Source organism: Lederbergia citrisecunda, assembly GCF_018343695.1.
GTDB classification, from domain to species: Bacteria; Bacillota; Bacilli; order Bacillales; family Bacillaceae_C; genus Lederbergia; species Lederbergia citrisecunda.
On sequence record NZ_JAGYPJ010000001.1, the window covers coordinates 3,568,539 to 3,610,010 of the forward strand.

The window sequence follows — 41,472 nt, forward strand, 5'->3', positions numbered from 1 at the left end:
AGAGGAAAATTTATAACCTGAAAAAAAAACCACAAAATTTTTAGCGAAATTCCATTATTATTTTAAAGTAACTGTTCCATGAAGTTCTGTCATTATGTAATAAAACCAATTTACTTTAGTGTGTATAAAATAAAATAAGACACCAAATAGGTGTCTTATACATTGAAGCGAAAATGGATTACGTCTCCATCTTTTACAATATACTCTTTTCCTTCCAGTCTTACTTTACCGGCTTCACGAGCAGCTGTCATAGAACCACCAGCTAACAAGTCGTCATATGAAACCGTTTCTGCGCGAATAAATCCTTTTTCAAAATCAGTATGGATGATTCCAGCACATTGTGGTGCTTTCATGCCTTTTTTAAATGTCCATGCACGAACCTCTTGAACCCCAGCTGTAAAATAAGTAGCTAACCCTAAAAGGTCATAAGTGGCACGAATTAACTGATCTAGTCCGGATTCTTCAATTCCTAGTTCTTCCAAAAACATTGCTTTTTCTTCATCATCTAATTCCGCAATTTCTTCTTCAATTTTCGCGCAAACGACGATTACTTGGGAATTTTCTTTTTCTGCATATTCGCGAACTTTTTTGACATAATCATTTTCGGATGGATCGGCTACGTCCTCGTCTCCAACATTTGCTGCATACAAAACCGGCTTACTTGTTAACAAATGAAGACCTTTTACGATTTTCATTTGTTCATCTGCAAATTCAATAGAGCGTGCAGGTTTATCCGCTTCAAACGTTTCTTTCAATTTTGCTAAAATTTCATATTCGAACATCGCATCTTTATCTTTTTGTTTTGCCATTTTTTCTACACGGCCTATGCGTTTATCAACCGATTCTAAGTCAGCAAGAATTAGTTCCAGATTAATTGTTTCAATATCATCGATTGGATCTACTTTTCCTGAAACGTGTGTAATATCATCACTTGCAAAACAGCGAACAACGTGACAAATAGCGTCTACCTGACGAATATGGGAGAGGAATTTATTTCCTAGTCCTTCTCCTTTACTTGCCCCTTTAACAATCCCTGCGATATCTGTAAATTCAAATGCAGTAGGAACAGTCTTTTTAGGTTGTACAAGTTCTGTTAATTTTTGAAGTCTATAATCAGGTACTTCTACAATTCCAACATTTGGATCTATTGTACAAAACGGATAATTGGCAGCTTCTGCCCCTGCTTTTGTAATTGCATTAAATAAAGTTGATTTTCCTACATTTGGTAGGCCTACGATTCCTGCTGTAAGAGCCATTTTGGTCACTCCTCTTCCGGGTTTATCCTATATTAACGCATATTTTCCCCAGTAATCCTTTCACAATTATAGTGATTATACTAAGAAAAAACAATATACCTTTATCTTCTATGAATAAGTATATTTCACAACCTAAAATTTTCTGACAATGGTATATTTAGTGAAATGTAAAAGCATGAGGATTATTCTTCCTCATGCCTCTCCAAAATTTTCTTTATTTTTCTTGCGAAATCCCTACGTGGCAGCATAACACTGTGGCCACAGCCTTCACATTTAATCCGAATATCCATACCCATGCGAATAATTTTCCAACGATTTGTCCCACATGGATGCTGCTTTTTCATTTCTACTATGTCATAAAGATTAAACTCTTTTTTTTCCAACATTCATTCCTCCTGAAGATTCCATCATATTCTCCACGATTCACTTTTTCTGAATATATTTTACCAATAAAATGTTGTTTTTCATAGTTGGTTATTAGATTTTACAATTTCTTATGTATAGAAATGAAAAATCCTCCGTATAATGGGTAAAGAATAGCAAATCGGAAGGTGCTGGAACTGGCCGCAAAAGAGTTATTTCAGACATATAGACGTATTTTCTTTTCTAGGGAAAGGGACGATATAGATGAGATCACAACCGCTATTTAATCCACTTGATGTGTTTGAAGTAAATATTAAATATGATGATCCAACATCTAGTCATAAAATTTCTAGTGGTATCAACGATTTACTCCCCTTCGGATATAAGAGGCCTATCGTTATCGTTTGTATCGGAACTGATCGATCCACTGGAGACTCTTTAGGACCACTAGTTGGGACTTTTCTAGAAGAAGCCGGCTTGGTAAATTTCCATATATATGGAACGTTAGAAGATCCTGTTCATGCGGTAAATTTAAATGAAAAGATGGAAATGATTCATCAAAAATATTTCCGACCATATATAATTGGGGTCGATGCCTGTCTTGGAAGACTGAAAAACATAGGCATGATTAAGGTTGGGTCTGGCCCTGTTAAACCCGGAGCTGGAGTAAAAAAGGAGCTTCCAGCTGTTGGAGACATGCATATCACGGGAATTGTAAACGTAAGTGGTCATATGGAGTTTTTTGTTTTGCAAAACACTCGTCTTAATCTTGTAATGAAAATGGCTAAACAGATCGTTACAGGTATTGTGGAAGCTGATATGATTTATTCGAATAAAGAAACCAATCTTCAACTTGAGTGGGATATAAGTACAGAAACGATATAGAAAGAGGCAAGTAATCGTCTAACAGATTCAGTTTTAGAGTCTAAGAATGGTAAATGACTAAATGATTCGTCCAATTCCCTTGCGAATTGGACTTTTCTATTTGTTGGATTATGGAAATTATTAACAACTGTTTTACATAAAGACAGAACTTATTACCACTTGCTTAAAATTAGCTAAGGTGACACCATGTGGCACGATCTTGATTACAATGGGAAAATCATTACTAGAGACAATTTCGGTAAAGAAAACGTTAGTACTGCAACGTGCAAATCAATTGCTATTAAAGAAACTAACATAAGAACAGACTACACTTGCGACAAAACTAATAGAGATAGCAGCATTTTAGTAATTGGGAAATAAAACCATATCAAAAAAAGGCATTGTTAATGTTAACAGTGCCTTTTTGCTAATGTTTAAGCGTATTCCTTAACGAATTTGTTTATTTACATATATTGATGATAGAAATAAAGCCCAGTTACGATCAAAGCACATACTAAAATGCCTGGTAACAAATTAGCCACTCTTATCTTAATCATCCCAGATAAATTTAACCCAATGGCAAAAATCATGATTCCCCCTGTTGCGGTTATTTCATTAATAAACATATCCATCAACTCATTTGGGACAATCCGATCAATTTGTGTTGCAAATATAGCGATTAAACCTTGGTAGAGTACAACTGGAACGAATGAAAGCAAAACGCCGATTCCAAGTGTTGTAGTTAAAATCAATGCGGTAAAACCGTCGATTACGGCTTTGGTAAAAAGAACTTGGTGGTCTCCCCTAATCCCGCTATCCAACGCTCCAATAATGGCCATAGCGCCAATGACAAAAATTAATGTCGCTGTGACAAACCCTTGTGAAATGTTTCCTTTATGTGACGCGCCCATCTTACTTTCTACCCATAAACCTAATGAATTTAGCTTTCCATCAAGCTCCCACCATTCGCCAAGTACAGCTCCAATAACAATACTTAATATAACTATTAAGAAGTTTCCACTTTTAAAACCCATTTGTAGCCCTAACACCATGACAACTAAGCTTATCCCTTGCATGACCGTTGATTTCATTTTATCAGGGATCCTACTTAAAAACCTTCCAATTAACGACCCTACAATAATACAAAGTCCATTGACTAGCGTACCTAATAGCACCATAATTTCACCTATTTTAAAGAAGTTCTATGTCGATATAGTATCTTTATTATTTGCTTCAAAAAAAATAAGTGCCCTTTAAAGTAGATAAAGGGCACTACTTTTACTCATTTTGATCAAGTATATCAAGAATTCTTTCCAAATCTTCATTTGATAAAAATTCTATTTCAATTTTACCTTTTTTCTTTGACTGTTTAATTGTTACAGTTGTTCCAAATTTTTCTCTCAAAGAATTTTCTCTATCTACAATAAAAATATCTTTTTTAAGTTTTGACTTTTTTGTTTCACGTGGAACATTTTCATTTATTTGTTGAACTAGATTTTCTAGTTGTCTAACATTTAAGCCTTCCTTAACCGTACGTTCAGCAACGGCTTCTATTTTTTCTTTGCTCTTAAGCCCTAAGAGTGTCCGTCCATGACCCATAGATAATTTTCCATCTGTTATTAGCTGCTGAATGTTTTTTGGCAGTGTAAGCAATCTAACATGATTGGCGATATGCGGTCTGCTTTTTCCGAGCCTTTTTGACAGTTCTTCTTGTGTAATATGAAGTTTTTCCATCAAAGTATGATAAGCAGTCGCTTCTTCTATAGGGGTCAAATCTTCACGTTGTAAGTTTTCCAATACGGCTAATTCCATCATTTGTTGGTCGGTTAATTCACGAATTACGGCTGGAATTTTACCTAGCTTAGCCGCTTTTGATGCACGGTATCGGCGCTCCCCTACAACGATTTCATAGCCTTTAATGTTTTTTCGGACGATTATTGGTTGTAAGACTCCATGTTGAAGTATAGATTCTTTTAATTCCTGAATAGCATCTTCAGAAAATACTCGTCGAGGTTGGTACGGATTTGGTTTTATTTCTTTTAAATCAATTTCACGTACAGCTTCGTCATTACTAATATCCATATTTGCAAATAAAGCATTAATCCCTTTACCGAGACCTTTAGCCATTTTCAGCCACTTCCTTTGCAAGATCTAAATATACTTCAGCCCCACGAGATTTTGAATCATATACAATGATGGGTTGCCCATGGCTCGGAGCCTCACTAAGTCGAATATTTCTAGGAATAATCGTTTGATACACTTTGTTTTGGAAGTATTTTTTAACTTCCTGAATGACCTGTATGCCCAGATTTGTTCTGGCATCCAACATCGTTAACAAGACACCTTCAATCATTAATTCATGATTTAAATGTTTTTGAACTAATCGAACCGTATTTAATAATTGGCTTAAACCTTCTAGTGCATAATATTCGCATTGGACAGGTATTAATACTGAATCTGAAGCAGTCAATGCGTTAATCGTAAGTAAGCCAAGTGACGGTGGACAGTCAATTAATATATAATCAAAATCATCCTTTACTTGATCCAAGGCTCTTTTTAAACGTACTTCTCTTGAAATAGTTGGAACTAGTTCTATTTCCGCCCCTGCCAATTGTATCGTAGCAGGAACTGCAAACATATTATCTACACCTGTTTGCTTAATTACGTCCTTTATATCCACATCATCTACGAGCATATCGTAAATACATTGGTGGACATCTCCTTTATCAATCCCAGCCCCACTTGTAGCGTTTCCTTGGGGATCAATATCGATTAACAATACTTTTTTCCCTATATATGCTAAACAAGCCCCTAGATTGACAGAGGTGGTCGTTTTCCCGACGCCCCCTTTTTGGTTGGCTATGGAAATAATCTTTCCCAACGATGTCACCTACCCTAATATTTCTAAATTAGCAATCATGTATTCTATTTTATCAAATATTCTCTACGAATTACTCTTTAGAAGAAAAAAAGTTTGTTAAAATATAAAAATAGTTGCTCATATCCTTATTGTTGCTGTTTTGAGTGGAAATATCAAGATAAACAAGATGGAAGTAGATTGATGACATCAGAAAAAACAAAGGAAATTCATACCTACTTAAAGAAGTTTATAAATAAATAAGTAGGAGGAAGTAGAATAATGGAAAGGCTAAAAAAGAACCCCATGGCAAGATATATTCCTAGCCAATTTGAAGTTGAACAACTATGTAAGCAGTATCGAGTCGGAGATTTAGTTAGCATTGATAAAGAATTAGGTGGCATGTTCAATGTAAATCTAAAAATATCTACTACATCTGGACAATATGTAATCCGTGTGCATTCAGGACTAAGTCGCGAAGATCACCTTAACGCTGAAAATGCTATATTAGAGAAATTACGGAGCCATGGAATTCCTGTACTATTCCCTTTACATACTATTGAGGGCTTTTATTTTTTAAATTTGCACCATCGATTTGTTCAACTAACCCCTTTTGTTCAGGGAACCCCATTCAAATTTACAAGGGAACAAGTATATAACTGTGGTAAATTACTAAAAAGATTTCATCATACATTAAAGAGTGAATGCGAGATTCCTGCCCCTTTTTGGTCCAATTATCCTTCACAAAATATATTAAAAGAAGGATTGGAGCTATTAAAGAATGATCAAAAAGAATTACACGAAGAAACTCAAATAAAAGATGTTGAACACCTCTACAATGAAGTTATGGAACAGTGGTTACCAAATGAAAAGTTTCTATCAAAATCGATTATTCATGGGGATTGGCATCCCTGGAACGTATTATTTAATGATGATAACGAAATAGAATATATATTGGATTTTGATTTTATTCAAAAAGGTGAATGCATTCACGATATAGCTTATTTTCTCTGGACTATAAAAAATGAAGCAAATAAGGAAGAACTAGGGAGACATTTTATTAAAGGGTATGGACCATTATCAAGGATTGAAGTTGAACTTTTACCCATTGCAATAGCTCGTGCAAGTTTATTCTTTTTATGCACCGCTTCTTTTGTAGCAGATCCTAGTTCGGAGCTCCAAGAACAAATAAAAGTGCAAAAACCTTATATTGAATGGTTATTATCTTCCGATGGAAAATCAAGTATAAAAAAATTAACGATGACCAAAACAAAAAAATAGCTCAGTTATTGGACTGAGCTATTTTTCTAAACAGAAAGAACAGTGGTTTCTGGTCCACTGTTTTTTGACAGCATAGGCATCATATCATAGTCAAAACTCTTTATTTCGACAAATATCTATCATTTTTTCTTAGGAATTTTTATTGTAAATTGATAGTATTCTTCAAATTCTTCTTCTTCAGAATCTAATTTTATACCACTATCCGTCACCATGGACAGTGATTGACGGATTGTATTGACGGCAATTCTCATGTCTTTGCTAATGGCACGACGTTTGCTTTTCGGCTTTTCGACAACTGTAAGAAGTTTTACGACTTGTTCCTCTGCCTGTTTGACATTCAAGCCCTTCTCAATAATAAGATTCATCACCTGAACTTGTTTTTCAGGGTCTTTTAAAGGAATCAAAGCTCTCGCATGCCGCTCTGTAATCTTCTTTTGCAATAACGCCTCTTGGACTTCTTCTGGCAATTTTAATAATCTGATTTTATTGGCAACTGTAGATTGCCCTTTTCCTAATCGCTGCGCCAATGCTTCCTGTGTTAAATTATGCAATTCCAAAAGTTTACCGTATGCCATTGCTTCTTCAATAGGCGTTAGTTCTTCTCGTTGAAGATTTTCTATTAAAGCAATGGAAGCCGTTTCCGTATCGCTTAAATTTTTTATTATGGCTGGAACCTCATCCCATCCGAGAAGCTGGATTGCTCTAAAGCGGCGTTCACCCGCAATAATCTCATATTGGTTAATCCCCAATTCTCTTACAACAATTGGTTGGATAATTCCATGGGTATGAATAGTTCTCGCCAATTCTTCAATTTTCGTTTCATCAAATATCGTTCTTGGTTGGAATCGATTTGGAATAATATGAGAAACAGGAATTTTTTTTATTTCATCCCTCTCATCTACCATCTCTTTTTCTATCGGTAATTCCTTCTCACCCAAACCAAATAATCGAGAGAAAGGATGTTTCATCCTTCGACACCACCTTAATAGTGAGTGTTCAAAAAGGAATAAAAAGGACAAGAAGTTCGAGGCGGTGCCGTTTCGAGCAGCGGAGAAACAAGCCAACTAGAAACATCGAAATGTCATTTTTACCGGACTTTTTGAACATCCTCTAATAGAAACTCCCTTTAGCGAAACATAACATTATCTATATTATATATGACTTACTATCATCATTCTATTTTATTTTGCAAATTCCTGCCAAACACATGTCCTATTCTAGTGGAAGTTTATTAGGAGTTCCCGGTTTTCTAGGATATTTTTTTGGCGTTTTATTGATTTTAGAAATAACAATAATATTGCGGTTGCTTTCCTCTATTGGCAATGTAAAAGAATGAACAGTGGAAAGCTCTCCCCCTAATTGCTTAATAGCCCGATTTGCCGCTTTTAATTCTTCCTCGGCATTAGCCGCTTTCATCGCGACAAATTGTCCTCCTTCTTTCACAAGTGGAAGGCATAGTTCGCTTAGTACAGACATCCTAGCTACTGCCCTTGCGGTAACAATATCGTATTGCTCACGAAACTTAGGATTTTGTGCAAATGTTTCAGCACGATCATGGTGAAAATGTGTATTCTCTAAGCCTAATTCACTTGATAAATGTTCAAGAAACGTAATTCGTTTATTTAAAGAATCTACGATGGAAAGGTTGATTTCCGGAAAACAAATTTTAATTGGAATACTTGGAAAACCTGCACCTGCCCCTACGTCACATACTTTTACAGGCTTTGTAAAATCGATAAAAAAAGCCGCACTTACTGAATCAAAGAAATGCTTTAAATACACTTCCTGTTTATCCGTAATGGCTGTCAGATTCATTTTTTCATTCCATTCAACAAGTAGCTCATAATAACGCTCAAACATACTAAGCTGATGGGAGTCCAAATGAATCCCCTTTTCCCCAAGCTTATTTGTAAATTGTTCAATGTTCATTGTAGTTTCATTCCTATTCTTGTTGGTACGCCTTCCAATTACAAGCGCTATATGTAAAATAACCCCAACCTGGAAGTTAAAAAACGGTCTTCCTAGGTTGGAGATTTATTGTGCATCCTGATCAAAACTTATGTCTAGTGACAGTACATTCACGATACGAGCTTTTTACTTCAGAACATTTACTTATTCAGGCTAATAAGAACCTTTCTTCTATTCACCTGAAACTTTAGCGATTTTTCCATGTTCGATATACACGAGTAAAATGGAAATGTCTGCTGGGTTAACTCCTGAAATTCTAGAAGCTTGAGCGATGGATAATGGGCGCACTTTGTTAAGTTTTTGACGCGCTTCTGTTGCAATTCCATTGATCGCATCATAATCGATGTTTTCAGGGATCTTTTTGTCTTCCAGCTTTTTAAGTTTTTCCACTTGTTGAAGAGATTTTTCAATATACCCTTCATATTTGATTTGGATTTCTACTTGCTCAATAACGTCTTTTTGCAACTCTTGTTCAGCAGGTGCCAATTCTGCTATTTGTGCATATGACATTTCAGGACGTTTCAATAAGTCAGATGCCCTGATTCCATCTTTCAATGGACTTCCGCCCGCTTGAATGATCATTTCTTGCGTTTTTTCATTCGGTTTTAAAATAATTGAGCGAAGTCTATTCATTTCTGCCTCTATAGCAGCTTTTTTGCTTACATATTTTTCATATCTTTCATCTGAAATCAGCCCGATATCATGCCCAATCTCAGTTAAACGCAAGTCCGCATTATCGTGTCGTAATAGAAGGCGATATTCTGCACGTGATGTAAGCAGACGATAAGGTTCATTCGTTCCTTTCGTCACGAGATCATCAATGAGAACGCCGATATAGCCGTCAGAGCGACTTAAAATGACTTCATCTTTTCCAAGTATTTTTCTAGCTGCATTGATACCTGCCATGATTCCTTGGGCAGATGCCTCTTCATAACCAGATGTACCGTTAATTTGTCCAGCTGTATACAAGTTTTTAATTTTTTTCGTTTCAAGTGTAGGCCATAGCTGAGTCGGAACGATGGCATCATATTCAATGGCATATCCAGGACGCATCATTTTTGCATTTTCCAAACCAGGAACTGTTGCGATGATTTGATGCTGAATTTCTTCAGGCAAGCTCGTTGAAAGTCCTTGAACATATACTTCATTCGTATTTCGTCCTTCTGGTTCAAGGAAGATTTGATGTCTTGGCTTATCATTAAAGCGGACAACTTTATCTTCAATCGAAGGGCAATAGCGTGCTCCTGTACCTTTTACCATTCCTGAGAACATTGGAGCACGATGCAAGTTTTCATCAATGAGTTGATGAGTACGCAAGTTTGTATACGTGAGCCAGCATGGTAGCTGATCAGTAATGAATTTCGTTGTTTCATAACTGAAAGCACGTGGTTCTTCGTCACCAGGTTGAATTTCCGTTTTACTGTAATCGATTGTATTGCTGTTAATACGTGGAGGAGTACCTGTTTTAAACCGCTCCATCTCAAATCCTAAGCTTTCAAGGTGTTCCGAAAGCTTAATAGATGGTTTTTGGTTATTAGGTCCACTTGAATATTTCAATTCTCCTAAAATAATTTCTCCTCTAAGGAACGTTCCAGTCGTAATAATGACTGCTTTTCCACGGAAGATGGCACCTGTATTCGTAATAACACCTTTACATTCACCATCTTCTACAACTAATTCATCAACCATACCTTGTTGAAGAGTTAAGTTTGGTTCATTTTCCAGCGTATTTTTCATTTCATGTTGATATTGGAATTTGTCAGCTTGAGCTCGCAAAGCTTGAACAGCAGGACCTTTTCCAGTATTCAACATTCTCATTTGAATATAAGTTTTATCGATATTCTTAGCCATCTCACCGCCAAGAGCGTCAATTTCTCTTACAACGACCCCTTTAGCAGGTCCACCAATAGAAGGGTTACATGGCATGAATGCGACCATATCAAGATTTAGCGTTAACATCAATGTTTTGGCACCCATTCTTGCCGCTGCCAATCCCGCTTCACAGCCTGCATGACCTGCACCAATGACGATAACATCGTATAGACCAGCTTCATATGTTGTTTGCATAATGTTTCACCTTCCCTTTTATAGGATGTTCAAAAAGTCCGTTAAAAAGACACTTTTGTGTTTCTAGTTGGCTTGTTGTCCGCTGGTGGAAACTGCACCGACTTGGACCTTTTTGAACACTCCATTTTAAATATATTTTATTTTCCAAGACAAAACTGTGAAAATAGTTGATTAATTAAACTTTCCTGTACTGTATCTCCAATGATTTCCCCTAATAGTTCCCATGTACGGGTTAAATCAATTTGAATAATATCGATTGGCGTTCCAAAATCAATTCCGTTCAGTACTTCTTCGATTGCTTGATGTGCTTGATTTAAAAGAGCGATATGACGGCTATTTGATACATACGTCATGTCACCTGCTTCAATCTGGCCTTTAAAAAACATATCTGAAATTGCCCGCTCTAAATCATCTATTCCTTGCTCCTCAAGGAGAGAAGTCGTAACAATTTGATGATTTTTCGCTATTAGACGTACTTCATCCATATCAATTTTTCTTGGTAAATCTGTTTTATTCACGATGACGATAACGTCCATTCCTTCTGTCGCTATAAATAGTTGTTTATCCTCTTCCGTGAAATCATCTGCAGAGTTTAAGACAAGTAAAATTAAATCTGCTTTTTTCAGAACTTCTCGGGATCGTTCTACCCCGATTCTTTCTACAATATCCTCTGTTTCCCTAATTCCAGCTGTATCAACCAAACGCAGTGGAACTCCGCGGACATTGACGTATTCTTCAATAACATCTCTTGTTGTACCTGGAATATCAGTAACGATCGCTTTATTTTCTTGTACAAGACTATTTAATAAGGACGATTTCCCAACGTTAGGTCGGCCAATGATAACCGTTGATAATCCTTCACGTAAAATTTTCCCTTGCCCGGCGGTTTGAAGCAGCTTTTCAAGCTCACCTTTTATATAAGTAGCTTTTTCAACGAGAATTCGATGTGTCATTTCTTCCACATCATCATATTCTGGATAATCGATATTTACTTCTACATGGGCAACGACTTCAAGGATTTCCTGACGAAGAGTGCCAATTAATTTGGATAGCCGCCCTTCCATCTGTCCGAGTGCAACATTCATCGCGCGATCAGTTTTAGCCCGGATTAAGTCCATAACTGCTTCCGCCTGTGATAAATCGATGCGCCCGTTTAAAAACGCACGTTTCGTGAACTCTCCTGGCTCCGCTAGTCTAGCCCCTGCATTCAAAGCAAGTTGCAGTACTCGATTTACTGAAACGATTCCTCCGTGGCAATTGATTTCCACGACATCCTCTCTTGTAAATGTCCTAGGCGCTCTCATCAAACTGACCATTACTTCCTCAGCAATTTCCTCTGATTTCGGATCGACAATCCTTCCATAATGGATCGTGTGCGTTTCTACCTCTTTTAATTTCTTCCCGCTCGGACTTCGAAATAGTTGGTCAGCGATTGCGACCGCTTCTTCCCCACTTAAGCGTACAATAGCAATCGCTCCCTCACCCATCGGAGTCGATATTGCCGCTATCGTATCAAATTCCATCATGATCACCTCTTTCCATTTTTGACTTTATATATATTGATCGCATTTTTGCGAAAAAGTGTTTATCCCCAAAATAATAGAATACCAAAATTTTTGATTGTGGAAAAGTTATTTTACACTGTGAATTTTATCCACAGCCTAATTTTCGTACTCTTTATTTTAACTTATCCACATGTGAATAACAATAATTCATGATTTTCTCATTTGAATATCTTTTCCTTGCTAACATTATTGTTTATTTCCGCTGCAGGCGCTCCAATCAACATAGTTATAAAACAGTAGTGTGATTAAAATTAATTATTTTCATTTTCCATAAAAAAATCCGAATCATTCCTTCGATTCGGATTTCGCTTATTATACTTTTTTTGTTTCAAATATTTCTTTTAAAAATTCTCTCGATCGTACTAACTCTTTATGCAAATCATTCCATTGGCATTCTATAGAAATACGTTGATTGTAATTAGCTCGTTGTAAACAGTCAACAAAACGATCGTACGGATAATGACCTGTTCCTGGAGAAAAACGTCCGGTATCAGCTATATGAATATGCTTTATAAACTCTTTTGCTATCACAATGTTTTCTAGGGGTTCATTTTCTTCATCCATATGGTAGAAGTCTGCTAAAATTTGGATGCTCTCGCGATTTATCTTTTTAGCCAATTCTTCCGCCTCAATAACACTGTTAATCATATTGCTTTCTTTTTTATTCAGTGGCTCAATGACAATGGTAATCCCTAGAGGTTCGGCATTGTCTGCGACTAAGCTTAAGAATTGAAGGATTTGCTCCTCTGCCCGTTCGCACGAAAAACCATCCGGAAATGAGCGTGCTCCACCACTACCAAATACAATAGTATCGGCTCCTATTTGATGCACTCTTTGCAACGCTATTTCGACATAATGTTTGATACGATCATGGTCAACCGTATCCCCTACAATTTTCATATCCCCCGGGAGAAAGACATTACAAGCTTCAACAGCAAGAGGACTGTCTTGAAACTTTTTTAAGACCTCTGCAAATTCACGGTCACTTTTTTCAGGCATGAGTGATACAACTGTACATTCAATAAAATCAAACCGAGCGTCATGAACTATTTTTGCTTGATCAATTCCTAAACAGCAACCAAATTTCATAAATTTAGCTCCCCTTTTTATTGATAAACTTGTATATTGATTACCACTCCAGTCTCTCGCTTTACTAGCATGTGGGGGCTTCCTGCTGGAGTTTCATACCTTCCTATCAAAATACCATTACATCATTTTCAATTATGAGCGTTATCAAATCCTACTTTTTAAAAAACCGAAATAAATCTCCATATATAATTTTGTCAGAATAATTTAGTTCCTTTTGAACTTGTGTAAAGTAAGAGGAACATTTATTTCGTTTTACTTTTTTACTTGTTTCTTTACTGTAACAAGTTCCCTCTGAATAAATATAATGATCCGTCGTAAAAGTGCCATCCCTAAATACAACTAGACGGTTATCTTCGTTAGATAACAAACTCGTTCCGAAAGAATAAGTCTGATCGTTATTCTCTACTCCCAATAAATCAAAAATGGTTGCTCGTAAATCGATTTGTCCCCCAACTGTATTGATCACTTCACCTTTCATTCCAGGAACATGGATGAAGAAAGGTACTTTTTGCAATTCTACTTGGTCTTTAACTGTAATTTCATGTCCTAACACTTCGCTTAATGCGTCATTATAGCTCTTAGAAATGCCATAATGATCGCCGAATAAAACGAAAATGGAATTTTTATATAGATCCGTATCTTTTATTTGATCAAAGAAAGATTTAATTGCCTCATCTTCATATCGAACTGTCGTAAAATATCTGTTCACGACCCCTTGTTCCGTTTCAAGTTCAGGAATGAATTGGTCTTCAGGCTCCAATAGAAATGGAAAATGATTCGTTAACGTTAAAAATTTCGCATAAAAAGGCTGCGGCAATGATAATAAATAGGGCATCGACTGTTCAAAAAATGGAATGTCCTTTAAGCCATAATTGATCGAGTTTTCGTCATTTACATCGTAATCTTCCTTTGAGAAAAAGCGGTCGTAGCCCAATGCATTATACATCGTCAAGCGATTCCAAAACTGAGAGTCATTACCGTGAAAAGATGCAGAGTAATAATTGTATTTCTTTAATATTTCGGGAGTCGCCAAATATTCATTTTTTGGTTTTCTGACAAAAACAGAGCCACCTGATAGTGGATATAAACTATTATCAACAATAAACTCAGCATCGGAGGTTTTTCCTTGTGCTGTTTGATGATAAAAATTGGGAAAGTAAAAGCTTTCATCTTTCAATTTATTTAAAAACGGCGTTACTTCCTGATCATTTATTTTTTTATCAATGACAAAGGCTTGTGTTGATTCGAGAAATATGACGATTACGTTTTTACCTTTTGCGATCCCATGATAATTGGATGGAGTTACTCTATTATGCTTATCCTCTAGGTAATGCGTGATTTCTGCAACATCGCTTTCATCCGCTAAAACACTGTTAACAGACGTTTTCGAGTATTGTAAAATATCGAATATGTGATAGTAATATAGACCGAGAGATTTAACAATCAGTTCTTTATCATATGATTTATTCCAGAAATCTGAGTTTAGCATCATACTAAAAAGTAAAGGAACAGTCGTCATTATTAGGAAATGACGTTTCTTTACATTCTTCTTTAGTGGAATATTGATCGTTACCGAATACCTTTTTCTCATTAAAAAAATGAGCAACACTAAATCTAAGAACATCCAAATATCATAGTATTTTATAAGCTCTACCGTACTTTGACTTAATCCACCTACGTTTTGAAATTGAAGTAATACGGGTACAGTAATGAAATCAATATAAAATCGATAATAGAGGACGTTACCAAACAGGATGCCGGTTAGTAACAAATCAATCACAAAAAAGGCCTTATTTCTAGCCGATTTTCGAAAAAGAAAACCGATGCCAAGAAAAAAAGCAGCAGATGCAAGCGAAGTTGTCGCTAACACAATTCCTTCCCCAATGGATTGAATATTAATATGAAATACCCATATGTATAATGCACACATTTTTATCCATAGTAAAAAAACGGCTGCACTATAAATAAACAGGGCATTGCTTTCTTTCGATTTATGTATCTTAATCATACTGCTTTTCATTTTTTTGCCACTTCCGATTATTTTATTTATTATATTTTACCACTATAACATTACTAAAAAACACTTAATTAAGTCGTCATTATTTGCGACGTATGAGACCGAAGAAAAGTTTCAAATTAGGGCAAAAATAAAAAGCCAACATTCTCCAATGAAGAATAATCGGCTTTTATCTCGTTAATGTAACTTGTTTGTTTTTGTGAATAATAAAATGACCCGGTTATATAATGGTTCTAGTAATCTCCTTTGAGAATAAACGATGGCTGTTACGATAAATGCTATAATGGCTCCAGCTATTACATCAAGTGGGTAGTGAACACCAATAAATACTCTTGAAAGTGCCATAAAAATAGCAAATATGATTAAGAAACTACCAATCTTCCTCTTTCTCCAAAAAACGGAAAAGGCGATCGCAAAAGCCCCTGCTGAGTGATTGCTTGGAAACGAGGGATCCAAATCTGATTTAGTTGATAGAAGATTCACAGCATGGTCCACAAATGGGCGTGGACGAAAATACATCATCTCTATGATTTTATCTACACCTAATACAAAAATAGTGATCGTTACGGCAAACAATACAATTTTTCGATTTTCAAATTTATCCCCTGATTTAGAAAACCATAACCAAACTAATACTAAGCCTAAAAGAATCGGACCAAATTTAGAAAACGAACTGACCATCTGGTCGAATATATCATTATTTCCTGCAAATTGATTAATTAGTTCAAACAAGCGATAATCAAAATTCATTTTTTTCTCCCATGTTTTTAAAATTTTGTTACAAGATGGTTTTTATCATAACAATGATGTTGTCGAACAGTAAATAACGATTGGAAATCTAGTTATTGTTCTTTAAGGAATTATACAGTCGTAAAATTTCAAGCAAAATAATATTAAGACCTAGCCATACTCCCCCGAACACGTATCCCGCCGCCACGTCACTCGGCCATTTATTATCAATATAAATTTGTGCAATACCAGAAAATAATAAGATCATTACTATTACAACTATTGCTCCAATACGAAACCAATAATTGCGTGAATGAAGAACGAACAAGTACAAAGAAAAACCGTAGATGACAGTAGCTAGTAATGTCTGTTCTCCTGGAAATGCAGATGACATTTTTGGAGCGATTTGATGAAAAATACCCCTTATTCCCTCTTGGTATAATTCTCCGCCAACTCCTATTATAAATAAAAAGAAAATCTCATATATTCTTTCCTTGCCCCTCCATATAATCCAAAGAAGCGTTAGAAAAGCAATGCAAATGAGAGCAGGATTTGAAATTGCTGATACAAAGGCCGTCATCTCTTTGATCCACTTTCCTTCAAAAACGGACGTGATAAGGAGGATGGTGATTTCATTAAAGTCAGCAAATTCATTTTCAAGAAAATCTTGTACCAATCCGATCATCAAACTCATCAAAGCAAGTGTTGCCAGCATAGAAAAGACAATAAACAGTTTCGCTTTTCTCTTTCTTTTTTCCATCATGTTCCTAATAAAGGATACGAGCCAATGATTAAGCTTTTGCTTATTTTTTCGATATACATAAATCACAATGAAGATAACTGCTGCGATTAATACGCCTATTAACAAGTACTTTTTAATTGAAGTGTGAAACTGATCCCATTTCGGACCAAGTAATTTTCCAATCGTAATAAAAAGGGACGTCCAAAGAAAAGCACCGATATAAGCAAACATCATATATATCTTGAATGGGATCCTCGTAACACCTGAAAAATATCCGGTAATATGCCTTACTCCAGGGATAAAATACCCAAAAATCAGCATCTTGTTCCCATGTCTGCCAAACCAATTTGAGAGGCGAGTTAATCGATCTGGGCCCATATGAAATCGATGTCCATGTTTTTCGATAAAAGGGTACCCTAATTTGTATCCAATTCCATAAGCGGCGGTCATACCAACAGAGCTGCCGAGCCCCGCTGCCAAAATACAAAGAGCCCAATGAAAATGACCTTGAAAGACAAGATAACCTGCGTAACTCATCAATATTTCACCTGGAATGGGCAGGGCAATGAGTTCAAGCATTAGGGCGATAAAAAGTACGATATATCCATATTGATCAACATATGCTAGTGCTGTTCCCATTTTTTCACCGCCCTCTAGCTGAGCACTTAAGTTAGGCTTTTCTTGTTTTAATCGGTAGTTGAATGGTAAAATTAGTCCATTTTGCTTCAGAACTTGTCAAAATAATCTTTCCGCCGTAATTTTCCACTAAGCGTTTTGCAATGGAAAGTCCTAATCCACTTCCACCGCTCTTACGGCTGCGTGCTTTATCTACCCGATAAAAACGATTCAAGACAAACGGCAAATCTTGCTTTGGAATTCCAATTCCATAATCTTTTATTTCAATTGAGAAAAAGGTATCTTCAGTAACCGTGTTTACTTCAATTATTTTTTCCTTATTTGAATATTTCACAGCATTATCCAATGCAATGAGAAGGATTTGTTCCAAATAACGGCTCGGCATTTCAATGAATACTTGTTCAACTCCATGATATTGTGTCCTTATTTCAAAATCACGATGAATTAATTTAAAATTTTCTAATACCCGATCTATGACTTCATTCGGATTGACTGATTCACGTATAACTTCTTGATTTTCTTCAGCCCTTGAAAGTTCAAGGAGTTCCGCTACAAGGTTAATGAGTCTATCAACTTCTTTTAAACTTAATCCAATTGACCTTTCCAATACTTTAGGATCTTCTTTTCCCCAGCGTTTTATCAGCGACAGATGACCATGAATAATCGTAAGAGGAGTTTTTAACTCATGTGATGCATCCTCTACAAATTGTTTTTGCTGTTTGAAAGACCGCTCTACATTGTCCATTAAATCATTGAACATCAATCCTAAGTCTGTTATTTCATCGTGATGGACGCCAATAGGAACCCTTTCTTGCAAACCGTTCCGTTTAATTTTCTTCATGGTTTCTACCATATTGTTAACTGGTTTAAGCAATTGATGGCTAATCAACCTTCCGCCAAATAAACTTAATGCTATGGCTCCAATTCCTCCTGTAATCATGACGATTAAGAAGTATTTCATCAATTCATCCGATTTTTCAATACTTCGACCGATTTCAATGCTTCCTGAAAAATCGCCATTTGTAAAAGGAGTCCTTAGTAGAAGTAATCGTTCATCTTCATGTTTTAAGTCTACTAATTCAGTATGCCTCACTGTTTTTGGAATAATCTCATCTTCTGGGAAATCTTCAGATGTAGTGAATAATGCCTGTCCCTCTTGATTTACAATCCGAATCATTTGTGATTCTTGATTGATCCTATCTAAGAAATCATTTGCACCTTGAATGTCTATGTTTTGTTGATCATGATTGGCAGCTTTTAAATAGGCCACTACTTCATCCATTTTTGTATGGATTGCTTGTTTTTCCTGACTTATGAGCCAATGTTGAATAAAAAAGTACTGAATAAGATTAAAAGAAAAAAATAACAAGATCATTAAACAAGAAGACCATAGAGTGAGTTTCCATTTTATACTTATTTCGGTTATTTTTCGTTTAGATAGAAAAGTCATTCACGCATCACATATCCTGTACCACGTAAAGTTTGTATATAGCTTTCCTTTTCGTGTTTATCGATTTTATTACGAAGATGCCTAACGTACACATCCACTACATTCGTTTCAACAATTGAGTCATAGCCCCAAATTTCGTCCAATAACAACTCTCTTGTTAATACACGATTGATGTTTTTCATGAACATTAAAAGGAGCTCGTATTCTTTTTTTGTCAATTCGATGTTATTTCCATCTTTTGTTAACGTTCTTGAATAGAGATCTAATTCCAAGTCTTTAAAGGTCAGGTTCATAGAAGGATCCATTGATTTTTTCTCTTCACGTCGTAAAACAACTCTTATTCGGGCAAGTAATTCCTCAATGGCAAATGGTTTAGGTAAATAATCATCAGCTCCACTATCCAAACCCATTACTCGGTCCATCACACTATCCCTTGCCGTAAGCATAATAATAGGCGTCTCTTTATTACTTTTTAATCTCCTACATACTTCTAAACCATTGAGACCTGGCAACATTAAATCAAGCAATATTACATCGATATCTTTTTCTAATGCTATTTCAAGCCCTGTTCGCCCATCATAAGCAGTCAGGACTTCGTAACCCTCATGCTCCAATTCCAATTCAATAAATTCAGCCAAACTTTCTTCATCTTCGACGATTAATATTTTTTTCAAACCATATGGCACCCACTTTTAGAGGATTTCAAAAATAGTATAACCCATTTTATATTGCAAAAAGAAAATCCCATCTTTAAACTCCAGATGGGACTCTCACTCCTGCTTGAAAATCATTTTTTAGTCGTCGTTCTGTTCCCCGTCATGATCATCGTCACTTGTTTCTTGATCACCTTTTTCAACTTTCAATACTTTTCCTGTCTTAGCATCAATTTTCACATCATGTTTTTCGCCTTGTGAATCGGTAATTTCAATTCCATATACTACAACTCCGTCTTCATCTTCAAGCTGAGCTTCAGTTACTGTACCGTTCACAGCAGTTTGTGCAATTGATGTACTTTCTTCTTTTGTTATTTTAGCTTCTTTTTCCAATTGAGCTTGTTCAACTTCATCGCTCACTTCACCATCATGACCGTCTTTTTCGTTATCTGTTTCGGTTTTAATGACTTTACCTGAGTTGGCATCAATGACAACATCATGCTTTACCCCATTAGCATCTTTCACTTCAATATCATATGTTAATGTACCATGTTCCTTTTCGAGTTCGACGTCTGTTACTGTACCATTTATTTCTTTAAGGGCTATTTCTTTACTTTGTTCCTCTGTGATTTTAGCTGTATTTGCTGAATTAGCCGCAAAAGCAGGTTTAATAAGTGTCGCTCCTACCACCCCGCTACCAATAATCGTTAAGGCTAAAGCTGGTACCAATATCTTCTTTTTCATATTCCTCACTCCTAAAAGTTTTATTATTTCGTACAATATCCATCATAGAGGACGAATATGAAATCCCTCTGAATCAAAAATGAAAATTTTTTCATAAACAAAAGCGCAAGCGCCGGGCATCGAAGATCTCCACAATATTTCCATTCTAAATTCCTATTAAACATAAAAAAAGGCATCCTGAACGAATGATTCAGAATACCTTTTAAACGGGTAATTTATTCATTTCCTCTCGGCCGTAACACGACGTAGCGATTCGGTTCTTCACCTTCGGAAACAGTTTGTACATTTTTATTTTCAGATAATGCGGTATGAATGATTTTTCTTTCGTAATTTGGCATTGGTTCAAGAGAAAATGGCTTTTTTAAATATTGCACTTTTGACGCAAGTCGTTCCGCTAATTGGATTAATGTTTCCTTACGGCGTTCACGATAATTTTCAGGATTCAATATAACCGTAATATAATGCTTGGAATTACGATTTGCAGCAAGCTGTGTTAAATACTGCAACGAATTGATCGTTTGTCCCCTTTTTCCGATCAGAAGCCCCATCTTTTCTCCAGTAATATTGAAAATGATGTTTCTTTCATCTTCTTTTACTACTTCAATTTCCGATACGATATCCATATTGGACAATACTGACTGCAAAAATTCCTTTGCAATTTCAATGGCATCAGGCTTTACCGTCACCTTCACGACAGCTGGCCTAGCCCCAAACAGTCCAAGCAGCCCTTTTTTCCCCTCATCCACTATATTGATGTCCGCGCGTTCTCTTGTTGTTTTTAATTGAGCAAGTGCTGATTCTACTGCTTCTTCGACAGTTTGTCCTGTAGCAGTGATTTCTCTCACTTTTTAGCTCCCCCCGCTCCTTCATTTGCTTTCACATTTTGCATGACTGGTGGTTTGATAAAATATGTTTGTACAATCATAAAAATATTACCAACTACCCAATAAAGTGCTAATGCTGCCGGAAAATTAATAGCAAAAATTAAAATCATTGCCGGCATGATATAAAGCATCATTTGCATTTGCGGATTTGGTGGAGTGCCCGCCATCATGATTTTTTGCTGTAGGAAGGTTGTGAGACCCGCTACGATAGGCAAAATATAAAATGGATCCGGCGCACCTAGATCAAACCAGAGGAACTCTCCCGCTTTTGAAATCCCTTCTGTTCTAATAATCGCTTGATAAAAACCAATCAAAATTGGCATTTGGATTAAAAGTGGAAAACACCCTGCCAATGGATTGACATTATGCTTTTGAAAAAGCTGCATTGTTTCTTGTTGTAGCTGCTGTTGCGTTTTTGCATCTTTCGAACTGTATTTTTCTCTTAACTTTTGAATTTCTGGTTGTACAGCCTGCATCGCTTTTGAATTTTTCGTTTGCTTGATCATAAGCGGTAAAATGGCTAAACGAATTAAGATTGTTACAATGATGATGGATAACCCAAAGCTATTTCCAAACATATGGGCAACCGTTGTCATTAACCAGGAAAGTGGATATACAATATACTTGCTCCAAAAACCTGTACTCTCTGCTGTTATATAGTTTGGATTATCAATTGTTGAACAGCCTGCTGTTACCAACACTAGCAAAAGCAATGCCGATAACAATAATATTCTTTTCTTCAAGCTAGTTATCCTCCCTGCTTTCTCAATATCACATTTATACGAATATCTCTTTGGATATTTTAACATTTTTTCGCTACGATAGTTTGTTTTAATAGTATATTTTTATGGTTTTGTCTTTTTTAAAGATTTACCAATCTTAAGAACATGTTCCAAACTACTTTTCACTTCATGGAAATCCATTTCTGCGGTAGGCTTCCTAGCGATAATGATGTAGTCCTTCCCATCGTCAACTTGATCTTTTAATTCATGGAACACTTGTCGTATATACCGCTTTATTTGATTACGTTTGACAGCATTTCCAATTTTTTTACTAACCGATAAACCAATTCTAAAATGTTCTTGGCCTTCTTTTTGCAAAATATATATAACAAATTGCCTGTTAGCAACGGATTTTCCCTTCTTAAAAACTTCTTGAAAATCGTCATTTTTTTTGATCCTAAACGCTTTTTTCATACTTTCACCCGCATTATGGATTCTTTTACCTTATTTATTAAAGAAATAATAGATTTGGATTCGTTACATTAAGGAATAGCTGCCATCTAGCTGTAGGCGCCAGTCACTCGAGGTCAATAACCTAATTCAATTAAAATAAAAATACAGACTTTTTTTGAATCAAAACATTTACTTATCAATGATGATCAGAGTGACTTCCACTTTTGATCTAATCATCGGCTACTCATGAAAAAAAAGACCACTGAGACGTTTCAGTGGTCTACGCTGATAACACTTTTCTTCCTTTGCGACGACGTGCAGCCAATACTCTACGGCCATTTTTTGTACTCATGCGCTCACGGAATCCGTGTACTTTGCTTCTTTTACGTTTATTTGGTTGATATGTTCTTTTCATGTATGACACCTCCCCGAGGTTAAGAAAAAATATCAGTATTAGACATACTAAGTAATTATAGAGAGACGAAAAGACGATGTCAAGTGCTTTTTTAATCCGGACTTATCCCCAGAAGCCAAATCCATTCATGATTTTACCATTGTGAATAACTTTTTTGAGTTTTTTATTATCCACAACACATATCGACAAGATTTTCACAAATTAAGTGGCTGTGGGTAATTTTTTTCCATCGCTTATGGGTGTTGTGGATAATTTCAGTAATCCATTGCTAAGCATGCTTTTATTTGATATGATTATGGTGTTTTCATTCTGAATAATATTTATAAGAAATTCCATTATCCACAGATTGTGAATATCATGTGGATAAATTATTCAGTGGGTTTGGATAAACTTGTCCACAATCAGTGGATGATGTCGAAATCCGCTTTTCTACCTTATTATATAGTTTTCCACATTCATAGTTTTGTATATTTATAAAATAGGGGTGGAATGAACGGAAAATAGTTATATAACAGCTCATTTACGTGCAAGGGAGGTTAAATTTTGGAAAACATAGCTGATCTTTGGGCTCAGGTCTTGATGGATATTAAAAAAAAGGTCAGTAAGCCTAGTTTTGATACTTGGCTTAAGTCTACTGAAGCTTATGCTCTAAAAGGAGATACTATTACCGTAAGTGCTCCGAATGAATTTGCAAGAGACTGGCTCGAAGGCCAATATTCTCAGTTAATATCCGGAATTTTATATGAAATTATCGGAGAAGAATTAAATGTAAAATTTATTATTCCAATTGATCAAGAAGAGGAAAAAAAGGAAGTAGGACAAGTACTGCCAAAAAAGAAGGAAGAACCGGCGGAATTACATCAAAACATGCTAAATTCAAAATACATTTTTGATACATTTGTTATAGGCTCCGGAAATCGCTTCGCCCATGCTGCATCCCTCGCTGTAGCAGAAGCCCCAGCTAATGCATATAATCCTCTATTTATTTATGGTGGAGTAGGAATGGGCAAGACACATTTGATGCATGCGATTGGCCATTATGTCCTAGAACATAACCCGACTGCAAAGGTCGTTTATTTGTCGTCAGAAAAGTTCACAAATGAATTCATTAATTCTATTCGTGATAACAAAGCGGAGGATTTCAGGAACAAGTATCGCAGCGTTGATGTCTTACTTATTGATGATATTCAATTTTTGGCTGGAAAAGAATCAACGCAAGAGGAATTTTTCCATACTTTTAATACACTTCATGAGGAAAGTAAACAAATCATCATAGCAAGTGACCGTCCCCCAAAAGAAATTCCTACACTCGAAGACCGTTTAAGATCTCGATTTGAATGGGGACTTATTACAGATATTACACCTCCAGATTTAGAAACGCGTATCGCCATATTACGTAAAAAGGCGAAGGCTGATGGACTAGATATTCCAAATGAGGTCATGCTTTATATCGCGAATCAAATCGATTCAAATATAAGAGAATTAGAGGGAGCTCTTATTAGAGTTGTAGCATATTCCTCTCTCATTAATAAAGATATAAATGCTGATTTGGCCGCGGAGGCTTTGAAAAATATCATTCCTAGCTCAAAACCAAAGGTTGTTACCATCCTTGATATTCAGAAAGCAGTTGGTGCTGAATACAATGTAAAACTTGATGACTTCAAAGCTAAAAAACGAACGAAATCAATAGCGTTTCCCCGTCAAATTGCGATGTTTCTATCACGGGAGATGACTGATTTTTCACTTCCGAAAATAGGAGAAGAATTTGGTGGACGCGATCATACAACCGTCATTCATGCCCATGAAAAAATATCAAAGCTATTAGAAACAGATCAAGAATTTCAAAGTAAGCTGGAAGAAATTCGTGCTTCTCTAAAAAATTTGTAATGGGGATTTTGTGTATAACTTGAACACCTTCATACACAGCATGTCCACATGTGGATAGCTTTGAATTTCAAGTAATACACAGGGTTATCCACATATTCACAGGCCCTATTACTATTACTACGATTTTTATTTAAAAAATAATAATATATTTAGCAAGGTCAAATATAAAAAACTGGGGGAATGAGCATGAAGTTTATTATTCAGCGTAATCGCCTTATTGATAGTGTTCAAGATGTTATGAAGGCCGTATCATCTAGAACGACCATTCCAATATTAACGGGGATTAAAATTGTTGCTTCTGATCAAGGAATTACGTTAACAGGTAGTGATTCCGATATTTCTATCGAATCTTTCATTCCTAAAGAGGAAAACGGAGACGAGATAGTTGAAATTAAAGAAACTGGCGGTATTGTATTAAACGCTAAATTTTTTGGTGAAATTGTTCGAAAGCTGCCAATGGATTTTGTTGAATTTGAAGTGCAAAATCATCATCAAACCATTATTAGATCAGGAAAAGCGGAATTTAATTTGAATGGATTAGATCCAGACGAATACCCGCATCTACCACAAATTTCTGAGGATAAAGTATTTTCAATTCCGACTGATTTATTGAAATCTATCATTCGGCAAACTGTTTTCGCAGTGTCCACCTCAGAAACACGCCCGATCTTGACAGGTGTAAACTGGCATATTGAAAATGGAAAATTAACTTGTACAGCTACAGATAGTCACAGACTTGCTATGCGTACTGCTCCGATTGAAATGGATCCATCGGAAACTTATAATGCAGTAATACCTGGAAAAAGTTTGATTGAGTTAAGTAAAATTTTGGACGACTCTAACACTCCAGTAGAAATTGTCATGACAGAGAACCAATTTCTATTTAAGTCAAAAAATCTTTTATTCTTCTCACGTCGTTTAGAAGGAAATTATCCTGATACATCAAGACTTATTCCGACGGATAGCAAAACAGAACTCGTGCTTCAAACAAAAGAATTCCTTCACTCTATTGATCGCGCGTCGCTACTTGCTAGAGGGGAAAGAAACAATGTTGTAAAACTAGTAACACTAGAAGAAAAAAATATTGAAATTTCTTCAACCACTCCTGAAATTGGTAATGTTGTGGAACAAATTCAAAGTGAATCCATTAGTGGAGAAGAATTAAAAATTTCCTTCAGTGCCAAATATATGATGGATGCATTAAGAGCTTTAGAAGGTACAGAAATACGCATTCATTTTACCGGAGCGATGAGACCATTTATTATTCGTTCCGTCGATGATGATTCAATCTTGCAATTGATCTTACCAGTAAGAACTTTTTAATTTTGATAAATATAAAATAAAGACTAATGCTCAAAGTTGATTGAAGCGTAAGGTGCGAGACTCCTGAGGGAAAAACGGAATACGGGAGACCACACAAGCACGAAGTGCCGAGGAGGCTCCTGATCCGCCCGCGGAAAGCGAGCATCTGAAGCAAAAATCAACGGACAAGTTTTAAAAATCCTGCCCAAAGAACAAGGCGGGATTTTTAAATTTTTCAGTGCGAATTCATATAAGGAATCATTGTTTTCAACGATTTCGGCAATTTTTTGTAATGGACCTCAATCTTTAGTAAAATAAAGAAAGGACTATTCATGAAAAGAGTGAGAACATGGGTAATGAAATTAAAATAGATACGGATACAATTACACTTGGTCAGTTTTTAAAACTAGCTGACGTCATTTCCTCCGGAGGAATGGCAAAGTGGTTTTTAAGCGAACACGAGGTGTTTATTAATGGTGAGCAGGACCAACGAAGAGGCCGAAAACTTATGGTGAATGATAAAATCGACATAAAAGGCATCGGCACCTTCGTTATTGTCCACTAAAGGATGTTGACTTCATGTATATTGAAGAGCTGGAGTTGAAAGATTATCGGAATTATCATGAACTCGCGATTTCCTTTGAAAATAATGTCAACGTCATTTTAGGCGAAAATGCTCAAGGAAAAACAAATGTCATGGAATCGATTTTTGTATTAGCGATGGCAAAATCGCATAGAACGTCCAATGATAAAGATTTAATACGCTGGGACTCCGAGTATGCTAAAATAAAAGGAAGGCTGCAAAAAATAAACGGTTCTGTACCATTGGAGCTTCTTATTTCAAAAAAGGGTAAAAAAGCTAAGTTTAATCACATTGAACAGCAAAAATTAAGCCGTTATGTAGGGAATATGAATGTTGTCATGTTTGCGCCTGAAGATCTCCATCTTGTAAAAGGGAGCCCTCAAGTAAGGCGTCGTTTTATTGATATGGAAATTGGCCAAGTATCTCCAGTGTATTTATACGATATGAGTCAATTTCAAAAAATATTGCAGCAACGGAATAATTATTTGAAACAGCTGCAAATCAAAAAACAAAGTGATTTTACTTTTCTTCAAGTTCTTACCGAACAATATATCGAAGTAGCGGTAAGAGTCATAAAAAAGAGGTTTGAGTTTATCCAAAAGTTGGAAGAGTGGGCAAAACCGATCCATTCTGGAATTTCCCGTGGATTAGAAACACTTTCTATTCAATATAAACCGTCCATTGAGGTATCGGAAGATACAGATTGGTCCAAAATGGTAACAGTATTCGAAGAAAAAATACATTCACTAAAACAAAGGGAAATCGATCGTGGAGTAAGTTTGATTGGGCCACATCGTGATGAAATTATGTTTTATGTCAATGGCAGGGATGTGCAAACGTTCGGTTCCCAAGGACAGCAACGAACAACCGCACTATCTGTAAAATTGGCTGAAATAGATTTGATTTATTCAGAAATTAATGAATATCCAATATTGTTGCTGGATGATGTGTTATCTGAACTTGATGATTATCGCCAGTCTCATTTGTTAAATACGATTAAAGGTAAAATCCAGACGTTTGTCACGACGACAACGATTGATGGAATTGATCATCAAACGCTAAGGGAAGCTACGACCTTCAATGTGCAAAGTGGTGTAATGGAAAGAGTGAAATGAGGTGAAAGGATGTATATTCATGTGGGAGACGATGTAATGATTCGCTCAAGCGAAATCATTGCTATCCTCGAAAAAGATACCGTCCATTCTTCTGATGAAATCAAGCATTTTTTAGCAGAAAATGAAAAGGCTGTTGTTCATTTATCGAATGGAAATTTCAAATCGATGATTATTACGAATCCTCATGTTTACTTATCTCCAATTGCTCCTGGAACATTGAAAAAACGCCTATTGACACCAGAAAGCGATGTAGAAATAGATGATTGAAAGAGCGGGTGAGTTTTATGACAATGGATCAAAAAGATATTCAAGAACAATCATATGATGAGAATCAAATACAAGTGCTTGAAGGCTTGGAAGCAGTTCGAAAACGGCCAGGAATGTATATCGGCTCAACCAGCTCAAAAGGACTTCACCACCTTGTATGGGAAATTGTAGATAATAGTATTGATGAAGCGTTAGCGGGGTATTGTGATGAAATTAATATCACAATTGAAGAGGATAACAGTATTAAAGTAAAAGATAATGGGCGCGGTATTCCGGTTGGGATACAGGAGAAAATGGGCAGACCTGCCGTCGAAGTTATTTTGACCGTGCTTCATGCTGGGGGGAAATTCGGTGGTGGCGGATATAAAGTATCGGGCGGCCTCCACGGCGTTGGTGCATCAGTTGTAAACGCCCTTTCAACCGAATTGGAAGTATATGTCCATTTAAATGGACAAATTCACTATCAAAAATATGAACGTGGTGTTCCTAGTTTTGACTTAAAAGTGATTGGCGAAACAGATTATACTGGAACCATTATCCATTTTAAACCGGATCCGGAAATTTTCACGGAAACGACTGAATATGAATTCGATACACTTGCTACTCGAATTCGGGAACTTGCCTTTTTAAACAAGGGTCTCAAACTAACAATTGAAGATAAACGTGGAGAAAAAGCGAAAATTAGTGAGTATCATTATGAAGGCGGAATAAAGTCATATGTTGAGCATTTGAACAGTTCGAAAGAAGTTCTGCATGAGGAACCGGTCTATATTGAAGGGGAAAAAGATGGGATTGAGGTTGAGGTTGCTCTTCAATATAACGATGGCTATGCTAGTAATTTGTACTCTTTTGCCAATAATATTCACACATATGAAGGCGGTACGCATGAATCGGGATTTAAGACCGCATTAACTAGGGTTATTAACGATTATGCACGCAGAAGTAATATTTTTAAAGATAATGATAGCAATCTTTCGGGTGAAGATGTACGAGAAGGCTTAACAGCTATTATTTCTATAAAACATCCGGACCCGCAATTTGAAGGACAAACGAAAACAAAACTCGGAAATTCTGAAGCTCGTACGATCACTGACTCATTATTCTCCGAGTATTTTGAAAAAACATTGCTGGAAAATCCAGTACTAGCCCGTAAAATTGTCGATAAAGGGTTAATGGCGGCACGAGCTCGACTAGCAGCAAAGAAAGCACGCGAATTGACTCGTAGAAAAAGTGCGCTAGAAATTTCAAGCTTGCCAGGTAAATTGGCAGACTGTTCTTCTAGGGATCCTGAAATTAGCGAATTATTCGTCGTTGAGGGTGATTCAGCGGGAGGTTCAGCTAAGCAAGGGCGTGATCGTCATTTCCAAGCCATCTTGCCATTAAGAGGTAAAATCCTCAATGTTGAAAAAGCACGTCTTGATAAAATCTTGTCCAATAACGAGATTCGGACGATTATTACAGCACTTGGAACAGGGATTGGAGAAGATTTTGATATTGCGAAAGCACGTTATCATAAAATGGTGATTATGACGGATGCTGATGTAGACGGAGCCCATATTCGCACATTGCTTTTAACATTCTTTTACCGTTTTATGAGGCCTTTGCTAGAAGCAGGATTTGTATATATTGCACAACCACCACTTTATAAGATTTCTCAAAGCAAAAAAGATCACTATGTTTATTCAGATAGAGAATTGGATGCGCTGTTGGCAGAATTGCCTCAAGTTCCAAAGCCAGGCATTCAGCGTTATAAAGGTCTAGGGGAAATGAACCCAGAACAACTGTGGGAAACGACGATGGACCCTGAGAACCGCACACTTCTTCAAGTGAGCCTTGAAGATGCGATTGAAGCGGACCAAACATTTGATATGTTAATGGGTGAAAAAGTAGAACCACGTAGGGTGTTTATTGAAGAAAATGCGTTGTATGTTAAGAATCTGGATATTTAATTATTTTTTACGTCCATTAGCAAGACGTAGACGCTATTCTATGTCCAGATTCAGCGCCCATTGTCTAGCGGGCTTCATGTCTTTTTCGTTTGCATAAGTCAACATTGGCTGTACGTCGCCGTGTTTCCTTGATCGCAAGACTTGGCTGAAGTTGTACGTCGATAATCCAGGTGCTTACGCTTTTCTAATGAAATGGAGGTTGCCAATTATGGCAGATGTACCTAATTCAAATATAAAAGAAATTAATTTAAGTCACGAGATGCGTTCTTCTTTCCTTGATTATGCGATGAGCGTCATCGTTGCCCGTGCATTGCCGGACGTACGGGATGGCTTGAAGCCCGTACATCGACGCATTTTATATGCTATGAATGATCTTGGGATGACGAGTGATAAAGCTTATAAAAAGTCAGCAAGGATTGTCGGAGAAGTAATCGGTAAGTATCATCCACACGGTGACTCTGCTGTTTATGAAACGATGGTTCGGATGGCACAGGATTTTAGCTACCGAAATATGCTTGTAGATGGCCACGGAAACTTTGGATCGGTCGACGGAGATTCCGCTGCCGCTATGCGTTATACGGAAGCAAGAATGTCCAAAATTTCGATGGAACTTGTAAGGGACATCAATAAAGATACGATTGATTATAAAGACAATTATGATGGCTCTGAAAGAGAACCGGTTGTTTTACCTTCCCGTTTTCCGAATTTGTTAGTTAACGGTTCCTCTGGGATTGCGGTTGGTATGGCGACGAATATTCCACCACATTCTCTCGATGAAGTTATTGATGCGATTCTAGTCTTAAGTCGTGACCCAGAAATGACTACTCAGGAGTTAATGGAGCATATTCAAGGACCGGATTTTCCTACTGCGGGAATTATTTTAGGTAGAAGTGGAATTAGAAGAGCTTATGAGACAGGTCGAGGATCGATTACAATAAGGGCTAAAGTGGAAATTGAAACGAAGGCAAACGGAAGAGAAACAATTATCGTTAACGAGCTCCCTTATCAAGTAAATAAGGCTAAACTAATTGAACGCATTGCTGAACTTGTCCGTGAAAAGAAGATTGAAGGAATTACGGATTTAAGGGATGAATCAGACCGGAATGGAATGCGTGTTGTCATGGAAGTCCGCAGGGATGCCAATGCGAATGTTATTTTAAATAATTTGTACAAGATGACGGCGATGCAAACGAGCTTCGGTATCAATATGCTCGCACTCGTTGATGGACAGCCAAAAGTATTAACGTTAAAACAATGTCTATACCATTATCTTGAACATCAAAAAGTAATTATTAGACGTAGAACCGAGTTTGAATTACGAAAAGCGGAAGCTCGCGCACATATTTTAGAGGGCTTAAGGATTGCGCTTGATCATATTGATGCAATTATTAGCTTAATTAGAGGATCAGAGACAACTGATATTGCTAGAACGGGGTTAATGGAGCAATTTAACCTTACTGAAAAGCAAGCTCAAGCGATTCTTGATATGCGCTTGCAGCGTTTAACAGGATTAGAACGTGAAAAAATTGAAGAAGAATATCAAGGCTTAGTTCAATTAATAGCTGAATTAAAAGCTATTTTAGCAGATGAAGAAAAAGTTCTTGATATTATTAGAGAAGAATTACTTGAAATTAAAGAGCGTTTTGGCGATGGAAGAAGAACTGAAATCGTAGCGGGCGGCATAGAGGATATTGACGATGAAGATTTAATCCCAAGGGAAAATATCGTCGTGACGTTAACGAATAATGGATATATTAAACGATTGCCGATTTCTACCTATCGAAGTCAGCGTCGTGGCGGCCGTGGAGTGCAAGGGATGGGAACAAATGATGATGATTTTGTTAAACATTTGATCACTACATCCACGCACGATACGATATTATTCTTCACAAATAAAGGGAAAGTGTATCGGGCTAAAGGCTACGAAATTCCTGAATACAGTAGAACGGCAAAAGGGCTTCCGATTATTAATCTACTCGGAATTGAACAAGACGAAACGATTAATACGGTCATTTGCGTAGAAGAATTCCTTGATGATTGGTATTTGTTCTTTGGAACGAAACAAGGCGTTGTAAAACGAACTCCGCTTTCTGCTTTTGCTAACATCCGAAATAATGGCTTAATAGCTTTAGGTCTTCGAGACAATGATGAACTTATTTCGGTTAAACTGACGGATGGCAATAAAAACATTGTGATGGGAACGAAAAGTGGTTTGCTTATTCGTTTCGTTGAAACAGATGTCCGCTCTATGGGAAGATCGGCCACTGGAGTTAAGGGAATTACCCTTTCTGATGACGACGAAGCGGTTGGAATGGATATTCTTGAAGAAAATCATGATGTTCTCGTTGTAACAAAAAATGGTTATGGAAAAAGAACTCCTGCATCTGAATACCGTCTCCAAAGCCGTGGTGGAAAAGGGCTGATTACTTGTAAAGTTACTGAAAGAACAGGTACAGTAGTAGCGGTAGAAACAGTAAAAGGCGATGAAGACATCATGCTGATTACGGCTGGTGGAATATTGATTCGTATGGATGTACAAGATATATCTGTAATTGGGAGAAATACACAAGGGGTTAAACTCATTACACTTGGCGAGGATGGAGCTGTAGCAACAGTAGCCAAGGTCGAGAAAGAAGAAGAGGAAGTCCCAGATTCTGATGAAACTATCTCAGATGAAATAAATTAAAAGCGCCGATCTCGGCGCTTTTTTCATATATATTATCCGATTTAATTCATTTTTGATTAATTGTAGACCAGATTGCTTCTTCAATTTCTTGATAACTTGTACATCTGCATATATTGGATGAGAGCCAGCTTTTAACTATTTCTGTTGAGGGGTTCGGATGGTTTAAGAGCAATGAATGGCAATTGATAATGAATCCTGGTGTGCAGTAGCCACATTGGAAAGCAAAATGTTCAATGAAGGCATGTTGTATAGGGGTATCACGCAAACCTTCAATCGTTGTGATTTTATGACCTACTGCCTCTATTGCCAGCATAATACACGATTTAAAAGGTAATTTGTCAACCATGACGGTACAAGCCCCGCAATCCCCATTCAGGCATCCTGGCTTTGATCCGGTCAACGAAAGTTTATTACGAACGAGGTGTAGAAGAGTTTCACCAGCATGAATTTCCACATTCCTCAGTTCATCGTTTATATCAAGTTCAACCTCAAAAGTGCTGAATTCATTTCTTGCCATTATACCACCTCCAACTCTAACAAAAAGTCCATCAATAAGTTTCTTAAAACAAACAATCGATACTCTCTAGATCCTTCTATGTCATCAAGTATAGGTTCGGGTAATTGATGTAAGGCATTTTCAATTCTGCTCTCAATAGATAGAGTTGAATGATTGATTTCTTGTTCCATCTCGAACGAGCGGAAAGGAAATGGGCAAACCCCGCTAAACGCCATTCGAATATGACCATCCACTTTCATCGCTGCCCCGGTGATGAGAGGGTAGCCAGTTTCCCATTGTTTTCTTATTTTTTTTGAGATAAAAGGGAGATGTAGAAAGTATGAATCGGTTCGTATATTTACGAGCAGCTCACCCTCATCTAGCATGAGTTCTTTATTAAAATTGGTGCTGATGGGCATTTGTTTTATACCTTGAAAACTAGCGATGACGAGGTAACTATCTGCCAACAGGAAAGGCAAGACTCCTTCCCGATAAAATATTTTTCCGCAAATATTTCCTCCAATGGTAATCTTATTCCTCGCGGTTCGGTCGGCGATTTCGTTAGAAACATTTGTTAACAATGGGAAAGAATCATCATCTTCGATTGCAGTAAGGGGGACAGTAGCACCTATGGTTAAAAATTCGGATGTTTTTTCAAAAACTGTACATTCAGGAATCCCTTTAATATCAATAATGGACCGTGGTGTATCTATGTTTAATCTGCCAAGCGTTAAAATTTCTGTCCCACCTGAGAAGTACATGGGTTGTTTATCGGCTATTTTTAATCCCATAAACATTTCTAATGCCTCAAATAAATTAGTAGGCTTATAGTATTCCACATATGCCGGCAACATTTTTACTTCCTCCCCTCTTTTGTTCTCCATATTAATTCTGGAATAAGAGGTAAATGATTGAGTTCGATATGAATCCCTGCGGATAAAGCATTTCCAAGCGCTGCAGGCATCCCTATAATGCCATGTTCTCCAATTCCCCTTGCTCCATATGGTGCGTCTATTTGAGGCGTTTCAACAAACTCGATTATATATTTAGGATGTTCACCGTATCGAAGCGGGCGATACGTCCTGAACTGGGGATTTAGAACCCGGGCGTATTCATCAAAAATGAACGTTTCCCTTCCCGCGAAAGACAAACCCATGCTCATGGCTCCCATTACTTGTCCTCTAGCTCCTCCTGGATTCAAAACCTTTCCGATATCAATGACTGAAACAGCTTTAATTAATCGATATTGATATGTTCTCGTATCAATTTCAATCTCTACTCCTTGAGCTCCGACAGTCCATTCAGGTCCGGGCTTACCTCTACCAGTTTCTTTATCCAATCGAGTTAAATGCCTGAGGGTATAAGTCCCCCTTCCAATAATTTGTCCACCAACTGCATTACCATTTGGGTAAGTAAAGCCGTAGGCAATCTTTTTTACATCAATATTAATCGTAGGGTCATCTCTTAAAAATACTTTTTCAAACCCCACTTCAAAATCTTCAATTGGTGCACGTAAAACACAAGAAGCCCTTTCCTTTAATTGAAAAATGACATCGTCTGCCGCTTTTAAAACAGCTCTACCCGCCATAAAGATTCCTCTGCTCGCTACCGTTTTCCAATGTTCAGGCGTACTTTGTGTGTTAACCGTCATTTGAACATGGATTTTTTCAATTGGCATTTTCATTTTTTCAGCTAAAATCTGCGCTAATACTGTCTTTGTCCCAGTTCCAATTTCAACAACACCAGTTATTAAATTAATACTTCCATCGGGATTAAAAGTTAAAATAACGCCAGAGCTTGAGTTTGTATCAATCGTAGAGTTTTTCCATATACAACTGATTCCTTTCGCTCTTACTTTATGATGATCGACGTTGATAATCTGTCCATCCTCCCAATCCATGAGTTCTTCTAGTCTAGAAATACATTTTTGTAAATTCCCGATATTACTAAAATTTAGTTTGACTTGGGTTGGTGACGTATCACCTGGTTTAATGGCATTTATATATCTTAAATGAAGCGGGTCCATGTTCATTTTCTTCGCTAAAATATCCATTGTTCTATCAAAAGCAAATTGGACTTCTGAATGGCTAAATCCTCTAAAAGGTGCAGGGTAAGGATGATTCGTATACATGCAAAGGGAGTCGCAGAAGATATTTTCAATATGATATGGTCCTGTGCAATCAACTGCACCTGCTCTTGATAAATCGATCGATTTATCAGAGTAAGCACCACCGTCCCATAAATAAAGCAGTTCTGCAGCTTTTAAAATTCCCTCTTTTGTGCAGCCCAGTTTCACCTTTGCCTCGAGCCCGATATGCCCTGGGGCAGTGACCATGTCTTCTTCTCGAGTGTAAACGATTTTTACAGGTCTACCACCTACCGCCCTTGATGCAATGTATGACAAAATTTCCCACTGAACGGATGCTTTGCCTCCATAAGCTCCTCCAACTAAAGGAGTATTCACAACGATGTTCCCAGATGATAAATCGAAATAATCCGCAATCAGCTTTTTTATCATAAATGGAGCTTGTGATGAAGATGTAATTTCAACCGTGCCATCCTCATGAATTTGCGCAAAAGAACAACGGGTTTCCATAGCAGCATGGTCAGACGGATGGAATGAAAAAGTTGCTTCTACCGTAACGGTGCTCTCTATCCAACCTTTTTCAATATCTCCTTTACGAATTTTAACTTTAGAAGCGATATTCGTCCCCGGTTCGAGAGACGCTCCGGTAGGATTTTTATAATTTCCTAGATTTTCATGAATGATAGGTGCATTAGGTCGAAGTGATTCACTTGGGGAGTTAACGACCGGCAGAGGTTCGTATGTAATGTCGAGGTTATTTGCTCCAAGTTCTGCCAAAAGAAGGGTATCTGCTACAACAATAGCGACAACTTCCCCAAAATAACGTACCCGATCAAAGGCAATGGGAGGCCGGTCACGAAGTTCTTCACCGGTAAGCGGTAAATTTCCACCTAATATAATGGCGCGAATTCCTTTCATGCTGCGTGTTTTCGTATCATTAATATTCATAATTTTTGCATGAGCGTATGGACTCGTTACGATTTTACCGTATAACATTTCTTTTGATTCAAAATCATTCGTATATTTAGCTTTTCCGGTTACTTTTTCCAAGGATTCCTGCCTATAAATACTTTTCCCGATGATGCTCATTCTACTTTGACCCCCATCCGTTTAGGGCATGCTATTTCATCTTATGATGTCGGTGACGGTTTCCATTCATTAATTCGAAAAACAATAATGAAAAATCACGGCACATTTTCGGGGGAAGCACTAGAACATATAAAGGAATCTAAGAATAGGAATAAAAGAACCCCTGCAGTGGCGTGATAGACTCTCACCATTTAACGAAGGTCATACACTGCTGATTTTAGTTAGAAAGTGATTCCTCTAAAATCATTGTTACGGCTCCTTCACATATTGAATATCTTATAAGGAAGGAATAGGACGGTGAGAGTTTTGGAAGATTACACAGCCGAATGGATTTATCTAGATATTAATCTAATTGTCGCTGTCCTGTTGTTAACGGGTCAAATAACGGTGAACGGAGTATTCATTCAAGCAACAGGTGGATTTTCCATCCCGTTGACGGGACCTATTATAGGGGATAGGCGTATAGTTGGAAAATCTAATTCAAAAATATTAACTTTTGTGGTCGATTCCATCGACATAGTCCTTGCCCTCTTGTTGATCTTTGGCCAAATAAGTGTGAGAGGTACATTAATTTCATCGGGTCATTTTACTATTACCGTTAGCGGACCCATTTTTGGGATTCCTAGAACAGAAGTTTCCGAAAAGCTAACAAAAGAATTTTTTGATCATTTTAAAGTTTTTTTAACATCGGACGGCATCAATAATTATCGTTAATTGAAAGGAGGAATTGTTATGCCACTAACTGATATGCCGACGATAACACCTTCAAAAGGTGCAATCTTTATCGCAGCCGGTCTCTTAGCGACGTTCTTATTTTTCTTTACCGATTACAAACCATCGGATACGGAACTTATCAAGCATTAATGTCAAATGAAACACTGTTGGATCGTACAAGACATTAGGAGCTCCTTATGGGGCTTTTTTTACTTTAAGGAGATTCTTTTCTCACGCTCATCTTCGATAAAAGATCTGACACTTTACAACTTAGATACAAACCCCGTCTATGTCCTTATTTTTTTGGATAGACACAGTTTTTTCTTTTTCTAAAAATTTCCCATTTTTAGTATTATTTTGATACAATATGGAGAGGAAAATTGGCTTCCCAGGGGTGTTGATTGTGAAAGTTAGAGTAGGAGAATTAATTACAGGGTGTATATTACATAGGGATGTCATGGGAAGAACGAATAATCCCATCATACCTGCCGATACGGTATTGACCGAAAATCATTTGGAAGTATTAAAAACATTTCTTATAAAAGAAGTTGATATAGAAAACAAATTAGAGAATGGCGAACTTTTTAGAGGATTAGGTACGGAAGATTCAGTGAGTTCTTCTCAAGTGAATACCTTATCTACCCATTCGTTTTTGGAATATTATGGTCAAGCTGTGGAGCAATATAAAAAGGAATTTCTCTCATGGCAATCAGGACTAGGAATTAATATTTCCAATATTAGAGGATTTTTATTGCCACTTTATGAAAAGGCTCAGGAAAATAAGGATTGGATTCGTAAAATTCATCGATACTCAAAAAAAGAAGAATATTTCTACCATCATCCTATTGCTGTCGCGTTGATTGCAAGCTTCATTGCAAAAGGGTTAGGTTATGATAATGGTCAATGTTTACAAATTGCTTTGGCGGGTTGCCTTGCTGATTGCGGTATGGCAAAAATAAACGAATCTACGTTTATGAATACGAGAACTCTTAATGAACAAGAATGGAATGAAATTAAGAAACATCCTATACACAGTTATCAAATGGTAAAAAATATATCGTTATTGAAATCTGAAACGAAGATAGCTATTTTGCAACATCATGAACGAATAGATGGTTCTGGATACCCAATGAGGGAAATGGGAAAACGAGTTCAAACGCAGTCTCAAATTATTGCAATTGCAGATATTTATCATGCAATGACGGCTGAACGCCCATATAAAAACATGCAATCCCCTTTTAAATCATTGCAGGTGATGGAAGAAGATCAATTTGGGAAATTACATATCTCCATCTTAAAAGTATTAATTTCAGCTATTGCCTCACTTCCAGTCGGAACAACAGTTAAGCTTTCTGATGGACAGTTTGGAAAAATTATTTATGTAAAACAAGATGCTTTACTTAGACCATTAGTAAAAATCTTAGATACAGGGGAAATACTAGATTTAGAAAAAAACAGGAATTTGCATATAGATTCGATTATTGGAAGTTAACACATACTTTTATTGCCATATATATTTTTTTAAAAAAACTATTGCATCCTTTTGAGAAAGTTGTTATATTAGTAAATGTGCTTGTGAGCACGAAAAAAAACTTTAAAAAATATATTGACATCGATATTGAACGGTGTTATTATATAAAAGTTGCTTTTTAAAAACTTATGAGAGTTTGATCTTTGAAAACTGAACAAAACGAACGTCAAAAATTATTTTTAAACAATGGTTTTAACCATTGCCAGCTAATGAGCTAATCAACTACTTATATGAGAGTTTGATCCTGGCTCAGGACGAACGCTGGCGGCGTGCCTAATACATGCAAGTCGAGCGAATGGATGGGAGCTTGCTCCCTGAAGTTAGCGGCGGACGGGTGAGTAACACGTGGGCAACCTGCCTGTAAGACTGGGATAACTTCGGGAAACCGGAGCTAATACCGGATAACTTCTTTCCCCGCATGGGGAAAGGTTAAAAGACGGTTTTGCTGTCACTTACAGATGGGCCCGCGGCGCATTAGCTAGTTGGTGAGGTAACGGCTCACCAAGGCGACGATGCGTAGCCGACCTGAGAGGGTGATCGGCCACACTGGGACTGAGACACGGCCCAGACTCCTACGGGAGGCAGCAGTAGGGAATCTTCCGCAATGGACGAAAGTCTGACGGAGCAACGCCGCGTGAGTGAAGAAGGTTTTCGGATCGTAAAACTCTGTTGTCAGGGAAGAATAAGTACCGTCTAACTAACGGTACCGTGACGGTACCTGACCAGAAAGCCACGGCTAACTACGTGCCAGCAGCCGCGGTAATACGTAGGTGGCAAGCGTTGTCCGGAATTATTGGGCGTAAAGCGCGCGCAGGCGGTTTCTTAAGTCTGATGTGAAATCTCGCGGCTCAACCGTGAGCGGTCATTGGAAACTGGGAAACTTGAGTGCAGAAGAGAAGAGCGGAATTCCACGTGTAGCGGTGAAATGCGTAGAGATGTGGAGGAACACCAGTGGCGAAGGCGGCTCTTTGGTCTGTAACTGACGCTGAGGCGCGAAAGCGTGGGGAGCGAACAGGATTAGATACCCTGGTAGTCCACGCCGTAAACGATGAGTGCTAAGTGTTAGAGGGTTTCCGCCCTTTAGTGCTGCAGCTAACGCATTAAGCACTCCGCCTGGGGAGTACGGCCGCAAGGCTGAAACTCAAAGGAATTGACGGGGGCCCGCACAAGCGGTGGAGCATGTGGTTTAATTCGAAGCAACGCGAAGAACCTTACCAGGTCTTGACATCCTCTGACAACTCTAGAGATAGAGCGTTCCCCTTCGGGGGACAGAGTGACAGGTGGTGCATGGTTGTCGTCAGCTCGTGTCGTGAGATGTTGGGTTAAGTCCCGCAACGAGCGCAACCCTTGATCTTAGTTGCCAGCATTCAGTTGGGCACTCTAAGGTGACTGCCGGTGACAAACCGGAGGAAGGTGGGGATGACGTCAAATCATCATGCCCCTTATGACCTGGGCTACACACGTGCTACAATGGATGGTACAAAGGGCAGCAAAACCGCGAGGTCGAGCCAATCCCATAAAACCATTCTCAGTTCGGATTGCAGGCTGCAACTCGCCTGCATGAAGCCGGAATCGCTAGTAATCGCGGATCAGCATGCCGCGGTGAATACGTTCCCGGGCCTTGTACACACCGCCCGTCACACCACGAGAGTTTGTAACACCCGAAGTCGGTGGGGTAACCTTTTGGAGCCAGCCGCCGAAGGTGGGACAGATGATTGGGGTGAAGTCGTAACAAGGTAGCCGTATCGGAAGGTGCGGCTGGATCACCTCCTTTCTAAGGAATCTTGATCAGTCGAGTGCTGATCAGAAGACGTTTCGTTTTGTTCAGTTTTGAAGGGTCAAATTCTCTTTAATATATAAAATGTGGGCCTGTAGCTCAGCTGGTTAGAGCACACGCCTGATAAGCGTGAGGTCGGTGGTTCGAGTCCACTCAGGCCCACCATCCCACATTTACTTCATTAAAATGGGGATTTTCTATTTTAATGGGGCCTTAGCTCAGCTGGGAGAGCGCCTGCTTTGCACGCAGGAGGTCAGCGGTTCGATCCCGCTAGGCTCCACCAACGAATTATTTGTTCCTTGAAAACCAGATAATAGAGAATAAACAAACCAAGAAACATCACCTTATGGAATGATCCATAAGAAACCTTTTTACTGATTAAGTTAGAAAGGGCGCACGGTGGATGCCTTGGCACTAGGAGCCGATGAAGGACGGGACTAACACCGATATGCTTCGGGGAGCTGTAAGCAAGCTTTGATCCGGAGATTTCCGAATGGGGAAACCCACTGCCCGTAATGGGGTAGTATCCATTTCTGAATACATAGGAAATGGAAGGCAGACCCGGGGAACTGAAACATCTAAGTACCCGGAGGAAGAGAAAGAAAAATCGATTTCCTGAGTAGCGGCGAGCGAAACGGAAAAAGCCCAAACCAAGAGGCTTGCCTCTTGGGGTTGTAGGACACTCAACATGGAGTTACAAAGGAACGGGGTAGTTGAAGCGATCTGGAAAGATCCGCCATAGAAGGTAACAGCCCTGTAGTCGAAACTTCGTTCCCTCCTGAGTGGATCCTGAGTACGGCGGGACACGTGAAATCCCGTCGGAAGCTGGGAGGACCATCTCCCAAGGCTAAATACTCCCTAGTGACCGATAGTGAACCAGTACCGTGAGGGAAAGGTGAAAAGCACCCCGGAAGGGGAGTGAAAAAGATCCTGAAACCGTGTGCCTACAAATAGTCAAAGCACATTCATGTGTGATGGCGTGCCTTTTGTAGAATGAACCGGCGAGTTACGATTTCATGCAAGGTTAAGTCGATGAGACGGAGCCGCAGCGAAAGCGAGTCTGAATAGGGCGTTTTGAGTATGAGGTCGTAGACCCGAAACCAGGTGATCTACCCATGTCCAGGGTGAAGGTAAGGTAACACTTACTGGAGGCCCGAACCCACGTACGTTGAAAAGTGCGGGGATGAGGTGTGGGTAGCGGTGAAATTCCAATCGAACCTGGAGATAGCTGGTTC

The 41,472-nt window shown here is 37.8% G+C and carries 35 protein-coding genes, 2 tRNA genes and 2 rRNA genes (1 of these 39 cut by a window edge); 16 read left to right on the top strand and 23 right to left on the bottom strand.

The annotated features are described in order from the left end of the window. Nucleotides 1–155: 155 nt before the first annotated feature. Nucleotides 156–1,256: a redox-regulated ATPase YchF gene (gene ychF / locus KHA93_RS17345; RefSeq protein ID WP_213111880.1), complete on the bottom strand. Its 1,101-nt coding sequence runs from the start codon at nt 1,254–1,256 to the stop codon at nt 156–158. A 182-nt stretch (nt 1,257–1,438) separates the two neighbouring features. Next, nucleotides 1,439–1,639 carry a DUF951 domain-containing protein gene (locus KHA93_RS17350; protein WP_213113009.1) on the bottom strand — a complete coding sequence of 67 codons (201 nt, stop codon included), beginning with the start codon at nt 1,637–1,639 and terminating at the stop codon, nt 1,439–1,441. A gap of 244 nt (nt 1,640–1,883) precedes the next feature. Here KHA93_RS17350 and yyaC point away from each other — a divergent pair, with 244 nt between their 5' ends. After that, nucleotides 1,884–2,504 carry a spore protease YyaC gene (gene yyaC / locus KHA93_RS17355; protein ID WP_213111881.1) on the top strand — a complete coding sequence of 207 codons (621 nt, stop codon included), beginning with the start codon at nt 1,884–1,886 and terminating at the stop codon, nt 2,502–2,504. A 443-nt stretch (nt 2,505–2,947) separates the two neighbouring features. Here the strand turns inward: yyaC and KHA93_RS17360 are convergent, their stop codons facing one another. The 3 genes from KHA93_RS17360 to KHA93_RS17370 all read right to left on the bottom strand — a co-directional run bounded on the left by KHA93_RS17360 (nt 2,948) and on the right by KHA93_RS17370 (nt 5,364). Further along, entirely contained in the window at nt 2,948–3,661 is a 714-nt protein-coding gene (locus KHA93_RS17360; RefSeq protein ID WP_213111882.1) for a DUF554 domain-containing protein, read from the bottom strand. Nucleotides 3,662–3,761: 100 nt separating this feature from the next. Then, complete coding sequence (locus KHA93_RS17365; RefSeq protein ID WP_213111883.1) at nt 3,762–4,610, bottom strand: ParB/RepB/Spo0J family partition protein; 849 nt, start codon at nt 4,608–4,610, stop codon at nt 3,762–3,764. After that, nucleotides 4,603–5,364, bottom strand: a complete 762-nt coding sequence (locus KHA93_RS17370) for a ParA family protein (RefSeq protein ID WP_213111884.1) — start codon at nt 5,362–5,364, stop codon at nt 4,603–4,605. Before KHA93_RS17370 ends, KHA93_RS17365 begins: the two co-directional genes overlap by 8 nt. Before the next feature lie 258 nt (nt 5,365–5,622). Between KHA93_RS17370 and KHA93_RS17375 the strand changes: the two genes are divergently transcribed. Further along, nucleotides 5,623–6,621: a phosphotransferase gene (locus tag KHA93_RS17375; RefSeq protein WP_213111885.1), complete on the top strand. Its 999-nt coding sequence runs from the start codon at nt 5,623–5,625 to the stop codon at nt 6,619–6,621. A 119-nt stretch (nt 6,622–6,740) separates the two neighbouring features. Here KHA93_RS17375 and noc read toward each other — a convergent pair whose 3' ends face one another. The 15 genes from noc to rpmH form a co-directional block, all read right to left on the bottom strand. After that, complete coding sequence (noc, locus tag KHA93_RS17380) at nt 6,741–7,589, bottom strand: nucleoid occlusion protein (RefSeq protein WP_213111886.1); 849 nt, start codon at nt 7,587–7,589, stop codon at nt 6,741–6,743. A 244-nt stretch (nt 7,590–7,833) separates the two neighbouring features. Then, entirely contained in the window at nt 7,834–8,550 is a 717-nt protein-coding gene (rsmG, locus tag KHA93_RS17385; protein WP_213111887.1) for a 16S rRNA (guanine(527)-N(7))-methyltransferase RsmG, read from the bottom strand. Between the two features lie 210 nt (nt 8,551–8,760). After that, nucleotides 8,761–10,656 carry a tRNA uridine-5-carboxymethylaminomethyl(34) synthesis enzyme MnmG gene (gene mnmG / locus KHA93_RS17390; protein WP_213111888.1) on the bottom strand — a complete coding sequence of 632 codons (1,896 nt, stop codon included), beginning with the start codon at nt 10,654–10,656 and terminating at the stop codon, nt 8,761–8,763. Between the two features lie 137 nt (nt 10,657–10,793). Next, on the bottom strand, nt 10,794–12,182 hold the full coding sequence (gene mnmE, locus KHA93_RS17395) for a tRNA uridine-5-carboxymethylaminomethyl(34) synthesis GTPase MnmE (RefSeq protein ID WP_285891557.1): 1,389 nt from the start codon (nt 12,180–12,182) through the stop codon (nt 10,794–10,796). 351 nt (nt 12,183–12,533) lie between these two features. Beyond that, nucleotides 12,534–13,310, bottom strand: a complete 777-nt coding sequence (locus KHA93_RS17400; RefSeq protein ID WP_213111889.1) for a sugar phosphate isomerase/epimerase family protein — start codon at nt 13,308–13,310, stop codon at nt 12,534–12,536. 151 nt (nt 13,311–13,461) lie between these two features. Further along, entirely contained in the window at nt 13,462–15,330 is a 1,869-nt protein-coding gene (locus tag KHA93_RS17405) for an LTA synthase family protein (protein WP_213111890.1), read from the bottom strand. 174 nt (nt 15,331–15,504) lie between these two features. Further along, nucleotides 15,505–16,077 carry a phosphatase PAP2 family protein gene (locus KHA93_RS17410; protein WP_213111891.1) on the bottom strand — a complete coding sequence of 191 codons (573 nt, stop codon included), beginning with the start codon at nt 16,075–16,077 and terminating at the stop codon, nt 15,505–15,507. A gap of 88 nt (nt 16,078–16,165) precedes the next feature. Continuing rightward, complete coding sequence (locus tag KHA93_RS17415) at nt 16,166–17,437, bottom strand: VTT domain-containing protein (protein WP_213111892.1); 1,272 nt, start codon at nt 17,435–17,437, stop codon at nt 16,166–16,168. 31 nt (nt 17,438–17,468) lie between these two features. Then, nucleotides 17,469–18,809, bottom strand: coding sequence for a HAMP domain-containing sensor histidine kinase (locus tag KHA93_RS17420; RefSeq protein WP_213111893.1), 1,341 nt, complete (start codon nt 18,807–18,809; stop codon nt 17,469–17,471). A gap of 71 nt (nt 18,810–18,880) precedes the next feature. Further along, nucleotides 18,881–19,558, bottom strand: a complete 678-nt coding sequence (locus KHA93_RS17425; RefSeq protein WP_213111894.1) for a response regulator transcription factor — start codon at nt 19,556–19,558, stop codon at nt 18,881–18,883. Between the two features lie 120 nt (nt 19,559–19,678). Next, on the bottom strand, nt 19,679–20,281 hold the full coding sequence (locus tag KHA93_RS17430) for a PepSY domain-containing protein (RefSeq protein ID WP_213111895.1): 603 nt from the start codon (nt 20,279–20,281) through the stop codon (nt 19,679–19,681). A gap of 215 nt (nt 20,282–20,496) precedes the next feature. Beyond that, complete coding sequence (gene jag, locus KHA93_RS17435) at nt 20,497–21,126, bottom strand: RNA-binding cell elongation regulator Jag/EloR (RefSeq protein ID WP_213111896.1); 630 nt, start codon at nt 21,124–21,126, stop codon at nt 20,497–20,499. Next, entirely contained in the window at nt 21,123–21,908 is a 786-nt protein-coding gene (spoIIIJ, locus tag KHA93_RS17440; RefSeq protein ID WP_213111897.1) for a YidC family membrane integrase SpoIIIJ, read from the bottom strand. The genes jag and spoIIIJ overlap by 4 nt, the downstream gene beginning before the upstream one ends. 102 nt (nt 21,909–22,010) lie before the next feature. After that, nucleotides 22,011–22,361, bottom strand: a complete 351-nt coding sequence (gene rnpA / locus KHA93_RS17445; RefSeq protein WP_213111898.1) for a ribonuclease P protein component — start codon at nt 22,359–22,361, stop codon at nt 22,011–22,013. 259 nt (nt 22,362–22,620) lie between these two features. Beyond that, nucleotides 22,621–22,755, bottom strand: coding sequence for a 50S ribosomal protein L34 (gene rpmH / locus KHA93_RS17450; protein ID WP_213111899.1), 135 nt, complete (start codon nt 22,753–22,755; stop codon nt 22,621–22,623). Between the two features lie 543 nt (nt 22,756–23,298). Between rpmH and dnaA the strand changes: the two genes are divergently transcribed. The 7 genes from dnaA to gyrA all read left to right on the top strand — a co-directional run bounded on the left by dnaA (nt 23,299) and on the right by gyrA (nt 32,544). Then, complete coding sequence (gene dnaA / locus KHA93_RS17455) at nt 23,299–24,642, top strand: chromosomal replication initiator protein DnaA (RefSeq protein WP_213111900.1); 1,344 nt, start codon at nt 23,299–23,301, stop codon at nt 24,640–24,642. 186 nt (nt 24,643–24,828) lie between these two features. Then, nucleotides 24,829–25,965, top strand: a complete 1,137-nt coding sequence (dnaN, locus tag KHA93_RS17460) for a DNA polymerase III subunit beta (protein ID WP_213111901.1) — start codon at nt 24,829–24,831, stop codon at nt 25,963–25,965. Nucleotides 25,966–26,293: 328 nt separating this feature from the next. Next, nucleotides 26,294–26,509 carry a S4 domain-containing protein YaaA gene (gene yaaA / locus KHA93_RS17465; protein WP_213111902.1) on the top strand — a complete coding sequence of 72 codons (216 nt, stop codon included), beginning with the start codon at nt 26,294–26,296 and terminating at the stop codon, nt 26,507–26,509. A gap of 14 nt (nt 26,510–26,523) precedes the next feature. Then, the gene (gene recF / locus KHA93_RS17470; RefSeq protein WP_213111903.1) at nt 26,524–27,642 is read left to right on the top strand and encodes a DNA replication/repair protein RecF; all 1,119 of its coding nucleotides are present in this window, start codon (nt 26,524–26,526) and stop codon (nt 27,640–27,642) included. Between the two features lie 9 nt (nt 27,643–27,651). Next, entirely contained in the window at nt 27,652–27,909 is a 258-nt protein-coding gene (remB, locus tag KHA93_RS17475; RefSeq protein ID WP_213111904.1) for an extracellular matrix regulator RemB, read from the top strand. 23 nt (nt 27,910–27,932) lie between these two features. Next, nucleotides 27,933–29,858, top strand: coding sequence for a DNA topoisomerase (ATP-hydrolyzing) subunit B (gene gyrB / locus KHA93_RS17480; protein WP_213113011.1), 1,926 nt, complete (start codon nt 27,933–27,935; stop codon nt 29,856–29,858). 208 nt (nt 29,859–30,066) lie between these two features. After that, nucleotides 30,067–32,544 (top strand): DNA gyrase subunit A, encoded by a 2,478-nt coding sequence (gene gyrA, locus KHA93_RS17485; RefSeq protein WP_213111905.1) that lies wholly within the window; start codon nt 30,067–30,069, stop codon nt 32,542–32,544. A gap of 46 nt (nt 32,545–32,590) precedes the next feature. Here the strand turns inward: gyrA and KHA93_RS17490 are convergent, their stop codons facing one another. Genes KHA93_RS17490 through KHA93_RS17500 form a run of 3 tightly spaced genes read right to left on the bottom strand, consistent with a single transcriptional unit; the run spans nt 32,591 to nt 36,215 of the window. Further along, entirely contained in the window at nt 32,591–33,061 is a 471-nt protein-coding gene (locus tag KHA93_RS17490; RefSeq protein WP_213111906.1) for a (2Fe-2S)-binding protein, read from the bottom strand. Further along, a complete protein-coding gene (locus KHA93_RS17495; RefSeq protein WP_213111907.1) occupies nt 33,061–33,894 on the bottom strand; it encodes an FAD binding domain-containing protein in 834 nt (277 codons plus the stop codon). Before KHA93_RS17495 ends, KHA93_RS17490 begins: the two co-directional genes overlap by 1 nt. A gap of 2 nt (nt 33,895–33,896) precedes the next feature. Then, on the bottom strand, nt 33,897–36,215 hold the full coding sequence (locus KHA93_RS17500) for a xanthine dehydrogenase family protein molybdopterin-binding subunit (protein ID WP_213111908.1): 2,319 nt from the start codon (nt 36,213–36,215) through the stop codon (nt 33,897–33,899). 297 nt (nt 36,216–36,512) lie between these two features. On the opposite strand from KHA93_RS17500, the gene KHA93_RS17505 reads away from it, so the two are divergent. The 7 genes from KHA93_RS17505 to KHA93_RS17530 form a co-directional block, all read left to right on the top strand. After that, entirely contained in the window at nt 36,513–36,929 is a 417-nt protein-coding gene (locus KHA93_RS17505; RefSeq protein WP_213111909.1) for a hypothetical protein, read from the top strand. Nucleotides 36,930–36,947: 18 nt separating this feature from the next. Then, nucleotides 36,948–37,079, top strand: coding sequence for a hypothetical protein (locus tag KHA93_RS23615; protein WP_267917528.1), 132 nt, complete (start codon nt 36,948–36,950; stop codon nt 37,077–37,079). Nucleotides 37,080–37,332: 253 nt separating this feature from the next. Then, nucleotides 37,333–38,421, top strand: coding sequence for an HD-GYP domain-containing protein (locus KHA93_RS17510; RefSeq protein ID WP_213111910.1), 1,089 nt, complete (start codon nt 37,333–37,335; stop codon nt 38,419–38,421). A gap of 265 nt (nt 38,422–38,686) precedes the next feature. Further along, nucleotides 38,687–40,234, top strand: a 16S ribosomal RNA gene (locus KHA93_RS17515). Nucleotides 40,235–40,325: 91 nt separating this feature from the next. Then, nucleotides 40,326–40,402, top strand: a tRNA-Ile gene (locus tag KHA93_RS17520). Nucleotides 40,403–40,444: 42 nt separating this feature from the next. Next, nucleotides 40,445–40,520 (top strand) — tRNA-Ala (locus KHA93_RS17525). A 93-nt stretch (nt 40,521–40,613) separates the two neighbouring features. Continuing rightward, nucleotides 40,614–41,472 (top strand): 23S ribosomal RNA (locus KHA93_RS17530); it runs 2,074 nt beyond the window's last position. Together the 16S and 23S rRNA genes with 2 tRNA genes alongside form the textbook arrangement of a ribosomal RNA operon.

Excerpts from the sequence above, each read along its gene's own strand:
- ychF (WP_213111880.1), bottom strand. The coding sequence starts at position 1,256 with ATGGCTCTTACAGCAGGAATCGTAGGCCTACCAAATGTAGGAAAATCA.
- yyaC (WP_213111881.1), top strand. The coding sequence starts at position 1,884 with ATGAGATCACAACCGCTATTTAATCCACTTGATGTGTTTGAAGTAAAT.
- KHA93_RS17360 (WP_213111882.1), bottom strand. The coding sequence starts at position 3,661 with ATGGTGCTATTAGGTACGCTAGTCAATGGACTTTGTATTATTGTAGGG.
- KHA93_RS17365 (WP_213111883.1), bottom strand. The coding sequence starts at position 4,610 with ATGGCTAAAGGTCTCGGTAAAGGGATTAATGCTTTATTTGCAAATATG.
- KHA93_RS17375 (WP_213111885.1), top strand. The coding sequence starts at position 5,623 with ATGGAAAGGCTAAAAAAGAACCCCATGGCAAGATATATTCCTAGCCAA.
- noc (WP_213111886.1), bottom strand. The coding sequence starts at position 7,589 with ATGAAACATCCTTTCTCTCGATTATTTGGTTTGGGTGAGAAGGAATTA.
- rsmG (WP_213111887.1), bottom strand. The coding sequence starts at position 8,550 with ATGAACATTGAACAATTTACAAATAAGCTTGGGGAAAAGGGGATTCAT.
- mnmG (WP_213111888.1), bottom strand. The coding sequence starts at position 10,656 with ATGCAAACAACATATGAAGCTGGTCTATACGATGTTATCGTCATTGGT.
- mnmE (WP_285891557.1), bottom strand. The coding sequence starts at position 12,182 with ATGATGGAATTTGATACGATAGCGGCAATATCGACTCCGATGGGTGAG.
- KHA93_RS17400 (WP_213111889.1), bottom strand. The coding sequence starts at position 13,310 with ATGAAATTTGGTTGCTGTTTAGGAATTGATCAAGCAAAAATAGTTCAT.
- KHA93_RS17405 (WP_213111890.1), bottom strand. The coding sequence starts at position 15,330 with ATGAAAAGCAGTATGATTAAGATACATAAATCGAAAGAAAGCAATGCC.
- KHA93_RS17410 (WP_213111891.1), bottom strand. The coding sequence starts at position 16,077 with ATGAATTTTGATTATCGCTTGTTTGAACTAATTAATCAATTTGCAGGA.
- KHA93_RS17415 (WP_213111892.1), bottom strand. The coding sequence starts at position 17,437 with ATGGGAACAGCACTAGCATATGTTGATCAATATGGATATATCGTACTT.
- KHA93_RS17420 (WP_213111893.1), bottom strand. The coding sequence starts at position 18,809 with ATGATCTTGTTATTTTTTTCTTTTAATCTTATTCAGTACTTTTTTATT.
- KHA93_RS17430 (WP_213111895.1), bottom strand. The coding sequence starts at position 20,281 with ATGAAAAAGAAGATATTGGTACCAGCTTTAGCCTTAACGATTATTGGT.
- rnpA (WP_213111898.1), bottom strand. The coding sequence starts at position 22,361 with ATGAAAAAAGCGTTTAGGATCAAAAAAAATGACGATTTTCAAGAAGTT.
- rpmH (WP_213111899.1), bottom strand. The coding sequence starts at position 22,755 with ATGAAAAGAACATATCAACCAAATAAACGTAAAAGAAGCAAAGTACAC.
- dnaN (WP_213111901.1), top strand. The coding sequence starts at position 24,829 with ATGAAGTTTATTATTCAGCGTAATCGCCTTATTGATAGTGTTCAAGAT.
- yaaA (WP_213111902.1), top strand. The coding sequence starts at position 26,294 with ATGGGTAATGAAATTAAAATAGATACGGATACAATTACACTTGGTCAG.
- recF (WP_213111903.1), top strand. The coding sequence starts at position 26,524 with ATGTATATTGAAGAGCTGGAGTTGAAAGATTATCGGAATTATCATGAA.
- remB (WP_213111904.1), top strand. The coding sequence starts at position 27,652 with ATGTATATTCATGTGGGAGACGATGTAATGATTCGCTCAAGCGAAATC.
- gyrB (WP_213113011.1), top strand. The coding sequence starts at position 27,933 with ATGGATCAAAAAGATATTCAAGAACAATCATATGATGAGAATCAAATA.
- gyrA (WP_213111905.1), top strand. The coding sequence starts at position 30,067 with ATGGCAGATGTACCTAATTCAAATATAAAAGAAATTAATTTAAGTCAC.
- KHA93_RS17490 (WP_213111906.1), bottom strand. The coding sequence starts at position 33,061 with ATGGCAAGAAATGAATTCAGCACTTTTGAGGTTGAACTTGATATAAAC.
- KHA93_RS17495 (WP_213111907.1), bottom strand. The coding sequence starts at position 33,894 with ATGTTGCCGGCATATGTGGAATACTATAAGCCTACTAATTTATTTGAG.
- KHA93_RS17500 (WP_213111908.1), bottom strand. The coding sequence starts at position 36,215 with ATGAGCATCATCGGGAAAAGTATTTATAGGCAGGAATCCTTGGAAAAA.
- KHA93_RS23615 (WP_267917528.1), top strand. The coding sequence starts at position 36,948 with ATGCCACTAACTGATATGCCGACGATAACACCTTCAAAAGGTGCAATC.